Here is a 54939-nt window from a genome sequence, read left to right on the forward strand (position 1 = left end):
CCCCCCCCCCCCCCCCCCCCCCCCCCCCCCCCCCCCCCCCCCCCCCCCCCCCCCCCCCCCCCCCCCCCCCCCCCGGGCCGGCCTCCGGACCCTCCTGGGGGCGGTGCTCGTCACCGCAGCGGTCGTCGGCGGATGCTCCCTGCCGTCCGCCGACGGGTCGACCGACGGACTCCTCGGACCGACGGCCGACCCCCTCCCCACCCCGGCCCCCCACCAGGGCGGGGAGGAGACCGCGGGGACGCCCGGGCCGGCCCGGGACGCACCGGTGCCGGTGCGCCCGGCCCGGGACGTCCCGGCTCCCCCACCCCCGGCGCCCGCACGGGTCGTCGTCGGTGACCTCGGGATCGACCTGCCCGTCGAGGCGGCGGGCGTCGACCCCGAGGGACGCATGGCGCTGCCGGGCTCCGGGGACGTCGCCGCCTGGTACCGGTTCGGCCCGGCCCCGGCGAGCCCCACCGGGACGACCCTGGTCGCCGCGCACGTGGACGACCCGGACGGCGTCGGGCCGTTCGCGCGGCTCCGCGAGATCACGACGGGCGCGAGCGTCGACGTCGTCGACGCGACGGGCACCTCGTACACCTACACAGTGACCGACATCAGGAGCATCGCGAAGCCCGAGGTCCCGCTCGACGCGCTGTTCGACCGCGACGGCGAGCGCCGCCTCGTCCTCGTGACGTGCGGCGGCCGCTGGGACGCCGAGCGACGCTCGTACTCGGACAACGTCGTCGTGACCGCGGTCCCCGCGCGGTGACGGACCGCACGGGCGCTACGATCGCTGCTACCCGCTCGCCGCTGCCGCCCGGGTGGTCGGCGCCGACCCTCGAGGACCCGCCCTGAACGTGACCGAGACCGGGACCACCGACCCGGACCTGTGGCGCCTCGGTCGCGACTTCGCCGACGGCGACGAGCAGGCGCTCGCCGAGGCCTACCGACGCTGGTCCGCGCTCGTGCACACGATCGCGCTGCGCTCGCTCGGCACGCGCGCCGACGCCGAGGACGTCACCCAGCAGGTCTTCGTCGCGGCGTGGCGCGGCCGGTCCCGGTTCGACCCCGACCGGGCCCGGCTCCCGGCCTGGCTCGTCGGGATCACCCGGCACACGGTGGCCGACGCGCACGAGGCCCGCTCGCGGGTCCGCCGGTCGGAGGAGGCCGCGGCCACGACCGCCCCGGACCCGGGTCGCGCGGCGAGCGAGGACACCGACGTCGGGCGCGTCGCCGACCGCGTGCTCCTCACGGAGGAGCTGCGACGGCTCGGCGACCCGGGGCGGACGATCCTGGAGCTCGCGTTCTTCCGCGACCTGACGCACGTGCAGATCGCCGAGGAGCTCGGCCTGCCGCTGGGTACGGTCAAGAGCCACGTACGACGAAGCCTGATCCGGCTGCGCGACCGATTGGAGGTGGACGGTGCAGCACATCGATGACGAGACCCTCGCGCTCCTCGCGCTCGGCGAGGACGTGCTCGACGACGACGCGCGCGCGCACCTGTCCTCCTGCCCGGAGTGCGCCGACGCCGTCGCCCGGCTCGCGCGCGTCGTCGACGCGTTCGACGGCGCGGACCCGGCGGACGAGCTCGTCGCCCCCGACGCCGCGGTGTGGTCGCGGGTCCAGGCCGAGCTCGGCCTGACGAGCGCCGCCGCTCCGCCCGTCGTCGCCCCCGCGGCGGTCACCGACGCTCCGTCCGCGCCGACGCTCCCGCAGGGCGTGGCCGAGCCTGGGACGGAGGACGGCGGCGCGACCGGCACGGCCGTCGTCGTGCCGCTCGCGTCGCGGCGCCGACGGGTCTGGGTCCCGGTCGCGGCGGCGGCCGCCGCCGCGCTCGTCGTCGGCGGCGTGGGCGGCGTCCTCTGGGAGCGCCGCGAGGTCGAGCCGCCCGAGACGACGGTCGCGAGCGCGACGCTCGACCCGCTGCCCGACTGGCAGGGCGCGAGCGGCGACGCGCGCGTCGAGGAGCGGCCCGACGGGCGGCGCCAGGTCGTCGTGACGGTCGACGCGCCGGCGCCCGACGGCACGTACCGCGAGGTGTGGCTGCTCGCGGAGGACCTGAGCGGCCTCGTGAGCCTCGGCGTGCTCGACGGCACGGAGGGCCGCTTCGACGTGCCCGACGGCCTGGACCTCGCCGAGTTCCCCGTGGTCGACGTCTCCGAGGAGCACTTCGACGGCGACCCCTCCCACTCGGGCGACTCGGTCGTGCGGGGCCCGCTCGACGTCTAGGCGCACGGTCGTCTCCGCGGGACCGGCGCTCACGTCCGCGCGTACTCCGCGAGCGTGACGCCGGAGCGGAACGTCTGCGCGCCCGTCGATCGCCAGGAGAGGGGCGCGTAGTCCCGCTCGCCGAACAGCGGGACGCCGGCGCCGAGCATCACCGGGTTCACCTTGAGCGCGAGCCGGTCGATCTCGTCGACGAGCACGGTGGCGAGCGCTCCCCCGCCGCACAGCCAGATCCCCCGGCCGTCCTCCCGCTTGAGCGCGCGGACCGTCTCGACCGGGTCGGCGCCGGTGAACAGCACGCCCTCGCTCCCCTCGGGCGCCTCGTGCGTGCGGGTGAAGACGATCTGTCGCAGGTGCCGGTAGGGGTTCGGCAGGTGGTGGTCGGGGAGGCCGACGGCGTAGGTGTTCCAGCCCATGAGGACGGTGTCGAAGGGGCCGTCGGCGACCGGCAGCCCGGCGGCCTCGGCCAGGTCCGTCGGCGCCGTGCCGCGGTACCGGGACCAGATGGGCGCCATGTGGTCGCCCTCGGCGAGGAAGGCGTCGAACTCGCCCCCCGGCCCGGCGATGTACCCGTCGAGGCTCACGGCGACGTAGTAGGTCAGCTCGCGCATCATGTCTCCTGACAACTACAGATGAAGTGGTTGTCGGTGAGACTACAACAGGTGCAGTGGTTGCGATAGCCTCGGCGCATGGCGAAGAACACCGCACGGCGCAGCGCCCTGGCGGACGCCGGGATCGCCGTGCTCGCCCGCGAGGGGTCGCGCGGCCTGACGCACCGCGCGATCGACGACGAGGCCGGGCTCCCCACGGGCACGACGTCGAACTACTTCCGGAGCCGAGACGCCCTCGTCGCGGGGCTCTTCGAGCGCATCGGGGAGCGGCTCGCGCCGGCACCCGAGGACCTCGCCCGACGCGCGGCCCAGACGCCCGACCGCGCGCTGTTCGCGGACTACCTCCGCGACATCGTGCGCCGGTTGTCGACCGACGCCGACGTCACCCGAGCCCTGTTCGAGCTGCGGCTCGAGTCCGGCCGTCGGGGCGAGCTCGCGGCCGTGCTCGGCCCGTGGCTGCGCGCGGGATTCGAGGCCGACGTCGCGTTCAACCGGTCGGCCGGCCTGCCCGGCGGACGCCGGGAGATCGCCCTGTTCCACTACGCGATCGACGGGCTGCTCCTCGACCGTCTCACCACGCCGATCGACCCCGACATCCCGACCGACGAGGTCGTCGACGCGCTCGTGGCGGGGTTGCTCCCGGAGCGCTGAGCGGCCTCACGCCCACCCCGGACGGCTGCACCTACGACGCGCGCCGCCCGTCGAGCCGGTCGAGCCAGCCGCGGACGGGGCCGAGCGAGACCAGGCCCGACCCGGCCCCGGCCAGCTCGTCGGGGGTGCGGGCGAGCGCGCGTCGGGCCTGCCCGGCGAGGGCGCTGTCGCCGAGCCGCAGGGCGGTCTCCGCGCGCAGCGCCCACAGCAGCTCGCGCAGGTGGTCGGCGGGCGGCTCGGGCGCCGCGCGCGCGAACCGGGCCGCGGTGTCGGGGTCGCCCGCGTCGAGCACGAGCAGCGGCTCCGCCCACGGGGCGTACGGGCCGAGGTCGGCGGCCTCGATCCCGGCGAGCGGACGCCCGTGCCGCACGCGGACGGTGAGGAGCGCGAGCGGGAGCAGCCCGTCGCGCACTCCGGGCATGCGCACCCCGGCGAGCCGGTCGTCGGCGGCGCGGTACGCGCGCGCCGCGACGTCGGGAGGGGCGGTCTCGGCGTCGCGCATCGCCCGGTACCAGGCGGTGAGCATCGGGACCACGGGCGACTCGTAGCCCGCCGCGACGTCCTCGGCCGCGGCGGCGTGGGCGTCGGCGTCGGCGAACCGGCCCGCGCCCGCCGCCGCCTGCATCCGGACCAGGTGGCCGAGGATCGCGAAGGTCGGGAGGTCGTGGTCCTCGGCCAGTGCGACGAGCTCGGCGCCGGTCCGGTCCCGCTCGGGACCGGCGCCCGGCCGCTGGAAGGACTGGAGGAACCGCGCGTTGAGCGCGAGCGCGAGCGTCGCCGGGTCGCCAAGGTCGCGCGCGATCCCGACGGCGTCCTCCGCCGCGGCCCACGCCCACGCGTCGCGCGTCCCGCGGTGCTCGATGCCGGCCACCGCGAGCAGACGCGCGCGCAGCACCGGCGCCGCGCCCGGACCGAGGCGATCCAGGGTCCGCCGCGCGACGCCGACGAGCGCGTCGGCCGCCACGGGGTCGTCGCTCCGCGTCCAGACGGCCGGGACGTCGTACGCGGTGACGGTCCGCGCGGCGAGCAGCGGGTCGCCGGTGGCCTCCGCCGCGAGCGCCGCCGCGACGCGCTGCTGCTGCGCGGTCGCGAGGTGGTCGCCCCCGGCGATGGCGAGCGTGCGCGCGACGTCGACCGTGGACCGCAGGTGCGTGCGCGAGCCGGTGGGGGCCGTGACGGCGAGGCGCTGTCCCGGCGTCGGCCCGTCGAGCGCGGGTGCCTGGCCGAGGACGTCGCGTTCGAGCCGGGCGAGCTCGGGGCCCGGGTCGAGGCCGAGCTCGTCGGCGAGCCGACGGCGCGCACGCCGCAGGACGTCGAGCGCGTCCGTCTGTCGGCCGTCGCGGTACAGCGCGAGCGCGAGGAGCGCCCACGCGTGCTCGCGCCACGGGTGCGCGGCGGCGTGCGCGTCGAGCACGACGACCGTCTCCGCGGCCCGGCCCTCGCCGAGCAGCGCCTCGGCGAGCAGCTCGACGGCGCGCGCGTGCACCTCGACGAGGTGCCGGCGCTCGGCCCGCACCCAGTCCCGCTCCGGCAGGTCGGCGTACGGCTCGCCGCGCCAGGCGGCGACGGCGTCCGCCAGCGCGCGCGTCGTGCCCGACGCCGCGTCCCCGGCCCCGGGAGGCGCGGTCGCCCGGGCGACGGCGGCCTCCAGGCGCGCCGCGTCGAGCGCGTCGTCCGGGAGCCGCAGCGCGTAGCCGCCGTGCGCCGTGACGAGGACGCGCGGGGGCGTGCGCGGGGCGCGGTCGGGCTCCAGGCACCGGCGCAGGTCGCCGACGAACGTCGCGAGCGCGCCGCGCCGGTCCCGCGGGTCTCGCCTCGCGTCGTCGTCCCACAGGTCCGCCGCGAGCCGCTCGAACGACACCGGGCGACCGCGGGCGGCGGCCAGACGCGCGAGGAGCTCGCGCTGGCGCGGGCCGCCCGGGTCGACGTCCGTGCCGTCGCGCAGCATCCGGACCGGCCCGAGCACCTCGACGCGCAGCTCCACCACCCCGCCATTCTCGCCGCACCGGGGCACTGATCCGACGCTGATCCGCCGCCCGGAGGATGGCGACGAGCCGGCCGGGCGCAGCCCCGGCGCGGCCGAGAACCACCCCGAGAGAGGACACCCCATGCACATCCCCGGCTTCGAGACCCGGACCGTCGAGGTCGCGCCCGGCGTCGCGCTGCGCGCCGAGACGGCGGGCGAGGGCACGCCCGTCGTGCTCCTGCACGGCTTCCCGCAGACGCGCCACATGTGGCGCCACGTCGCGACCGACCTCGCGCACGACCACCGCGTCGTCGTGCCCGACCTGCGCGGCTACGGCGAGAGCGCGAAGCCCGCCGCCACGACGCACGACGTCTACGCCAAGCGCACCCTGGGCGCCGACGTCGTCGCGCTCGCCGACGCCCTCGACGTCGACCGGTTCGTCCTCGTGGGTCACGACCGCGGCGCGCTCGTCGCGTTCCGCGCGGCGCTCGACCACCCCGACCGCGTGAGCCACCTCGGCATCCTCGACGTGGTGCCCACGCTCGACACGTGGGCGGTGCTGCACGGCGTGGACGCGGCCGTCGCGTTCCACCTGTACCTCATGGCGCAGCCCCCGGGCCTGCCGGAGACGATGATCCGGAACAGCGCCGACGCGTTCTTCGGGTCCTTCCTCGACGCGTGGACGCAGGACCCGGCCGCGATCCCCGCCGACGTGCGCGCGCACTACCTCGCGTCGAGCCGCGACGCGGTCGACTCGATCGTGGCCGACTACCGCGCGACCGCGACGGTCGACGTCGAGCACGACCAGGCGTCGCTCGACGCGGGCGACCGGCTCGCGATGCCCGTCGCCGTGGTGCAGCAGGACTGGGGCGCACAGCTCGGGTACGACGCGGCCGGCGTCTGGCGGCGCTGGGCGCCCGACCTCGAGCACCTCACGACGACGGCCGGCCACTTCATGGCCGAGGAGGCTCCGGCCGACGTCGCCGCGGTCGTCCGGACGCTCGCGCGCCGGTGACCGGTCCCGACGTCAGCGCGTCCTCCGCTCCGGCGCCCAGCAGCGGGCCGTCACCGCGAGCGCGTTCCACGCGTTGATCGACACGACGACGGCGAGCACCGCCGCGGTGCCCTGCTCGCCGAGCGTGTCGAGCGCGGCCGCGGCCACGTCGTCGGGGACGTGGGTCTCCGAGAGCCGCGTGACGGACTCGGCGAGCGCGAGCGCCGCGCGCTCGCGCGCCGTGAAGAAGCCCGACTCGCGCCACACGGCGACCGCCTGGAGGAGCTGGTCGTCCGCGCCCGCGCGGCGCGCGGTACGCGTGTGCAGGTCGACGCAGTACGCGCAGCCGTTGAGCTGCGACGCCCGCAGCCGCACGAGGTCGGCGAGGACCGGGGAGATCCCGGCGCGCTGCGCCTCGGCGGCCGCCGCCTCGTCGACCGCCGCGACGACGGCGTAGAAGTCGGGCATGAGCGCCTCGACGTCGAACCGCGCGGGGACGGCGACGAGCGCCTCGGTGGTGGTGGTCGGGCTGTCCGTGGTCGTCATGCCGTCCACGCTACGGAGCATCGGCCCGGGTCTACAGTGCAATGTCGTGGGAGAAACTCGGGCCGATCCGTCGCTCGCGGGAGCCCTCGACCTGCACCTCACGCTCTCGCCGACGCGTCCGGCGCGGTCCCTCCAGGACGCGCTGCGCACCGCCGTCGTCGAGGGGAGGCTCGTGGCGGGCACGCGGCTGCCCGCGGCGCGGTCGCTCGCCGCGGACCTCGGCGTCGCGCGGGGCACCGTGGCCGACGCCTACGCCCAGCTCGCCGCGGAGGGATGGCTCGAGTCCCGCGTCGGCGCCGGGACCTGGGTGGCGCACCGCGCCGTCGGGCCGGCCGCCGCGCCGGTGCCGCCCGTGCCGACCCGCCGCCCGCTGGACCTGCGTGCGGGCGTGCCCGACCCGTCGGGCTTCCCCCGCGGGGCGTGGCTCGCCGCAGCCCGTCGGGCGCTCACGGACGCGCCCGACGCCGCGCTCGGCTACGGGGACCCCCGCGGCGTCGAGGCCCTGCGCGACGCGCTCGCCGCGTACCTGGGCCGCGCGCGGGGCGTCCGGACCGACGTCGAACGGGTCGTCGTCACGCACGGGTTCGCCGACCTGCTGGCCCTCGTCGCCCGGGCGCTGGTCGCTCGTGGGGCGCGCCGCGTCGCCGTCGAGCAGTACGGGCACGCGGCCCACCGCGACGTCCTCGCGGCGGCCGGGCTGGAGGTCGTCACCCTCCCCGTGGACGACGGCGGCGCCGACGTCGGCGCGCTCGACGACCCGGCGGGTCGCCCGCGCGCGGACGTCGTCCTGCTCACGCCCGCGCACCAGTTCCCCACGGGCGTGCCCCTCTCCCCCGCGCGGCGCGGCGCGCTCGTCGCGTGGGCGGCGCGGACCGGGGCGACGGTCGTCGAGGACGACTACGACGGCGAGCTCCGGTACGACCGTCGCGCCGTCGGCGCGCTCCAGGCCCTCGACCCGGACCACGTCGTCTACGCGGGGACGGCGAGCAAGGCCCTCGCGCCGGGCGTCGGGCTGGCGTGGGGCGCCGTGCCGCCCCGGCTCCTGGACGACGTCGTCGGGCAGCGCCGTCTCCTCGGCGGGTCCCCCGACGCCCTCGGTCAGCTCACCCTCGCCCGGTTCCTCGCCGACCACGAGTACGACCGTGCGGTCCGGCGGGCCCGGGCCCGGCACCGGGCGAGACGCGAGCGCCTCGCCGCCCTGGTCGCCGCGCGGCTGCCCGGCTGCCGCCTCGTCGGCCTGCCCGCCGGGCTCCAGGTCGTCCTCGAGCTCCCGCCCGGCACGGACGAGGACGACGTCGTCGCGCGGGCCGCGCGGCGCGGCCTCGACCTGCTCCCGCTGGGCGCGTACGCCGCCGGGCCCGTGCTCCCGGACGGCGGGGCCCACCGCCGTCTCGCCGTCGTGGTGGGCTACGGCGCACCGCGCGACCGTCAGGTCGGCCCCGCGCTCGACGCGCTCGTGGCCGCCGTCGCGCCCGCCCTGCCGCGGTCGTCCCGCTGACGGACGCGCCCCCGGCGGGGCGGGGCGCAGGGAGGGCGGGTCCCGCGGCTCACCGCAGGAGGGACACCACGCGCCGGGCCCGGTCCGGGCTCGGGGCGGTGCCCTCCTCGACGACCCGCCGGGCCAGCTCGCGCAGCCGGACGTTGCGGTCGTTCGAGACGCGCTTGAGCAGCCCGAAGGCCTGCTCCGCACCGACCCCGAGCGCGGCGCCGACGACGCCCTTCGCCTGCTCGATGGCTCCGCGGCTCCGGGCCGCGGCCGCGATGTGGCGCTCGGCCTGCTCCTCCGCCCGGTCCCGGACGGCGACCGTCACGTCGACGAAGCTGCCCACCAGCTCGACGAGGCGGCCGGTGTCGCGGTCCCGGCGCCCCTCACCGACGAGCACCAGGAACCGCTCGGCGCCTCGTGCGTCCATGATCCGGTGCAGGCTCGAGAACGGCAGGCCGTCGGCGCGGGCCTGCTCCAGCAGGTCGCGGACGCGGTCGCGGTCGTCGGGGTGCTTGTGGGCGAGCACGAGCGACGTCGTCGGCACGACCTCCCCGGGCTCGAAGCCGTGCAGGCGGTACGTCTCCGGCGACCACCACCAGACGTCGGTCGCGAGGTCGACCCGGAACTGCCCGGGCGTCGTGCCGTCGCCGAGCGAGATCGGGTGCAGCGGTGCGGGGTTCTCCACGGACATGGGTCGTCTCCGTCGTCGTTCAGCGGGGTCGTGAGCCAGGTCCAGACTCGACTCCGGGGACTCTAGTCCGGCGCCACGTTCCTGCAACCGGTCCGGTGCCGCCCGCGGCGGTCGCTCTCCACGGCTCCCTGGCCCCGCCGACGAGCGAGTGCGGAGCACGCTGCGAGACTGACCGTGGACGAGGTGGAGGGAGACGCGCGGTGGGCGCATCAGAGCTGTTGGAGCTCCTCTCGCGCGCGCTCTCCCGGGTCGACGGCGGCCTGTCGCTGCCCGCACGGCTGTGCGAGGCGTCGGCGACGGTCCTCGGGGCACGGAGCGCCGCGCTGACGGTCGCGCCGACGGCGGACGACCGGCTCACCGTGTCCACGTCGGACGGCCTCGCGGCCCGCATCGAAGGACTCGGCGAGGTGCTCGGCGAGGGACCGGTCCAGCTCGCCCTCTCCGAGGACCACATCGTCGTCAGCGGGGTCGACGACGGCCGCGGCGAGCTCGACTTCCCCGTCTTCTCCCACGCCGTCGGGGCGATCACGGGCTCCGGCACCTACCACGCGGTGCCGATGCACGCGGGCGGGCGGGTGATCGGCGTGCTCAGCCTGCTCACCTCCTCGCGCGTGCTCGCCCGCGGGCCGGAGGACGTCCAGTTCCTCGCGGACACCGTCGGGCTCTCCCTCCTGGGCGACCTCGACTCGCTGGTCTGGGCGCCTCGCGCGGAGGTGCACCAGGCGACCGGCATGGTCACCGCCCAGCTCCGCGTGCCGCCCGGCGACGCGCTCGCGGTGCTCCGGGCGCACGCCTACGCCCGCTCGACGACCCTGGACGACGTCGCCGACGAGGTCGTCACGCGGCGGCTCGTCTTCGCCTACGACGAGGCCCGCGTCGTGCAGTCGTTGCGGACCGACGACCCCTGACCCCGGCACGCCGCCTCCGCGCGGGCCCCGCGCCGCCGGCCGCCGTAGGCTCGACGACGTCCCGACCACCCGCTCGCCCCGCCCGTCCCGAGGAGCCCCCGTGCGCGCGACCGTCATCCACGCCCCGTACGACGTCCGCGTGGAGCAGCGCGACGACCCGCGCCTGCTCGCGCCCACGGACGCGATCGTGCGCGTCGAGGCCGCGTGCGTGTGCGGGTCGGACCTGTGGACGTACCGCGGCGTCAACCGGGTCGAGCACCCCGTCGCGATGGGGCACGAGTACGTGGGCACGGTCGAGGAGGTCGGCGCGGACGTCCGGTCCGTGCGCCCGGGACAGCTCGTCGTCGGGTCGTTCTTCGCGTCCGACAACGCGTGCCCGATCTGCCGGGCCGGGTACCAGACGTCGTGCGTCCACCGCGAGCCCGTGCGCGGCGCGCAGGCCGAGCTGCTGCGCGTCCCGCTCGCGGACGGGACGCTCGTCGCGACGCCCGAGCGCCCCGACGACGACCTCCTGCCCGGCCTGCTCACGGCGTCGGACGTGCTGGGGACCGGCTGGTTCGGCGCCCGTGCGGCCGAGGCGGGCCCGGGGAAGACGGTCGTCGTGGTGGGCGACGGCGCCGTCGGGCTGCTCGCGGTCCTCGCCGCCGCGCAGCTCGGCGCCGAGCAGGTGATCGCGATGAGCCGGCACGCGCCGCGCCAGGAGCTCGCGCGCGCGTTCGGCGCGACGGAGGTCGTCGCCGAGCGGGGCGACGAGGGCGTGGAGCGGGTCCGCGACCTGACCGACGGGCTCGGCGCGCACAGCGTCGTCGAGGCGGTGGGGACCCAGGACTCCGTGAGCCAGGCGCTCGGTGCCGTCCGCGCGGGCGGTCACGTCGGGGTCGTCGGGCTCCCCCACGGGGTCGACCTCCCGGCGGTCGACATGTTCTACCGGCACGTGCACTGGTCGGGCGGTCCCGCGCCCGTGCGCCAGTACCTGCCCGAGCTGGTCGACCTCGTGCTGGAGCGGCGCATCGACCCCGCGCGCGTGTTCGACCTCGAGCTGTCCCTCGACGACGCGGCCGAGGGCTACGCCGCGATGGACGAGCGGCGCGCGATCAAGGCGCTGCTGCGCCCCTGACGACGGGCGACCGCGGCTGCTAGGGTGCCCGCGTACCGCATCGCGTGGCGGCCTCCCCAGCACATCCCTTTGCCTGGAGGCAGCCGCATGTCTGCACGACCCCGTGTCCGGACCTTCCGTCGCGACGACCGCGACCAGCTCACGGACCTCGTCAACTCCCACCTCTCCGCCGTCGTCCCGGGCGCCCGGCTCTCGGTCAACAGCGTGCTCGGGAGCCTGGAGCGCCAGCCCGACGAGCACGTCGTCGACCCGTGGGTGGTCGAGCGCGCGACGTTCGTCGTCGAGTGCCGGCACCGGGTCGTGGGCGCCGCGCACCTGCACCGGTTCACGGCCGGGCCGGAGGCGAGCGACGACTACCGCGACGCCGGCCTCGTGCAGTGGTTCCTCGTCACGCCGCCCGACGACGAGGACCCGGAGCAGTCCGCCGAGGCCCGCGCGGCCGCGGACGCGCTGACGGCCGCGTGCCACGCGCAGCTCGCGGCGTGGCAGGTGCGCGTCGCGTACGCGGACGGTCAGCTCCCGTTCGCAGGCGTCTACGGGGTGCCGGAGCAGTGGCCGCACGTCCGGGACGCCCTGGAGCGCGCCGGCTTCCGTCCCGGCGAGCACGCCGAGACGGTGCTGCTCGCCCCGACCTCGGCGCTCCCCCACGCGGTCCCCGTGCCGGACGACGTCGCCCTGCGCCGCACGCTCGGCCCCGGCGGGGGCGTGCGGTTCACCGCGCACCGGGGCGGCGAGGCCGCCGCGCAAGTCGAGCTCGACACGACCCTCGGTCGCGCCGAGCGGCAGGCCGCGACGGGAGGCACCGCGGAGCTCGTCGACCTCGCGCCCGGCCCGGGGCACGACGACGCCCTGCTGGCCGGCGTGCTGGCCGAGGCCCGGGCGTGGCTCGAGCTCGCCGGGGTGCACCGCGTCCTGGTCGGCACGGACGCGACGGACCACGAGGAGATCGCGCAGCTGCGTGCCTGGGGGTTCCGCGAGCTGACGACCGTGAGCCGCGGCTGGCGGCTGGCGGGTCCAAATGTGGTACGTTAGTACCAGAGTTGCGTCGAGGTAGCTCTGCGGACGAGGGAGCAGTACCCGCACGGACAAGACTGACTCAGAGGGGTTTCTTGTCATGGCTTGGCTCGTCCTGGTCCTCTCGGGCCTGCTCGAGGCGGTGTGGGCCACCGCGCTCGGAGCGTCGGAGAACTTCCGCAGGTGGCGACCGACCGTCGTCTTCTTCGTCGCCATGTCGCTGAGCATGGTCGGTCTCGCCTGGGCGATGACCACCCTCCCCACCGGCACCGCGTACGCGGTGTGGGTGGGGATCGGCGCGACGCTGACCGTCGTCTGGGGCTTCGTCACGGGCAAGGAGCGCGCCACCGTGGCGCGCGTCGGCCTGCTCGTGCTGCTCGTCGGCTCCGTCATCGGGCTCAAGGCGGTGAGCTGACCGTGCCGTGGATCATCCTGCTCGTCAGCGCCGTCTTCGAGGCCGTCTGGGCGACGGCGCTCGGCAAGTCCGACGGGCTGTCCGTCCTCGGGCCGTCCGTCGTCTTCTTCGTCGCGCTCGCGCTGAGCATGCTCGGCCTCGGCTGGGCGACCAAGCACATCCCCATCGGCACCGCGTACGCGGTGTGGGTCGGGGTCGGCGCGGCGCTCACCGTCACCTACGCCATCGCCACGGGCGACGAGTCCGTGAGCGTGGGCAAGGTGGTCTTCATCGCCGGGATCATCGCCGCGGTGGTGGGCCTCAAGCTCGTGCCGTCGCGCCCGGGGCGGGCGGCCGAGCCCCCCGCCGACCCCGCGGCCGGCCCCTCCCAGGAGCCGAGGGAAGCAGCCACGGACCACGCGTAGCCCGCACGAACCGCTCCGCCGCGCCCCTGAGCACGCGATTCGTCGCCCGGGGGCGCGGTGCGGGAGCATGTGCGCCGGGGCGACGGAGTCATGCAGCGGCTCCACGCCGCTCCCAGGCCGCAAGGAGCAGAAGTGAACGGTTCGGCCGACAACGCCGTCCTCTCGACGTGGGTGGCTTCTCCGGGTGCGGTCGCCGCCGGGGAGTTCCGGTACTACCCGCTCGAGGACACGTGGTGGTGGTCGGACCCGCTCGTCGAGCTCTTCGGCTACGCCCCCGGTGAGGTCGTCCCCACGACGGAGCTGCTCCTGTGGCACCACCGGGCGACGGGCAAGGACCGGGAGCAGACGCTCACCGCCATCGCGCGCGCGGTGTCCGGGGAGGCTCCCGTCCAGGTGCAGGTCATGCAGGACGCCCGCGGCCGGGAGCGCGCGGTCATCGTGCTCGTGGACGTCGCCTGGACCGACCCCACCGGCTCCCCCGTCGCCCGGGGCGTCGTGCTCGACGTGACGAGCGTCGTCGGCGTCGGCGCACGGGCCCAGGCGAACGAGCAGATCGGCCTGTGGGCGCAGTCCCGTGCCGCGATCGAGCAGGCCAAGGGCATCGTCGCGCTCGCCTACCGCGTCACCCCCGACGCCGCGTTCGCGGCCCTGCGCCGCTCGTCGAGCCTCGCCAACGTCAAGGTGCGCGACATCGCCGAGTCGATCGTCGCCGTCGCGCAGGACCTGCCGGCCGGGGCCGACCCGCGCCCCGCGCTCGACCGCCTGCTCGCGGGCGTGGGCCAGGCCGCCTGACCCGACCGCCCGTCCGGACCGCCGGCACGACGACACGGCGGCGCCCGCGCTCGCGCTCGCGGCACCAGCACGACGACGCCCCGGCCCCGCACCGTGTCGGTGCGGGGCCGGGGCGTTCCCGGTCGGCGACGTGAGCGGTCCGAGCCGCCGGGGTCAGCGGGCGTCAGGGGTGCGCCGGCGCCGGGAGGCCAGGACCAGGCCGGTGCCCGCCAGGACGATGAACGCTCCGGCGGCGAGGACGCTCGCGTCCGTCCCCGTCGTCGCGAGGGCGTCGCGCTGGGCGGCCTGCTCGACGTCCGCGACCGGCTGCGGGTCCGTGAGACCGAGGTTCGTCGGGTCGGCCGTGCCGGCCACCTCGACGACCGTCCCCGTCGGGCCCGCGTAGACGCCGTCGGTCAGGTTGACCGGCTGCACCGGGTCGGTCGGGTCGACCGGGCCGGTCGGGTCCGTGGGGTCGACCGGCTGGACCGGGTCGGTCGGGCCGGTCGGGTCCGTCGGGTCCGTCGGGTCGGTCGGGTCGGTCGGGTCCACCGGGTCGGTCGGGTCGACCGGCGCCTCCGGCTCGTCGGCCAGGGTCACACCGATCCAGTCCCAGGCGGTCGACGGGCGGTCGAGCTCACCGAGACCGATGAACCAGTGCTGGAAGGTCGACGGCGTCCACTGCCCGGTCTCCGGATCGACGGAGCCCTCGCCGTGGTTGTTGTGGTCCCAGCCGGTGTAGAAGTGCGGGCTGCCCTGCTGCGTGCCTTGGGCCGAGCCCCACAGCTGGAACTGCGGCAGGTCGGCGACGCTCGTCCCGGCGGGGACGCGGACGAACACCTTCTGGCCCGGCGTCACGCTGTCGACGACCCGACCCTGCGCGTCCACGAGCACGACCCCGGCGGGCATCGGCGAGCCGTCCGCCGTGCGGAGCTCGACGTGCACGTTCCCCGAGCCTCCGGCCAGCGAGGCCGTGAACCCGTAGTCGGTCGACCCGTCGGTGTTGCGCACGAACCCGTTCGAGACGAAGCCGGGCTGCGGCATGACGACGTTCGTCGTGAGCGCCTGCTCGATGAGCCACGCGGCGGTCTGCAGGGTCGCGGCGCGGTCGCTGGAGTAGCCGTTGCCCGAGGAGGCGAACTGCTGCTGCGCGAAGTCGCTCACCGTCACGTGGTTCGACGCGTCGACGTCGAAGAACAGGCCCATGACGTCGTGCCCGGTCGAGAAGTACCAGACGGCGAACTGCGTCGCCTCGTACGCGGTGTAGTCGAGGCTCCGCTGCTGCTGCTCGTCGTACATCGCCCGCACGTCGTCGACCGTGGTCCAGCCCTGGTCGATGGACGACTGGTACCAGCCCAGGTACTCCTCCCAGGGGGTGCCGACGGCCGTCACGCCCGCGCTGTCGAGGAGCGCCTGCGCCTCCGCGGCCCGGGCGGCCGCGTCGTTGCCGCCCTTGTAGCCGTTCACGAGGATCGTCTGCTGCGCGGACGTGTTCTCCCAGTGGATGCCCTCGGCGTCCGGGGTGACGGACTCGTCGCCGGACCACGCGTGGTACCAGTACCCCGCGATGTCGCGGTCGTAGACCATGTGCAGGGTGCCGTCGTCGTCCTCGAGCGTGTGGTGGAGGATGTGCAGCTGCGGCTGGCCGTACCACCCCGACCAGTCCTTGCCCGACCCGCCCTCGGCCGGCTCGTTGAAGTACCAGTAGTCACACGGGAAGCCCTGGTAGTAGCCGTCGTGCCAGTGCGGCTGGTACTCCGCGTCGGGGTACGCGGCCTGCGTCGCGCCGAGGAGACCGGCCGCGACCGTCGCACGGAGCATCGGGGTCGCGTCGGCCGTCGTGGTGTCGTCGGCCGGGACGATCTCGTCGGCCGTCGCGGTCTCGTCGGACGCCGCGGCGTCCTCGGGCGCGGCGACGCCCTCTTCGACGGCAGGCTCGGCCACCGGGTCGGCGGCGGGGGCGGGCTCCTCGGCCACGGGAGCGGTCTCGGCAGCGGGCGCCTCGGGCGCCGGCGCGACGACCGGGTCGACCGGCGCGGGCGCCTCGGCCGCCGGGGCGTCGGCTGCCGGCGCGGCAGGTGCCTCGGACGCCGCAGGTGCCTCGGTCGTGGCGGGAGCCTCGGACGAGGCCGGGACCTCCGCCGCTGCCGGCGCCTCCTCGGCGGGGGCCTCGGGGGCGGGTGCCTCGGGCGCCGACGCCTCGCCGTCGTCCGCGAACGCGGCGAGCGGGGCGCCCAGCAGGAGCGCGGCGGAGACGGCGGTCGTGGTGGCGGTGCGAAGAACCTTCATGGTGGAGCTCCTCTGTCCTCGTGGCGGGTGTTTCCCGATGACTCCACGTTCCGCCCCGCGGGGGTCCCTCCGGCACGCCCGAACGGTGGGGACCGCTACCCCCGAAAGTCGACTCCGTGCGATCGTGCCGCCGGGCCGGGACGGCGCCCGGTGGCTAGCCTGAGCGGCGTGAGGGTCCAGGTCTCGCGGGCCGACGTCCTCGTCGCGGCGTCCAGCGCGGTCGCCGGGGCGCTCCTCGTCGCGCTGCGGGCCCGCTCCGGGATCGGCTGGGCGCCGGAGGGCGCGGAGCTCGCCGCGCAGACCGCCGCGGCCGCCGCGCTCCTGCTCCGGAGGCGCAGTCCGCTCGCCGTCGTCGCGGTGTGCGTCGCGCTCTCTTTCGTCTCGCCCGCGCTCGCGACCGTCGCCGCCCTCTACACGGTGGGCGCCGAGGTCCCCTCGGCGCGGGCGAGCGGCGCCGTCGTGCTCGGCGTCGCCGCGGCGACGCTGCCGGCGTGGCGCGTGACGGCGGAGGCGTCGGGGCCGACGGCCCTGTGGGTCGGGACGCTCACGCTGCTCGCCGCGTACGTCGCGGGACGCGCCGAGCGGTACCGCGCCGACACCGACCGCCGGGACGCGGAGCGCGGCGCCGAGGCCGCCCGCGCCGCCGAGCGCGCCCGGCTCGCGCGCGAGCTGCACGACGTCGTCTCGCACCGCGTGAGCTACGCCGTCGTGGAGGCGGAGGTGCTCGCGACCACCACGCACGACGACGACGTCCGCCGGGTCGCGGACGAGATCGGGGCCAGTGGCCGGGCCGCCCTCGCGGAGATGCGGCAGGTGCTGGGTGCGCTCACCGCGGCAGGCCCGACCACCGCCACCGCGCCCCCGGCGCCGGACGACGAGCAGGTCGAGGCCCTCGTCGCCGAGGCCCGCTCGGCGGGCCAGCCGGTCGAGACGCACGTCGAGGTGGGGCCGTCGTCGCCGCCCGACCTCGTCGACCGGACGGTCGCGCGCGTCGTCGGCGAAGGGCTGACGAACGCCGTCCGGCACGCACCCGGGGCGCGCACGGTCGTGTCGGTGACGCCCGTGCCGGACGGCGTCGCGGTCACCGTGGACAACGACGCGCCCGACCGTCCCCCGACCGGGCTGACGACCGGGGGTTTCGGCCTCGCGGGGCTCCGCGAGCGCGTCGACCTCCTGGGCGGCACGCTGGAGGCCGGCCCCACGCCCGCGGGCGGCTACCGCCTCCGCGCCACCCTGCCGAGGAGGACCTCATGATCCGCGTGGTCGTCGTCGACGACGAGGCGCTCCTGCGCACCGGGATCGTGCGGCTCGTCGACACCGCCCCGGACCTCGACGTGGTCGGCGAGGGCGGCGACGGCGCCCGCGCGGTCGAGCTCGTCCGGGAGCTCGACCCGGACGCCCTGCTCCTCGACATGCAGATGCCCGTCATGGACGGGCTCGACGCGCTCGTCGCGATCCACCGGGAGCGGCCGCGGACCGCCGTCGTCGTCCTGACGAGCTTCCTCGCGGACGAGTACGTCCTGCCGGCGCTGCGGGCCGGGGCGGCGGGCTACCTGCTCAAGGACTCGACGCCGGAGGAGCTGCACCACGGCATCCGCGCGGCGGTCGCGGGCGACTCGATCCTCTCCCCCGCGGTCGCCCGGCACCTGCTCGCCGCCGCGGGCGGCGACGGGACGGCGCGCCGCGCCGACGCCCGACGCCGCGTCGGGGGTCTGGCGCCGCAGGAGCGCGCGGTCGTCGCGGCGGTCGCGGGCGGGCTGTCCAACGCCGAGATCGGGCGCCGCCTCTTCCTCGCGGAGTCGACGGTCAAGGCGTACCTCGCGCACGCGATGACCAAGCTCGGCACCACGAACCGCACGCAGACCGCGATCCTCGCCCACGAGGCGGGCCTCGCCGGAGAGTGACGCCCGGGCCGTGGTCCCACCCGAGGCCGCCGGGGTGCGGGCCTCCCCGAGCGGCGGCACCATCGCTGACGTGGGACGTCGTGCGCGCATCACCCGGTCCGGGGCCGCGCTCGGGCTGCTGCTCGGGCTCGTGCTCGGCACGACGGCGGGCTGCACCGCGAGCCGCCAGGAGCCGGGCCAGGCGACCGCCGCCGTCGCCGACGCGGTCGCCCAGGCGGGGTCCGCGGTCGAGACGACGCGGCTCACCGTGCGGCTGCTCGACGCCGATCGTGTGACGACGCCCGTCGCGGATGCCGCCGTGCTCGACCAGGTCCGGGTCCTCGAGGAGTCCACGACCGCCCTGACCACGCTCGTCCCGCCCGACGATGTCTCCTCCGCGCAGCGCGACGCGGGGCTCGCGGCCGTCGCCGACGCGACGGCCGAGGTCGTCACCGCGCGCGCGTGGGTCGCGCGCGAGGCGGGCGGCGACCTGTCGGCCGCCGGGGCGGTGCCGCTCACGGCGTCCGAGCTCGAGGCCGACCTCGCGCGCGCGGCCGACGACCTCGACACGGTGCTCACCCTGGCGGGTGGCGCGTGAAGCAGCTGCTCGGTGTCGCGCTCGGCATCCTCACGGCGATCGGCGGGTTCGTCGACATCGGCGACCTCGTCACGAACGCCGTCGTGGGGTCGCGGTTCGGGCTGTCGCTCGTGTGGGTCGTGGTCGTGGGCGTCGTCGGGATCTGCCTGTTCGCGTCGATGTCGGGCCGCGTCGCGGCGGTGAGCGGTCGCGCGACGTTCGAGATCATCCGCGAGCGCCTCGGCCCCCGGGCGGCGGGCGCGAACCTCGCGGCGTCGTTCGCGATCAACCTCCTCACGCTCACCGCGGAGATCGGCGGCATCGCGCTCGCGCTGCACCTCGCGAGCAGCGTCGAGCCGCGCCTGTGGATGCCGGTCGCTGCGCTCGCCGTCTGGCTCGTGCTGTGGCGCGTGAAGTTCCAGGTCATGGAGAACGTCGCCGGCCTGCTCGGGCTGCTGCTCGTCGGGTTCGGGGTCGCGCTGTTCCTGCTGGGGCCGGACTGGGGCGAGCTGCTGCGCCAGGCGGTGCCGCCGTCGCCCCCGGAGACGGAGCACGTCGCGACGTACTGGTACTACGCCGTCGCGCTCTTCGGCGCCGCGATGACGCCGTACGAGGTGTTCTTCTTCTCCTCCGGCGCCGTCGAGGAGGGCTGGACCGCGAAGGACCTCGCGCAGAACCGGGTCAACGTGCTCGTCGGGTTCCCGCTCGGCGGGCTCCTGTCGGTGGCGATCGCCGCGTGCGCGGCCGTCGTGCTGCTGCCCGCGGGCATCGAGGTGTCGTCGCTGTCGCAGATCGTGCTGCCCGTCGCCGAGGCCGGGGGGACGCTCCTGCTCGCCGTGGTGATCGTCGGGATCGTCGCGGCGACGTTCGGCGCCGCGCTCGAGACCGCGCTGTCCAGCGGGTACACGCTCGCGCAGTACCTCGGCTGGTCGTGGGGGAAGTTCCGCCGCCCGGCGCGCGCCGCGCGCTTCCACCTGACGATGGTCGTCGCGCTGCTGCTCGCCGTCGCGATCCTCATGACCAGCGTCGACCCGGTGGCGGTCACCGAGATGTCCGTCGTGTTCTCCGCGGTCGCGCTGCCCCTCACCTACGTGCCGATCCTCCTCGTGGCCAACGACCCGGAGTACATGGGCGAGCACGTCAACGGGCGCGTGACCAACGCGCTCGGCATGGTCTACCTGGTGATCGTCGTCGTCGCGGCGGTGGCGGCGGTCCCCCTGATGATCGCGACGGGAGCAGGGTCATGAACCGCGACGACTCCGTGCCGACCGGGGTGCGCCTCGTGGACGCGCGCCTGCACCTGCTGAGCCGCCAGGTGCTCGACGTCGACGGCGAGCCGGTCACGACCGTCGACGACCTGGAGCTCGTCGCCGCGCCCGGCGCGGACGACACCGGGCAGGACGGCCCCGGGCCGGACGACGGCCCGCGGGACGCGGTGCCCGGCGAGCCGGCGGAGGTCGGCGCGGTCCTCACCGGCCCGGTGCTCGTGACGCGCCTCCTCGGCGGCCGCCCGCCCGCGTCGCGCTGGGAGCGGGTGCCGTGGTCCGACGTCGGGCACGTGGGCACGGCGCTCGAGCTCACCGTCCGCGCGGACTCGCTCGACCTGCACTGGACCGAGGACTGGCTGCGCGAGCACGTGGTCGGCCGGATCCCTGGCGGCCGGCACGACCCCGAGGAGGGGTCGTGATCCTCGGCGACCTGCTCGACGCGCGCGTCCTCGGGCCCGACGGCGAGGACCTCGGGTTCCTCGTCGACGTGCGCCTCGCGCTCGACACGCTGCCCGACGACGGCCCGCCCGCGGGCGGGGCCGACCCCGACGACGCGCACCCCGAGGACCGGGCGCTGAGCGAGCAGGTGCGACGGCGCAGCCGCGTCGGGCGCGCGCGGGTCGTCGGGATCCTCGTGAGCCCGCGGACCGGGACGTCGTTCCTCGGGTACGAGCGCACGGGCGTCACGGCCCCGTGGCCGGTGCCGCAGCTCGTGCGGCGCCGGCACCGCGGCACGTTCCTCGTGCCGTGGGACGACGTCGCCGCCGTCGGGCAGGGCGAGGTCCGGCTCGCGCAGGGCTACCGGCGCCAGGACGCCGCCCTCCCCTGACGACGCCGCGCGTTGCGAGCGACGCGCGGCCCCGTGACGCTGGACGGGACGGTGGAGCCAGCCGCCGCCGGCCGTCCCGGGCGGCACGACCGCCCGGCGCCACGGGAGGACCCCATGAAGGCGCTGTTCGTCAGCTGCACGCTCAAGAGCTCCCCGGAGCCGTCCAACACCGAGGCGCTCGGGCGCGTGGTCGCCGAGGCGCTCCAGGACCGCGGGGTGGAGGTCGAGCACGTCCGCCTCGTCGACATCGCCGTGCCGCCCGGCGTCGTCACCGACGTGGGCGAGGGCGACGAGTGGCCGCGCGTGCACGAGCGGCTGCTCGCGGCGGAGATCCTCGTGGTCCTCACGCCCACGTGGCTCGGGCGCCCGTCGTCGCTCGCGCAGCGCATGCTCGAGCGCATGGACGCGATGATCTCCGAGGAGGGGCCCGACGGGATCCCGGTCGCCTACAACCGGGTCGCGGGGGTCGTGGTCACGGGCAACGAGGACGGCGCGCACCACGTCATCTCGGAGGTGAGCGGCGCCCTCGCGGACATCGGCTACACGATCCCGGGCCAGGCGTGGACCTACTGGAACCAGGGCCCGGGCCCCGGGCCGGACTACGTCCAGACCGGACACGGCCACGAGTGGGCGCGCGAGACGGGGCGCCTCATGGCGCACAACCTGCACGCCGTCGCGGCGGCGCTCGCGGCGCACCCCGTCCCCGCTCCCGGCTCCTGACCGACGACCGCTACGACTCCGCGATCCGCTTGATCGCCGCGAGCCGGCGGTCCCACGCCGCCCCGATGGCCTCGAGAGCGCGCGCGGTCTCGCCGAGCCGGGTCCCGACGGCCCGGTGCCGGACCTCGCGCCCGACGCGCACCGACTCGACGAGCCCGACCTCCGCGAGCACGGCGAGGTGCTTCGCGATGGCCTGCCGGCTCACGGGGAGCCGCTCGGCGAGCGCGGACGCCGAGAGGTCCGCGCTGCCGAGCTCCTGGAGGATCCGCCACCGGGTGTCGTCCGCGAGCGCGGAGAACACGGGGGCGAGCTCCGTCGCCGCTGCGCTCACGCGTGCCCGCCCTCGGCCGCGAGTGCGCCCTCGAGCAGCTCGACGAGCTCGTCGAGCTCGCTCGTCCACCCCTGCCGGTGGCTCTCGAGCAGGTCCTCCGGGTCGGCGGTCCGCTCGAACCCGGTCTCGACCACGCGGAGGACGGTCGTCGGGCCCTGGGGCTCGAGCGTGAAGCGCGCGACGGTCGACGTCGTCTCGTCCAGGGGCTGCCCGACCGGGGTCCCCCACCGGAAGGCGAACGTCGTCGTGGGGTCGTACTCCTCGATCCGCACCTGGACGTCGGGGACGTCGGGCCAGCTGAACACGCCCTCGCCGCCGACGCGCAGGTCGGGCAGGGAGGTGCGCTGCCCGAACCAGCGGCTGATGAGGTCCTCCTGGGTGAGCGCCGCCCAGACGCGGGCGGCCGGGGCGTCGATCGTCACGGTCCGGGAGACGGTGTACGACGCCGTGTCGACGACGGCCGGCTCGTTGGTGGTGGTCATGGTGCGTCCTCTCCGTGGGGAAGGTCTCGCTGTGCAACTCCACAGTTGCACAGCGCCTCCTCGAGCGCAACCCCCGGGTTGCACCGAGACGGGCGCCGCGTCACTCGCCCGCGAGCGCGATCCCCGCCACGGCGGCCGCGAGGCACACGAGCAGCATCCCCAGCGCGTGCAGGAGCGCGACCGCGCCGCGACCCGCGAGGAGGAGCCGCGCCCCCTCGACGGACGCGGTCGAGAACGTGGAGTACCCGCCGAGGAACCCGACGCCGAGCACCGCCACGACGTCCCCCTGGCCCGGGTGCGTCGCCCCCCAGCCCGTGAGGAGCCCCAGCAGGAAGCACGCCGTCACGTTGACCGTGAGCGTGCCGAGCGGCGTCGACCAGCGGTTGTGCCGCGCGACGACCGTGTCGAGGAGGAACCGGGCCGCCGCGCCGAGACCGCCCGCGACGGCGACGAGCAGCAGGTCGGGGAGCCCCGTCACCGCGGACCACCGCCCCGGGCGACGCGCCGCCGTCGGGCCGCGGCCGCCAGCGCGACACCGCTCACCGCCGCCGCGACCCCGAGCGCGACGCTCCCCAGCGCGTAGGCCGCGCCGAGCGCGACGTGCCCGCCGCTCGCGAGGCGCTCGACCTCGACGACGAACGTCGAGTACGTCGTGAAGCCCCCGAGCACGCCCGTGCCGCACCCCAGCCGGACGGCCCGGCGCCGGCCCGAGTCCGGGCCCGCGCGCAGCAGCGTCTCGAGCAGCGCGCCGAGCACGAACGAGCCGACGACGTTGATCCAGAACGTCGTCCACGGCCACGCGCCCGGCCGGGGCGCGAACGCGTGCTCGAGCAGCGCGCGCGCCGTCGTGCCGACCGCTCCCCCGGCCGCGACGAGGCCCGCGAGCGCGAGCAACGGGGTCCGGCGCGTCACCTCTCCCACGGGGTGCGGATCTCCTTCCAGTCCACGACGGCGAGCGGGACCGTGAGCACGGGACGGTGCTGGTGGTGGGCCAGGTGCACCGCGACCGACCCCTCGACGAGCTCGCGCACGTGGGCGAGCGAGCCCGGCGCGCGCGACCCGACGACGATGACCGCCGCGTCGACGGCGCGCGCGAGGTGGGTCAGCGCGCGGTCGGGGCGCCCCGCGAGGTAGCGCAGCTCCCACGGCACGCGTGCTCCCGCGAGCTCCGCGTCGACCTCGGCGCGCAGGCGCTCGGCGGTGTCCTGCCAGGCGTCGTCGGCGGAGTCCGGGTCGAGGGACGCGTGCGTCACGGACCCGTCCGGGTGCTCCTCGACCACGGCGCGCGACGCGTCCGCGTACGCCGCGACGAGCCGGGACCCGGCGGCGTCCGCCCAGGCCGCCGCCGTGCGGACGACGAGCGGGTCACCGCCCGGGACGACGCCCACCACCACGGCGTGCCCCGCGAACGGGACCATCCGGTCGAGCGCGGGCTGGGGCACCGGCCCCGCGTGCGGCCGTGCTCTCATGGGGCCTCCTCCCGCGGGCAGCGTCCTGCCCGCCGACGTGCGACGAGTCAGGAACCATCAGCCCTGGTGGCGGTTCGGGCGGCTGCGCCCCGGCGGGATCCATCGCCGCTCCCAGCGTAGCCAGCGCCGGGACCGTCCGCTCAGCCGGCCTTGGGCTTCGCGAACTTCTTCTCGTCGAAGGACTTCGCCAGCTCGTGGTCGGTGATCACGAACCCGACGGCCTGCGCGACCGGGAGCACCTGGTCGCGCTCCAGGCCGTCGTCGATCCCGAGCCGGTACATGATCACGACGGTGCCCGTGCTCAGCATCACCGACGGCGCGTCCCCGTCGTCGAGGATCGCGTACGAGCCCTGGAACCCGGGCTGCGGGACCGCCGCGGCGAGGGTCGGGTGGGCCGGGCCGGTGGTGTCGGCCAGGGGGTCGCCCTCGGGCGCGTCGTTGAACGCCGCGGCGGCGCGCTCGGCCTCCTCCTTCGAGCCGACGTCCAGCACGACGACGTCGAGCGCGACGGTCGGGCCGTCGTCGGACACGACGCGCGCCTCGAACCCGGCCTGGCACGAGCCTGCGAGGGCCTGGATCGCGGGGATCGCGGGCACGTCGTCGCACGCGAAGTCGCGCCGAGCGACGAGGGCGATGCGGTCGCCGTTGACGAGGTAGTCGTTGTCGGAGAAGTACTCCCACGACAGGGGCGCGAGCCCGGGGCCCTTCTCGGGGTCCATCTCCGCGCCCGCGCGGTACTCCTGCGCGAGCCACGGCTCGTCGTCCGTGACGTCGGTGTCCGCCGGGTCCTCGGTCTCCTCCGGCTCCGGCTCCGTCGGCGCGTCCGACGTCGCGGGCGCCTGCTCGGCCGTGGTCGGCCCGGGGTCGGGCGCGGCGTCGTCGCGCAGCCCGAGCCACACGCCGAGGGCGCCCGCGACGAGCACGAACGCGCCCACGCCGGCGAGCACCGGCACGAGCCACGGGCGACGCCCGCGGCCCGGCGGCGTCGCGTACGGGGAGAAGCCGTACGGGTCCGACGGCGGCGCGGTCGCCGTCGGGACGACCGTCGCGTCGTCGGGCGCGCCGTAGCCCGGGCCCGACGGCGCCCCGTACGGCGCGGACGGCGTGCCGTAGGGGGCGTGGGGCGGGGTGCCGTGGGTCGGGGCGCCGTAGGGCGCGCCCGCGTACGCCCCGGGCGGCAGGGGCGCGGTGTGCCCGGGCGGCGGGGGTGCGGTGTGGCCCGACGACGTCGCGGCGGGCGGCCACGTCGCCCCGGTCTCCGCGGGGGGCCAGGTCGCGCCCGTGTCCGTCGGCGGGAGCGTCGCGTGCGGGTCCGGGCCGCGGTACCCCTGCGGCGCGGGCGGCGCCCCGCGCTGCCCGTACGGGTCGGTGCCGTACGGGACCTGGGCGTGAGGCTGCCCGGGAGCGGGCGGAGGCGGCGGGGGCGGTGTCCCGCCCGGGGTCGCGGCGCCGTCGTCCCCGTACCGCCGCGGCGGCCGCATGACGGTCTGGTCGTCGACCGGCTCGTACGGCTCGGTGGGGTCGGACATCGGGCGGGTCCTCTCGTCGTGGGCGGCCCGTGCAGGGTATCCCGGGAGCCGCGCCGCGCCGGTGGTCCGCCGAGCGGCGTCTCAGTCGAGGGGGTCGCGCGCGAGGGGGCACGTCATGCAGTGCCCACCGCCCCGGCCGCGCCCGAGCTCCGCACCGACGATCGTCACGACCTCCACGCCCGCGCGCCGCAGCGCCGCGTTGGTCAGGGTGTTGCGGTCGTAGGTGACGACGACGCCCGGCTCGACGGCGACGGCGTTGTTCCCCGAGTCCCACTGCTGCCGCTCGGACGCGTACGCGTCGCCCGCCGTCTCCACGACGCGCAGCGCGGGGAGGTCCAGGGCGCGCGCCACCACGTCGACGAAGGGCGTGTCGCCCTCGTCGGTGATCTCGACGCCCGGCGAACGGTCCGACGGCCGCAGCGTGAACGTGTGGATGCCGTCGACGATCGCCGGGTGCACCGTCACGAGGTCGCGGTCCGCGAACGTGAACACGGTGTCGAGGTGCATGGCCGCGCGCAGCCGCGGCATGCCCGCGACGACCACCTGCTCCGCCGCGCCCGCGTCGAACAGCGCCTTCGCGAGCTGCGAGATCGCCTGCCGCGACGTGCGCTCGCTCATCCCGACGAGCACGGCGCCGTTGCCCACCGGCATGACGTCGCCGCCCTCCAGCGTGGCCTGCCCCCAGTCCTGCTCCGGGTCGCCCCACCACACCGTCGACTCCCGGTACTCGGGGTGGAACGTGTAGACCGCCTTCATGAGGAGCGTCTCCTCCTGGCGCGCCGGCCAGTACAGCGGGTTGAGCGTCAGGCCGCCGTAGACCCAGCACGTCGTGTCCCGCGTGTACAGCGTGTTGGGCAGCGGCGGGAGCAGGTACTCGAACCCGCCCGTCGACTCGCGCGCGAGGTTCACGTAGCCGGTGCGGTAGTCGTCGGGCAGGTCGGTCGTCGCCAGGCCGCCCACGAGGAACCGCGCGAGCTCGCGCTCGCTGAGGGAGTCGAGGTAGGCGCGCGTGCCCTCGACGAGTCCCAGGCCCACCTGGTTCGGCACGACCCTGCGGTCGAGCACCCACGCCCGCGCCTCGGGGATCGCGAGCGTCTGCGCGAGGAGGTCGTGCAGCTCGACGACCTCGACGCCCCGGTTCGTCAGCTTGTTGACGAAGTCGAGGTGGTCGCGCTGGGCGGCCTCCACCCACATGACGTCGTCGAAGAGGAGGTCGTCGGAGTTCGTCGGGGTCAGCCGCTCGTGCGCGAGGCCCGGCGCGCACACGAGGACCTTGCGCAGGCGCCCCACCTCCGAGTGGACGCCGTGCTGCGCGGGCGGGACGGTGGACGGGACGGCGGACGCGACGCTCATGGGTGCTCCCTCTCGGTGGTGCGGTCGGTACGGTCCGGTGCTCTCACAGCGACACCCACCCCGCCGCGAGGCCGACGACGGCGAGCACCGCCAGCGCCACGACGACGCCGAGCAGCGCGAGCTCCGCGGGCCCGAACGCCCGCCGCCCCTGCTCGCGGCGCGTCATGACGAAGAGGACGGTGACGGGCGCGTAGAAGACGAACGCGAGCAGCGCGAGGTCGAGCCCGGCCGCGAAGAGCAGGAAGGCGGTGTACGCCGACGCGAGGACCGCCACCACGAGATCGCCCGTGAGGGTGCGGGCGGGGGCGCCGTCGTACGTCTCGCGCGTGAGCCGCAGCCGCAGCGCGTACAGCGCGGCCAGCAGGAACGGGATGAGGGTCATCGAGGCGGTGAGGTCGAGCGCGAAGTCGAACGCGTCGTCCGAGAAGTAGGTGACGACGAGCACCACCTGCGAGAGCGCCGTGCTGAGCAGCAGCGCGTTCACCGGCACGTCCTCGCGGCGCGTGCGGGTGAGGAACCGCGGCATGTCGCGGTCCTTCGCCGCGACGAACAGGACCTCCGCGGCCATGAGGGTCCACGCGAGGTAGGCGCCCAGGACGGAGACGATCAGCCCGACGCCCACGAAGACGCTCCCCCACGGCCCGACCGCGGCCTCCAGCACGCCCGCCATCGACGGCTGGCGCAGCTCCGCGATCTCGGCCATCGGCAGGATCCCGTAGGACACGATCGTCACCGACGCGAAGATCGCGAGCACGCTCGTGAACCCGAGGATCGTCGCCCGGCCCACGTCCTCGCGGCGGCGCGCGTGCCGCGAGTAGACGCTCGCGCCCTCGACCCCGAGGAAGACGAACACGGTGACGAGCATCGTGTCGCGCACCTGGTCGAACAGCGACCCGGTGTACGAGGCGCCGTGGAGGTTGTCCGCGAAGACCGCGGGGTCGAACGCGAGGGCGGCGAGCAGGACGAACACGAGGATGGGCACGAGCTTGGCGATCGTGACGATCCGGTTGATCGCCGTCGCCTCCCGGATCCCCTGCCGCACGAGCGCGAAGAAGAGCCACAGCCCGACCGACGAGAGCACGAGCGCGAGCACCGTATCGCCCGCGCCCAGGGCGGGCACCCACGCCCCGAGCGTCGACATGATGAGCACCCAGTACGTCACGTTGCCCACGCACGCGCTCGCCCAGTACCCGGCGGCGGCGTAGAAGCCGGTGAACTCCCCGAAGCCCGCCTTCGCGTACGCGTAGACCCCGGCGTCGAGCCCCGGCTTGCGCACCGCGAGCCGCTGGAAGACGAGCGCGAGCGTGAACATGCCCGCGCCCGCGACGACCCACGCCACGAGCGCGCCCGCGACCCCGGTCTCCTGCGCGAAGCGACGCGGGAGCGAGAAGACGCCCGCCCCGACCATGGACCCCACGACCATCGCCGTGAGCGTGAGCACGGTGACCTTCGTGGTGCCGGACGCCGTCCCCTGCGCCGTGCCCTCAGCGGTCATGCCCCACGCCCCTCGCGCTCGCGTGCCGGCCCGCGCCGAGCGGCTCGGCGGCGCCGTGCTGACCCGGTCGATGATGGCAGCGTCCCGGTCCGGTCGCGCGACGGGGGTCCCTCGCGCGGCCTACCCCGGGCGCCGTACCCGCCGCCCGATCTCCTCCTCAGGGTGGACACGCGCGCGCGATCGGTACGCGTACGCTGCCGGTGGGTCGCCGGACGCGGCAGGGGGGAACTGCTCGACCGACGAGAGACCGACCGTCGTCCGACCCACCTCACCGCACATGAACCTGCTCACCTGGACCGCCGTCGACCACCGGACCTGGCGTGCCCGCAGCGCCTCGCGCGAGTACGTCGTCCGGCGCGACGACACCGGCACCTGGACCCTCGACGGCCCCGGCCGCACGTGGGGCGCGCTGCCGAGCCTCGAGATCGCCCAGGAGGTCGCCGCGCTCGCCGACGAGGTGCACCACGACGACGACCGGATGACGAGCTATCACGTCGTGACCGCCACGGGCGCGCGGCGGGGCGAGCCGTTCGGCGCCGAGACGGACGAGGACGCGCTCGACGTGCTCCGGGCCCGGCGCCGGGCCGGCAACCTCCCGCTCGCGCCGTTCCGCCTGGAGACCACCGACGGCCGCCTGGTCGGCTCGTGGGACAAGGCGGTCCAGATCCCGGGTCGACCGGTCGGCGACGGGACGTCCGGGCCGGCCTGACGCGCGACGCCCCGGGGCCACGGACCGTACCGACGAGAGACCAGCGAGAGGCCCGCGAGAGGCCGCCCGAGGGTCAGACCCGGGACGCCGCGCGCCGCGCCGCGAGGGCGGCCCGCCGTCGTCGGCTGCTCTCGACGTGCGCCGTGGCGAGCTCCGCGGCCCGGTCTCCGTCCCGGGCGCGGACCGCGTCGAACAGCGCCACGTGCTCGTCGGTGACGTCGGCGAGGTCGTCGTGCTGCGACAGCGCCCAGCGCATCCGGCTGCGGATGCCCTGCATCATGTCGTCGAGCAGCCGGTTGCCCGCGAGCGCCGTGACGATCTCGTGGAAGTCGGCGGCCGAGCGGCGCGACCCCACCGGGTCGGCCGCGCGCGCACCTTCCTGCTCGCGGTCGAGCGCCGCGCGCAGGCGCTCCAGGCCCGCGGGCTCGTGGCGCTCGGCGGCGAGGCGGAACGCGAGCGGCTCGAGCACGGTGCGGACCTCGTCCAGGTCGGCGAGGTCGGCGTCGGTGAACGCCCGCACGACGGCCCACGTGTGCGGCCGCAGCGCGACGAGCCCCTCCCCCTCCAGGACCTTGAGCGCGTCGCGCACGGGGATGCGGCTCACGCCGAACCCGGCGGCGAGGTCGCGCTCGACGAGGCGCGAGCCGGGCTCGCGCACGCCGTCGAGGATCTCGTCCCGCAGCCGGGACGCGACCCGCGCGGACTCCAGCACTCGCTCCTCGGCTCCGGCCACGCGTCGATTCTCGCACCGGCCCGGGTGCCGTTGAGAGCCCGCGCGGACCGTGCGAGGGTGGACGGGACCGCGTCGAACGAGGGAGTTCCGATGACGAGCACCACCCGTACCTCCGCCCGCCCGGCCCGCAGCCGGGGGCGCCGCGCCCGGGTCGCGGGGGCGACCGCCCTCGCCGCGGCGATCGCGCTCGCGGCGCCCGCCGCAGCGGTCGTGCCCGCCGCGGCACCCGCCGACGACGGCTACGAGGTGATCCTCGACGGCACGCAGGAGTCGTTCGACGCGTGGGAGTACGCGGGCGACGGCGGGTTCGACCGGCTCGACGACGGCACGGTGCGCAGCCGCGCCGGTGCGGGCGGCGGGTTCGGGACCCTCTGGTACCCGGTGCGGCAGTACGGCGACTTCTCGATGGTGGTCGAGTTCCGCGACGACGCCCCCGGCGACGCGCGCGCGAACAGCGGGATCCAGGTGCGGTTCCCCGACCTGTCCGGGCCCGTCGAGGGCTGCCCCACGACGTTCAACGGCAACGAGACGGGCAACCTGTCGTGGATCGCGGTGAACTGCGGCCACGAGATCCAGGTCAACGACTCCCCCGAGGGCGGCTCGAACGACCCCCGCAAGACGGGCTCGGTCTACGGCTTCGCCGACCTCGGCCTCGACGAGGCCCGCCCCACCGCGAAGGGCACGTGGAACGAGCTGGAGGTGCGTGTCGTCGGGCAGCACTACACCGTGATCCGCGACGGCGTCGTGATCAACGAGTACGAGAACCTGCCGGGCGTGCCGTTCCCCGACCGCCCGCTCGACCCGGACTCGAGCTCGCGCGGGCTCGTCGGGTACGTCGGCCTGCAGGCGCACGGCTCCGCGCCGGACGTCGTGTCGTTCCGCGAGGTACGGGTCCGCGAGCTGCCGCCCGTCCACGTCGAGGCGGACGCGCGGTGCCTCGGCGGGACGGCGCACGTCGCCGTCCGCGCCGAGAACGTCGGGAGCGACCCGGTCGACCTCACGCTCGGCACGCCGGCCGGCGAGCGCACGTTCGACGCCGTGCCGCCGGGACGCAACGCGTACCGGTCGTTCAGCGCCCGCACGGCGGCCGTCGACGCGGGCACCGTGACGCTCACGGTCCCCGGCGCCGACGGACCCGTGGTCGTCGAGACGCCCTACGCGGGCGTCGACTGCACCTGACCGGCGGGACCGGCCGCCGGGGTCAGGACCCCGCGGGCACCGTGACCTCGACGTGCGGGGCGTCCCCGAGGTCGCGCGTCGCGACGACGACGCCGCGCTGCCGGTAGTCCCCGGCGCGCGGGGTCGCCGGGACGGGCGCGAGCGCGTCCGGGCCGCTCCCGGCGCGCACCTGCACGCCGTCCGCGGTCGCCGCGACGCGGTAGACCACCCGGCGCGTGCGACCGCCGAGGTCCAGGTCGACGGCGAGCCCGTCCGCCGCCGCGGGCAGCACCGGGTCGACGACGATCTCGCCGCCGCGCTCGGTCAGCCCGAGGACGCCCTGGACGAGCTGGCGCAGGTAGATGCCCGGGCCGCTGGAGTACACGCGCCACCCGCCGCGCACCCCGACGCTGCCGTCGCGGAGCCCGTCGAAGTCGCGCGCGAAGCTCTCGCGGTCGGGGAAGTCCGCGTCGCTCGACGAGAAGTAGGCGTTGCGCTGGCGCGGGGCGGCGTGCGCGAGGCGCCGGCCGAGGTCGACCGGGCTGATGCGCAGCAGCTCGTCGAGCGCGCGACCGCGGCCCAGGGCCGCGAGCGCCTCGACGTAGCGGATGTGCGCGTGGACGTACATGAGCCCGATCTCGCGGCCGACGTTCGCGGCCTGCTCGGCGCGCAGGAACGTGTGCGGCACGCCCTCGTCGAACGCGGCCGGGTGGTCCATGAGCCGCACGCCGTCGGGGAAGTGCAGGTGCTCCAGCACGAGCCGCTCGTGGTCCGCGGCCTCCTCGGGCGTGAGGATGCCCGCGATGATCGACTGCGTCATGGGGATGAGGCGGTACCGCATCCCGGAGACGGTGTCCGACGGGTGGATGACGAGCTCGTCGCCGTCGGCGCCGTGGCGCACGTACCCGGCGAGGACGCCGTCCACGAGGGCGCGCTCGCGCAGGTCCGCGCGGACCTCCGCCGCGAGCGTGCCCGCGCGCCCGGAGAGCGCGGCGAGGTCGTCGCGGCCGGCGGTCGTGCGGGCGAGCAGCTCCGCGGCCTGCACGAGCAGCGCGGAGGTCCAGGTCGACGCCAGGTCGGTGCGCATCCGCGGGTCGGCGGGCTGCAGCGTGTCGTCCCAGTCGCCCTCGCCGTAGGCCGGCAGCGCGGTGCCGGGCAGGCGGTCGCGGTCGAGGTGGTCGAGCAGGCGCGTCACGTGGTCGCGGACGGTCGCCGCGGCGTCGGGCCCCGAGGCGGCCGGGCGGCGCTGCTCGTGGTCCCAGAACGGGACGACCTCGTCGAGCACGGCGAGGTCGCCGCTCGCCTCGAGGTACTGGGCGAGCGCGAACAGCGGCCACACGACGACGTCGCCGTGCGAGGAGTCGTTGTACCGCTCCGCGTAGGCGTCGAACATGAACCACTGCGGGAACTCGCCCCACGTGTGCTGGTGGGCCAGGACGCGCAGCACGATCTCGCGCGCGACGTCGTGGCGCCCGCCCGCGAGCGCGAGCTCGAACGGGCCCTGGCACACGTCGCGCGTGCCCCAGGCCGCGCCCGAGTACTGCTCCAGGCCGTGCGGCACGAGGAGATGGATCAGCGCGTCGTGCACGTACCAGGGCACGAGGAGGTCGAGCTCCTGCGTCTCGACCGTCGCGTGCGGCGCGAACCGCAGCCCGCGCATCACGCCGCGGACGGTCTCGACGTGGCGCGCGAGGGTCGCGTCGACGTCGGCCAGGGGGTCGTGCGCGCCCGCGAGGAGCCCGAGCGCGGCGTCGGTCCCGCGCAGCGAGCCGGTGAGCGCGAGCGTGAGCGACCCGGTGCCGGTCGTGCTCGTGAGGCGGCGAGTCGCGGCGCCCTCGGCGCCGGTCCCCGAGCGGGTCTGCGAGCCGGTCTCCTCCACGGCGAGCCGCGCGGACGACGCCAGGGCGTACCGCAGGTCCGGGTAGTGCGCGTCGACGTCGCCGCCCGGCACGGGCCGCACCACGACGGCGTCGCCCGGGGCCGCGGGGACGTGCTCGGCGAGCCAGCCGCCCGCCTCGTCCTCGAGCTCGAGGGTCGCGGTCACGTGCAGCGGTCGCTCGCAGCGCACGGAGACGTCGATGCGGTTCTCGCGGTCGTGCGCGACCGTCCGCACGTCGACCCGCCCGAGCGGCGTCTCGTAGAGCCAGCGGACGCCGCCAACGTCGAGCACGAGCGCGGACGGCAGGCCGAGGAGCCGGGGCCCGCGCCCGTCGTCGACGAGCACGCGCAGGCCGCTGCTGCGCAGCAGGTTGAGGTGGTGGCGGTGCACGGTCGCGAGGCGGTTCGCCGTGGTGTTGCCGAGCACGACGTGCGACGCGAAGACGCCGGGCGCGAACGCGGTCGTGGACAGGACGTCGTCGGTGGGCAGCACGTCGTCGCCCGCCTTGAGCACGTGCCCGTGCGAGCGCTCGGTCACGGTGTCCTTGCGCGCGTCGACGACGTGCGTCCCCGTCGCGGTGAAGAACGACAGGAGCGTGCCGTCGGCGTCGCGCTCGGGCAGGAGCACGTCGTCGGCTCCCAGGCCCACGGCGGCGAGCAGCCCGGCCTCGTCGAGCTCGTCGCCCGCGAGGAGCGGGGCGTCGCGCAGCGCGGAGGCGGTCGGCGTGAAGGGCGCGGTCGGGCGGTCGGCGGCCGCGGCGGCGACCGCGGCGGCGGCCCAGCCGGACACCTCGTCGAGGTGGGCCGCGAGCGGCCCGGGCGCGTCGGCGTCGACCACGGTCACGGCGTGCACGACCGCGGTCCCGGCCGCGAGGTCGAGCGGGCGCGAGACGAGCGTCGGCATCGCGTACTCGTACTGGAGGACGCCCGGCCGCACCGGACCGAGGAGGCCGTGCGGCAGCCCGTCGCGGCGCGAGCGCGCGGTGAAGACCTGGAGCGAGTCCGTGAGGTGCGCGACGGCGCCCTCGACGAGGAACGCGACCGCGAGCGGGAGGCGCGGCTGCGCGGACATGGTCTGCCGGCTGACGAGCACGGTCCCGGCGTCGGGGTGCTCGAGCGCGCGGTGCAGCAGGTACTGGCACACGTACGGCTCGCTCGACAGCGCCGCGGCGGGCGGCGCGAGCGCCAGGTCCTGCGCGTGCACGACGTCGTAGCGCGTGCCGTCGTCCGTCGCGGGGCCGGCCGTGAGGTCGACGCGCCAGACGAGCGCGCGCCCGTCGAGCGTGAGCGCGACGCGCGTGGCGAGCCCGAGCGCCGCGCCCGACCACACGACGCGGTCGGCGCCGACCTCGACCGCCGTCACGGCGGGGGCCGAGCCGGTGAGGCGCGCGACCTCGACCGTGCCGTCCGGGCGCGTGGCGCGCAGCAGGATCCCGCCGGGCATGCGGTCGTGCTCGCCCGGCAGGTACTGGTTCACGAGCAGGCCGTCCGTGCTGACGGCGCGCACGTCGCCGCCGCCGGTGAGCTCGACGGTCAGGCCGCCCGAGGTGAGCGTGGCGCGGGCGGGGGTCTCGGTCGCGGTGAGGGTCACGCGGTCTCCTGCTCGGTGGTGCGGGGCTCGGGTGCTGCGGGCGACGTGCCGTCGGGGCGCAGCAGCGCGAGGAACTGGTCGAAGAGGGCGACCATGTCGACGTTGTCGGGGTCGAGCAGCCACTGGAGCTGCAGGCCGTCCATGACGGCGGAGAAGAGCTGGCCGATCGCGGCCGGGTCGACCTCGGGGCGCAGCTCGCCCCGGGCGACGGCGTCCTGGAAGCGGGTGTCGTCCTGGTGACGCAGCGCGCGGTAGCGGTCGCGGACGACGTCGTGCGCGGGGTGGGTCGCGTCCGTCGCCTCGGCCGCGACCACCACGTGGAGCGACACGAGGCCGGGCGTCTCGGCGTTGCGCCGCACCTGGTCGCGGATGGTCGTCAGCAGGTCGGCGCCGGCGGCCTCGTCCTCGCCGCGGCGCACCCGGTCGCGCCGGTCGCGCTCCTCCAGGGTCGCCGTGAGGAGGCCGGCCTTGCTGCCGAAGTGGTGCAGCAGCCCGGCCTCGGAGATCCCGACGCGGGCCGCGATCTCGCGCAGCGAGCTGCCGCGGAAGCCCTGCTCGCCGAACACCTCTACCGCCGTGCGGAGGATCTCGCGGCGGCGCTGCTCGCCGCGGACGATGCGGCGGTCGGGGAGGCCGGCCGCCGTCGTGCCGCGAGCGCCCGTCGCGGTCGTCGTCCCCAAGCCCCCGGCCGTCCCCGTCGTGGCGCCGCCACCTGCGGGGTCGCTCTCGTTCATCACCGTCTCCTTCGGCAGGTCTGTCGGCGCCAACGGTACGGCCTGGACGCCCCGGTTGAAAATACTAACCGAGCGCACGCTAAGGTAGTTTCCACAGCGGCTCACACGGACGAGCCGACTGCTCGATGAGGAGGATTGCTCATGAAGCTCGGACGCAAGGCGGTCGCCATCGGCGTCGTCGGACTCCTGGCCCTGACCGCGTGCGGTCGCGCGGACGACGACTCCACGGGTGGTGAGACCAGCGCCGGCTCCACCACGACGGTGGACGACGCGCCCGCGGAGGGTGACATCACGATCTGGGCGATGGGTGAGGAGGGCGAGAAGCTGCCCGACTTCGTCCAGGGCTTCACGGAGGAGAACCCCGACGCGAACGTCGAGGTCACCACGATCCCGTGGGCCGACGTCATGACGAAGTTCCAGACCGCCGTGGCCGCGGGCACCGTGCCCGACGCGATCATGATCGGCTCGTCCTTCATGCCGACGATGGTCGCGACCGGCGGCCTCGCCCCCGTCCCCGAGGGCCTCGTCGACAACGCCGACTTCGTCGAGGGCGCCGCCGCCTCGACCGTCGCCGACGGCGTCGCGTACGGCGTGCCGTGGTACGTCGAGACGCGCGTCCTGTACTACCGCTCCGACCTCGCCCAGGCCGCGGGCGTCGAGGCTCCCACCAGCTGGGAGGAGCTCACCGCGTTCGCGGAGGCCATGAAGGCCAACGGCTCGACCTACGGCCTCCAGCTCCCGATGGGCGACGCCGAGGACTCGACGCAGGTCATCCTGCCGTTCTACTCGCAGGCCGGCGGCTCCGTCCTCAACGAGGCCGGCGACGGGTTCGACCTCGACAACCAGGCCATGGTCGACGCGCTCGACTACTACGCGTCCTTCTTCACCGAGGGCCTGTCGCCGCTGTCCGGCTACGGCGACTCGCAGAACAGCGCGTTCGTCGACGGCTCCGACCCGGCGTTCATCTCCGGGCCGTGGATGGTCAACGTGCTCGCCGACCTCCAGGGCGACGACTGGGTCGAGCAGAACGTGGCCACCGTGCCCGTGCCCGCCGGCTCCGCCAACAACGACTCCTACATCGGCGGCGCGCACCTCGGCGTCTTCGCCGAGGCCAAGAACGCCGACGGCGCCTGGAAGCTCATCCGCTGGCTCTCCGAGCCCGAGACGCAGCAGGCGTGGTTCGACGCGACGAGCGACCTGCCGGCGCTGAACAGCGCGTGGGACTACGAGGCGCTCACCTCGAACCCCCGCACGCAGGTGCTCCAGGAGCAGCTCGAGAACACGATCGCCCCGCCGACCGTCCCGAGCTGGGACGAGCTCTCGGCCACCATCGAGACCGAGGCCGAGAAGGTCGCCAACGGTCAGGTGACCTCCGAGGACGCGGCCAAGGCCATCCAGGCCAAGGCCGACACGCTCGGGCTCGGCTGGTAACAGGGCCCGTCAGTCATGACCACCACCACCGAGGGACGGCGCCGGCGTACGGCCGGCGCCGTCCACCGGCGACGGCAAGCGCTCGTCGCCTGGCTGTTCGCGCTCCCGTTCGTCGCGGTCTTCACGGTCTTCATGCTGGGGCCGCTGCTCGCGTCGTTCGGGATGTCGTTCTCGGACCTCACGATCCGTGACATCAAGACCCCGTTCGCGGTGAACTTCGTCGGGATCGAGAACTTCACCGGCGTCTTCCAGGACGAGCTGTTCCGCAAGGCGCTGGTCAACACCTTCTACTTCGTCCTCGTCGGCATCCCGCTGACGATGGTGCTCGGCCTCGCCCTGGCCGTCGCGCTCAACTCGGGCATCGAGAAGTTCCGGAGCGTCTTCCGCGTCGGCTTCTACACGCCCGTCGTGACGTCGATCGTCGCCGTGGCGGTCGTCTGGCGGTTCATCCTCCAGGACTCGGGCCTCGTCAACACCGTGCTCGGCTGGGTCGGGATCGACGGTCCCGACTGGCTCAACGACAGCACGTGGGCGATGCCGTCGATCATCCTCATGGCCGCGTGGCGCAACATGGGCACGCTCATGATCATCTTCCTGGCCGGGCTCCAGGCGATCCCGCGCGACGTCTACGAGGCGGCCGAGGTCGACGGCGCCGGCTCGTGGCGGCGCTTCCGCTCCATCACGGTCCCGCTCATGCGCCCGACGCTGCTGCTCGGCGCGGTGCTGCTGTCGGTCGGCTTCCTCCAGGTGTTCGAGGAGCCCTTCGTCATGACCAAGGGCGGCCCGGTCAACTCGACGCTGACCATCAGCTACTACGTCTACAACCAGTTCGGGTACGGCAACTACGCGTTCGCCTCCGCAGCCGCGTACGTGCTCTTCGCGCTGATCGCCGCCCTCGCCGCCGTCCAGTTCCGCCTGCTGCGGTCGAAGGAGGATTGACATGACCGTCACGTCCTCGCGGACCCCCTCCGCGACGTCGGCCCCCCAGGGCGCGCCGCGCCGTCGGCCGCGACGCCCGGTCCGCTGGTCGCGCGGCGCCACGTACACCGCGCTCGTCGTCGGGCTGCTCCTGACGCTCATGCCGTTCATCTGGATGGCGCTCGGCAGCTTCAAGACGCAGGGCGAGCTCCTGCAGCGGCCCATCACCTGGTGGCCCGAGAACCCGACGCTCGACAACTACGAGCGGTGGCTGTCCCAGCTCAACTACGGGCAGTACTTCACCAACTCGATCGTCGTCGCCGTCGCCGTGGTGCTCGGCAACATCATCTTCTGCTCGATGGTCGGCTACGCCCTCGCGAAGATGCAGTTCCCCGGCAAGAAGGTGCTGTTCGCGCTCGTCATGCTCACGCTCATGGTCCCGGGCGTCGTCACGCTCGTGCCGATGTTCGTGCTCGTGTCCAACATGGGGCTCGTCAACACCTACCCGGCGCTCATCCTGCCGTTCCTCGCGGGCCCGCTCGGCGTGTTCCTCATGCGGCAGTTCATGCTCGGCATCCCGGACGCGCTCATCGAGGCCGCACGGATCGACGGCGCGGGCGAGTTCCGGGTCTTCTTCCGGATCGTGCTCCCCCAGTGCGGGCCGCCGCTCGCGACGCTGAGCATCCTCACGTTCCTCGGGTCGTGGAACAACTTCCTGTGGCCCCTGGTCGTGGCGCAGACGGAGAACATGTACACCCTCCCCGTCGCGCTCTCGCTGTACTCGGTCGGCTCGAACGGCACCTACTACGGCCTGCTCATGGCCGGGTCCGTGCTCGTCGTGACGCCGATCCTCATCCTGTTCCTGTTCCTGCAGCGCTACTTCGTGCAGGGCATCGCCATGACCGGCATCAAGTGACCGGCGACCGACGAGGAGACCCTGTGTCGATCACCTTCCCCGAGTCCTTCGTCTGGGGCGCCTCCACGGCGGCCCACCAGATCGAGGGCAACAACGTCAACAGCGACTGGTGGGCGCGCGAGGTCGACCCGGCCTCGACCCTCGCCGAGCCGTCGGGCGACGCCGCCGACTCCTACCACCGGTACGCCGAGGACGTCCGGCTCCTGGCCGAGTCCGGGCTCACCTCGTACCGGTTCTCGATCGAGTGGGCGCGCATCGAGCCGGCCGAGGGCCGCTTCTCGCGGGCCGAGGTCGACCACTACCGCCGCATGATCGACTGCTGCCTCGAGCACGGGGTCACGCCGCTCGTCACGCTGCACCACTTCACGTCGCCGCGCTGGTTCGCGGAGGACGGCGGCTGGACCGACCCGCGGTCCGTCGACCGGTTCGCGCGGTACGTCGAGCACGTGCTGCCGCTGCTCGACCGCGCGTCGCACGTGTTCACCATCAACGAGCCGAACATCCTCGCGATGATGATCACGGCCGGCAAGGGCGCCGAGCAGCTCCAGGCCGGCACCATGCACGCGCCCGACCCGGTCGCGACGGAGCACCTCATCGCCGCGCACCGGCGGGCCGTGGAGCTCGTGCGGACCGTCGGGGTGCCCGTCGGGTGGCCCGTCGCGCCGCAGCAGTTCTTCGCCGACCCGGGCGCCGAGGAGGTCCTGCGCGAGTACGCCTACCCGCGCGAGACCGTCTTCCTCGAGGCCTCGCGCGGCGACGACTTCGTCGCCGTCCAGGCCTACACGCGCACGCGCATCACCGTGGACGGGCCGCTGCCCGCCCCGGAGGACTCGGAGAAGACGCTCACCGGGTGGGAGTACTACCCGGCCGCCATCGCGGAGGCCGCGCGCCTCGGGCACGAGATCACCGGCCTGCCGGTCCTCGTCTCCGAGAACGGCATCGCGACGGCGGACGACGCGCGGCGCATCGACTACACGCGTGACGCCCTGCGCGCGCTGCACGCCGAGATGGAGGCGGGCCTCCCGCTGCTCGGCTACCTGCACTGGTCGCTGCTCGACAACTACGAGTGGGGCTCGTTCGCCCCGACGTTCGGGCTCGTCGCGTGGGACCCGGAGACCTTCGAGCGCACGCCCAAGCCCAGCCTCGGCTGGCTCGGCGGCGTCGCCCGCGGGACCGTCTCGCTCGACGACTGACGCGCCGCGGTCACGACCGCGCCGCACCCCTCGCACGTCACGACGCGGGGCAGGGACGACGTCCCTGCCCCGCGTCGTGCGTCCGCCCGGGTCGGGGTCATCCCGCCGCGCGGGCGTCCGTCTCGAACTGCGCCGCGGCGGCGACCGTGTCCGCGTTCTCCAGGAGCGCCGCGCAGAGCGCGGTGGACAGCGTGAAGTCCTCGATCCCGCGGGCCGCGAGCGCCGCGACCTGGGTCGTGTCGCGCAGGCTCGCGGCGAGCACCCGGCAGCCCTGCCCCGATGCGCGCAGCGCGGCGTGGAGGTCGGCCGTCTGGTCGACCCCGTCGAGCCCCAGGTCGCCCATCCTCCCGACGTAGGGCGCGATCCAGCCCGCGCCCGCCGCGTCCGCGACGAGAGCCTGCGAGGCGTGGTAGACCGCCGTGACGAGCACGGGCACCCCTTCGCGCGTGAGCCGGCGGGAGACGGCGAGCCCGTCGCGCGTCGCGGGCAGCTTCACGACGACGTCCGGGCCGAGGTCGGCGAGCTGCCGCCCGTGGGCCTCGAGCGCCGCCTCGTCCGGCCCGACGGCCTGGAGGAACACCGTCCCGGCTCCCGCCGCACGCGCCCACCGGTGCACGGCGGGGACGTCGTCGACCGTGAGGCCCGAGCGGCGCAGGATCGTCGGGTTCGTGGTGACGCCGGCGAAGAGGCCGGTCGCGAGCAGCCGCTCGACCTGGTCACGGTCGGCGGAGTCGATGTACAGCATGCGTTCTCCCTGGGGGTGCGGTCAGGTCGCGGACGGCCGAGGACGGTCCGCGACCGTGGCGAGCAGGTCGTAGTGGGCGGCGTCGATCGTGGCGGGGTCCGTGCGCGGCGGGACGGCGTCGAGCGCGAACGGACGCCACCGCTCGGCCGTGGCCGCCACGGTCGCGCCCTCGAGCACGGCCACCGCCTGGACGCAGGCCCCGCGCGCCGTCGCCTCGGGGGCGGCGCGGCGGACGACGGGACGGCCCAGCGCGTCGGCGAGGACCTGCCGGTACGCGAGCGAGCGCGCGCCGCCACCGTTGACGACGACCTCGCCGCTCGTGTCGACGCCCGCGCGCTCCAGCGCCCGGGCGGCTCCGACGAGCCCCGCCACGACGCCCTCGTACGCGGCGAGCGCCACGTCCTCCCGGGTCGTCTCGCCGGTGATGCCGCCGAGCACGCCGGTCGCGCCCGGTCGCCGCGGGGTGCGCTCGCCGTCGAGGTAGGCGACGAGCGTCGGGCGCTGCGCCCGGACGGGTGCCGCGAGGGCGAGACGCTCGAGGGTCGCGTGGTCGACGTCGAGGAGCCGCGCGAACGTGTCGGTGACCTTGGCGGCGTTGAGGGTGCAGGCCAGGGGCAGGTACCCGCCGGTCGCGTCGCACACCGAGTCGACCGTGCCGAGCGGGTCGACGACGGACGTGCGGCGCGGGCTCAGGACGACGCCCGAGGTCCCGAGCGAGACGCCGAGGTCGCCCTCGACGAGCCCGAGCCCGACGGCGGCGAGGTGCTGGTCTCCCCCGCCAGGGCCCACCACGACGCCCGGCCCGAGCCCGAGCTCCGCCGCGACGTGCGGGCGCACCGTCCCGGCCGGGGTGTCGGGCCCGAGCACGGTCGGCAGCACGTCGTCCCAGCCGACCTCGGGCGAGACGAAGCGGTCGAGGAGCTCGGGTCGCCACTCGCCCCGGTGGACGTCGAGGTAGCCCGTCCCGGCGGCGTCGGACCGGTCGGTGACCGCCTCCCCGGTGAGCCGGTACGTGAGGTAGTCGTGGGGCACGAGGACGTGCGCGACGCGCTCGAGGAGCGCCGGGTCGGTCGTCGCCACGTGGGCGAGCTTCATGATCGTCAGCGCCGAAGACGGCGCCATGCCGACGTCTCGCATCCACCGCTCGAGGCCGTACTCGTGGGCGATCCGCGCCGCCTCCGGGCCCGCCGTCGTGTCGTTCCACAGGGGGGCGGTCGCCAGGGGCTCGCCGTCCCGGCCCAGGAGCACGAGACCGTGGCACTGGGCGCCGACGGCGAGCGCGACCACCTGCCGCGCGTCGGCGTCGGCGTCGCGCAGGGCACCGGAGAACGCCGCGCGGAACGCCGCCCACCACGCGCGCGGGTCCTGTCTGCTGACCGGGGGCGCGGTCCGCGGGTGGGGGGCCGAGGCGGTCCCCACGAGCGCGCCGTCGTCCCGGCGACGCAGCTCGACGGTGCAGGACTGGGTCGACGAGTCGACCCCTGCGACAAGGTCCATGTCTACTTCCAGTAGGGCTCGAGGGGAGGCAGCTCCTGGGGCGCCTCGTCGATCTTGCCGACCGCCCCGGAGGGGTGCGAGTGCAGGACGTTCGCCCACGAGTACCCGCGCATCCGCATGAGGACCACGGCGAGCGCGTCGCCCCACGCCGCCGTCACGAGGGTCGAGCCCATCGCGATGACCTCGCCGGGGTCGATCCCGGGGATCATCGTCAGCTCGACCACGACGTCCGCGTTGCGCGCGAGGCGCGACGAGGCGTCCGCCGTGACCGCCACGACGGTGTCGACGCCGCGCTCCTTGGCGCGCACGACGAGGTCGTTGATCTCGTCGCTCCCTCCGCCCCGCGAGATCGCGACGAGGATGTCGCCCGGCGCCATCGCGCCCATCGTGCCGTGGAGCGCGTCCGCCCCCGAGATGAACACCGACGGGGTGCCGGACACCGAGAGCAGGTGCGCCATGCGGCGCGCGACCGCGCCGGAGGTGCCCGCCCCGGTGACGAAGACCTTGCCCGTGCACTCGTACACCCGCTGGACCACGTCCAGGAACACGTCGTCCAGGTCCGTCGCGCTCGCGGCGACTCCCTGCGCCTCGTGCGCGACGACGGCCCGGGCGGTCTCCAGCACGGCGGCCCGGCGTCGCGTCGTGATCTCGGGGATGGTCATGGGTGCTCCTCGTCCAGGGGTGTTCGGTGCGGTCACGCGGCGCTCCACGCCGCGTGCCGCAGGTCCACGGAGGACAGGGCGCCGGCCGCGACGACGTCGCCGTCGCACCGGCCCTCCGTGAGGGTGACGACGTCGTCGGCGAGCTCGAGGATCTCCTCCTCCTCGCTGGACACCACGACGACCGTGAGGTCGTCGTCGTGCGCGAGCGAGCGCAGGAGCCGGTGGATCTCGGTCTTGACGCCGATGTCGACGCCCTTCGTGGGCTCGTCGAGCAGCAGCACGCGGGGAGCCTGCGCGAGGACGCGTGCGAGCAGAACCTTCTGCTGGTTGCCGCCGGACAGGCGCTCGACGGGGCCCTCGCGGTCGCCGCGGACCTGCATGCGGTCCATGAGGGCCGTCGCCTCGCGGCGCATGCGCCGCTTGTCCAGCAGGCCGAGCCGGCGGTAGCGGTCGAGCACGGGGAGCACGACGTTGGTCGTCGCGTCCAGCCCCCCGACGATGCCGTCGACCTTGCGCTCCTCCGTGAGGTAGACGAGGCCGCGACGCTGGGCGTCGGCGGGGGCCGCGGGACGGTACGGCGCGCCGTCGAGCTCGATGCTCCCGGCGAGGACCTTGTCCAGCCCGACGAGCGTGCGCAGCAGCTCGGTGCGCCCGGCGCCGATGAGCCCGTAGACCCCCAGCACGCGGCCCGGGTAGGCCTCCAGGCTGACGTCGGCGAGCGCGGGCGTGCGCAGGTTCCGCACGACGAGCGACGGCCGGGCGCCCGCGTCCAGCGGGACGACGTCGGTGCGCTGCGCCGCCTCCGTGACGCCACCCGACGAGGCGACGGCCTCGTCCCCCGCGATCGCGTGCACGACCGCCTGCCGGTCGACGGTGGAAGCCGGGCCGGAGATGCGGACCTCCCCGTCGACGAGCGCGACGACGTGGTCGGCGACGGCGTACAGCTCGTCGAGCTTGTGGTCGACGAGCAGGATCCCCAGGCCCTCGGTGCGGGCCAGGTCGCGCACGGTCTCGAGGAACCGCTCGACCTGCCCGCCCTCGAGGCTCGTCGTCGGCTCGTCGAGCAGCAGGTAGCGCGCGTCGCGCGCCACGGCCACCGCGACCTCGAGGAGCTGGCGGGTCGCGACGGGGTAGGCGCCGAGCTTGCGGTCGACGTCCACCGCGAGGCCGAACCGGTCCGCGAGCGCACGGGACTGCTCGCGCATGGCGCGCCGGTCGAGCGCTCCCCCGCGCGTCAGCTCGCGGCCGAGGAACACGTTCTGCGTGACGGTGAGGTTCGGCAGGAGCGAGAGCTCCTGGTAGACGGTCGAGATGCCCGCGTCGAGCGCGGCGGTCGGGGAGCCCTGGGGCAGCGCCTGGCCGTCGACGGTCACCGTGCCCTCGTCGGCGGGGTGCGCCCCCGCGAGGACGCGGAGCAGGGTGGACTTCCCGGCGCCGTTGTGACCCACGAGCCCGGTCACGGTGCCCGCCGCGAGCGTCAGGTCGATGCCCTGGAGCACCCGCACGTGCGAGAAGCTCTTGACGATCCCGCTGGCCCGCAGGGCGCCGCCCCCGGCGGCGCCCCGCGGGACCGACGTCGTGACGTCGGTCATGTCAGCCGACCTCCCCCGGCGCAGGGGTCTCGCCGACGGTGAACGCCTTGAGCGGCAGGAGGATCTCCGGCTCGACGTCCTCGCCGTCGACGTACGCGCGGATCTGCTCGGTCACCTGCGTGCCGTAGCTCTCCGGCTCCTGCGCGACGCAGCCGCGGTACACCTCGGTGAGCGGCTCCTCGGACGCGCAGAACCCGTAGAGCGCGACGTCGGTGCGGTTGCCCAGGGCCTGCAGCGCCCCGTACACGGCCGGTCCGGTCGAGGCCCAGATGACGTTGACGTCCTGGTTGCCCTGGAGCATCTCGCCCGTGACGCGCAGCGAGTCGTCAGGCTTGACGTTGCCGTCGACCTTGGCGACGACCTCCGCGTTCGGGTCGGCCGACACCGCGTCGGTGAAGCCCTCGTCGCGGATGACGACCGGGCGCTCGTCGGGCTCGGTGATGAAGCCGATGCTGAGCGCGGCGTCCGCGCCGAGGTCCGCGAGGACCTGCTCACCCATGGCCCGGCCGCCCGCCTCGTTGTCCGCGCCGAGGTACTGGACGATCGTCGCCCCCTGGGCGGCCAGCGCGTCCTCGTCGACGATGACGTTCACCGTGAAGACCGGGACGCCCGCGTCGTTCGCCGCCTTGACGATCCCGGCGGCGGGCTCCGACTTCACGGGGTTGAGCGCGAGGGCGCAGGGGTCCTTCTGCAGCATGGCCTCGACCTGGGCGAGCTGCTGGGCGTCGTCGTCGTTCGCGACCTGGACCTCGACGTCGAACCCGTTGGCGGCACCGCCGTCCTCGAAGCCCTTCTTCATCGCCACGTAGTACGGGTTGGTGAGGTTCGGCAGGCTGACCGCGACGTACGGGTCGTCCCCGTCGCAGGACGCGGGCAGCGTGGTCTCGGCCTGGTCGGTCGAGCCGCTCCCGCCCGTGCTCCCCGTCCCCGTGCCGGTGTCGACGGCGGAGCAGGCGCCCGTGAGGGCGAGGGCGGTCACGGCGAGGGCCGAGAGGATGGTCGTGCGTCGCATGGAACTCTCCTTCGAGCGGTGGGGTCAGGACGTGGCGCGCGAGGCGCGGCGTGGTGAGAGGAGCTGGAGCAGGAGCCTGCCCCTGCCTCCGGTGGTCGAGAGCGAGCGGCGGTAGGTGTCGAGGCTGACGCCGGCGAGGATGATCACGCCGATGACGAGGGGCTGCCAGAAGCTGTCGACGCCGACGACGTTCATGCCGTTCGAGACGGTCGCGATGAGGACCGCGCCGAGCAGGGCGCCCCCGATCGAGCCGACCCCGCCGAACAGGCTCACCCCGCCGACCACGGCGGCGGCGATCGAGTAGAACAGCTCGTTGCCCGATCCCGCGGACGGGTAGCCGACCATGAGGCGCGAGGTCGTCACGACGCCCGCGAGGGCGGCGCACAGGCCGGAGACCGCGTAGACGAAGAGCGTCGTGCGCCCGGTGTGGATGCCCGCCAGGCGCGCCGTCTCCTTGTTGCCGCCGAGCGCGTAGATGTGGACGCCCGTGCTCGTGCGCGCCAGGAGGACGCTGAAGACGACGGCGACGAGCGCCACCACGAGGATCGGCGTCGGGATCCCGAAGACGCTGCCGCGGCCGAGGAACGCGAACATCGGGTCCCGCACCGTGACCGACGCCGCCCCCGTGAGGATCATCGGGATGCTGCCGGCGATGCCGAACATCGAGAACGTCGCGATGAACGGGGGGAGCCGGAGGTAGTGCACGAAGACGCCGTTGACCAGGCCCACGACGACGCCGACGGCGAGCGCGAGGAGGGTGGCGGCCCACCACGGGAGGCCGGCCTGCATCCCCAGGGCGGCCGCCATGCCCGTGAGGGCCAGGTTGGACCCCGTCGAGAGGTCGATGCCCCCGGTGAGGAGCACGAAGGTCTGGCCCAGGGCGAGCAGCGCGACCACCGCACCGTTCAGGAGCAGCACCTCGAAGTTCCCGGCGGTGCGGAAGTTCGGGGACAGCAGGCTCATCACCACCACCACGAGGATCAAGATCCCCGCGATCCCGACCTCGTCGGGGACGCGTCGTCGCGACATGTACTTCTCGCCTCCTTGCGGGTGCTCATATGAGCACGCGATTGCTCGTATGGCGATACTATGGAGCGGCGGGCCGGGCGGGCAACACGCCCCGATCACGGATCGATAACATGTGTGCAACTGAACGCTCAGATGAGCAAGAATGAGGGACATGACGGACTTCTCACGCCACGAGCTCGCGCACGTGGCACGCCGCTACTACGTGGACTCGGCCTCCAAGGTCGAGATCGCGGAGGAGCTCGCGATCTCCCGCTTCAAGGTCGCCCGCATGCTGGAGCAGGCCCTCGCCACCGGGATCGTGACGATCACCGTCGACGACGCCGGCGTCGTCGACCCCACGCTCTCGGCACGCCTGCGCACGCACCTCGGCCTGGACGAGTGCCTCGTCGTCCAGGGGCGGGAGACGATCGCCGAGCTCCGCGAGGACGTCGGCGCCGCCGCCGCGGAGCTCCTCACCCGGTCCCTGCGCCCCGGGAACACCCTCGGCTTCGCGTGGGGGCGCACGCTCACGGCGATGACGGAGCGTCTCACCGCGCTGCCCCCGGTCACCGTCGTGCAGCTCACCGGTGCGGTCGGCTCCGACCTGTCCGACTCCCCCGTCGAGGTGATCCGTCGCGTCTCGCTGCGCTCCGGCGGGGACGCCCACGCGATCTTCGCGCCCCTGGTCGTCGAGGACGCCGCCACCGCCGCCACGCTGCGCCGCCAGCCCGACATCGCCCGCGCGCTCTCGTTGTTCGACCGGGTCGACGTCGCCGTCGTGGCGATCGGCTCGTGGGACCCGCCGATCTCCCAGCTCCGCGAGGTCCTCGGGCGCGACGAGCGGGACGACCTCACGGCACGCGGGGTCCGCGCCGAGATCGCGGGCATCCTCCTCACCGCCGAGGGCGACCTCGTGCCCGACTTCGCCGAGCGGTGCCTGTCGATCTCCGCACGCCAGCTCGCGCGGGTGCCCCAGGTGATCGCCGTCGCCGCCGAGCACGAGAAGGCGGCCGCCGTGCACGCGGTGACCCGGTCCGGCCTCGTCTCCGCGCTCGTCACCGAGCAGCGGTGCGCCGAGGCCCTGCTCGAGCTCCCGCCCGTCACGCGCGGTGCCGGGCGATGAGCGCGGTCCGCACCCGCGTCGCGGCGTCGTTCTGGTCGACGCCGCGCGACCGCGTCGCCGCCGAGGCCGACCGGCTGGCCCGCGCCGGGCTCCGCACCGTCCACTGGGACCACACGGACGGGCGCTTCGCCGCGGCGGGAGGTTTCACCGCGGCGGAGGCGGCGGACGTGACGGCCGGCAGCGGGCTCGCCGCCGAGGCGCACCTCATGGTCGAGGAGCCGCTCCGCGAGGTCGACCGCTGGACCGACTTCTGCGAGCTCGTCGTCGTGCACGCCGGGACGCGCGGCTGGCGCGCCGCCCTCGACCGGGTCCGCGCCCGGGGCGCTCGCGCCGGGGTCGCACTCTCGCCCGGTACCGGGGTGCCGTCCGTCGAGCCCGGGACGGACGTCCTCGTCATGTCGATCACGCCCGGCGAGGCCGGCTCGGCGTTCCAGGTCGACGCGCTCACCACCGTCCAGCAAGTCGTCGGCGCGGGTCACGACGTCGGTCTGGACGGCGGCGTCACGCGCGAGATCGCTCCCCGCGCGCTCGACGCCGGGGCCACCTGGCTCGTGTCCGGCACCGACCTCGTCGCGAGCGAGGACCCGCGGGGCTGGCTGTCGGCGGCACGCGCGACGGGGACCGCCCCTCAGGACTGCCGCGACGGGTCCCGATGACCGCCGCGCGCCCCGGTCGCCGGCGCGTCCCGCTGGCGCAGGTCGCGGCCGAGGCCCGGGTCTCCGTCCCCACGGTGTCGAAGGTGCTCAACGCGCGCCCGGACGTCTCGGCGGCGACGCGCGAACGCGTCGCGGGCGTGCTGCGCCGGCACGGCTACGAGATCCGGCCCCCCACGTCCCGGCGGACCGGGCTGGTCGACGTCCGCATCGTCGACTTCGAGGGGCCGTGGTCCGAGGCGGTCGTGCGCGGGGCGGTCGCCGAGGCGCGGCGCCTCGGGCTCGACGTCGTGCTGTCCGTCGAGCTGGACCCCGACGACTGCGGCGCGTGGGTCCGGCACGCGCTCGCGCGCGGCACGGACGGTCTCGTGAGCGTCGTCGCCGTGCCCGACGCCGAGGCGCGCGCCGCGCTCGCCGCGGCCGGGGTGCCGCTCGTCGTCGTCGACCCGCGCCGCCGTCCGCCCGAGGACGTGCTCAGCGTCGGCGCGGCCAACTTCCAGGGCGCGCTGGAGGCGACGGCGCACCTGCTCGCCCTGGGGCACCGGCGGATCGCGACGATCACGGGCGTCCCCGAGCAGGACAACGCGCTCGCCCGGCTCGCGGGCTACCGCGCCGCGCTGATCCAGGCGGACGTGCCCGTCGACGACGACCTCGTGCGCCTCAGCACCTACGGGGTCGCCGCCGGCTACGAGGAGACGCAGCGGCTGCTCGCCCTCGACGACCCCCCGACGGCGGTCTTCGCGTGCAGCGACGACACCGCGCTCGGCGCGCTGCGGGCGCTCCGCGAGGCGGGACGGTCCGTGCCGGACGACGTCTCGCTCGTCGGGTTCGACGACCTGCCCGTCGCGCCCTGGACCGACCCCCCGCTCACCACGGTGCGCCAGCCGCTCGTCGAGATGGGCGCCTCGGCCGTCGCGCTCGTGCACCGGGCACGCAGCGCGAGCGGCCGCACCCTGCGCACGGAGCTCGCGACGAGCCTCGTCGTGCGCGCGTCGACCGCCGCACCGCGCGCCTGACGCGCGCGGCACGGCGGTCGGCCGCGGTGCGGGGCGGTCAGCCGCAGGAGACGCCCGCGTAGCGGTAGGGCAGCTCCTGGACGGTCGCGCCGTCGTCGGACGTGACCGTCACGGTCGCGGTGCCCGACGGGATCTCCGCCGTGCGCGCCGAGAACGCCCGGTAGGTGCTGCGGTGCGGGGCGACGTCGTCGTACGACCGCGTCCCGTACGGGGTGGCGAGCTCGACGGTCGTGCGGCCGTCGGACGTGCTGGTGGCGCGCACCGCGACGGCCGCCCGGTTCCCCAGGCAGCGCGCCTCGACCTCGACGTCGGCACCCACGCCGGGCGTGAGGTCGGCCGCCGCCGAGAACGTCTCCGCCTCCATGAGCGGGCGCAGGGCGTCCTCGAGCTGGTCGTCGACGAAGTAGTCCTTGAGGCGCGAGTCGTCGAGGACGTTGCCGATCGCGGCGACGATCATCGCCTGGTCGAGCGACAGGTAGCGCTCGGCGACCGTGCCGGAGCGGACCGCGACGGAGTCGTAGAACCCGCCCGGCCCGTACGCGCCGAGGTCGTCGGCGAGGTGGGCCAGGTTGTCGAGCACGCCCTCGGTGTCGTACGCGAGCCCGAGGAACGACGCGTGCGGCGTCACGACGCCGTCACCGAACTCCGGCGCGGGGTTCGTCGCCTCGCGGCAGCCCTCGAAGCCGAGGTCGACGTCGGTCTCGCCGTCGGACAGGTAGCCGTCGGAGCGCAGGCCGATCGCGTCGACGCCGTACTCCGCGTAGCCGCCGAAGGGGTTGCTCGCGGGCGAGAAGCCCCAGGCCCCGTAGCCGGCCTCGTCGAGACCGTGCTCCTTGTGCGCCCGGACGACGAGCGGGTGGTTGACGCCCCACGACGTCGGGCCCCACTCGGCCTCGGGGACGAGCATGTCCGGCATGAGCGCCTCGAACATCGAGCCGCCCCAGCCCGGCACGACCGCGAGGTCGCGGTAGCGGTACGCCCCCTCGAAGACCGGGACGCCGAGGTGCTCGCGCGTCTCGCCGATCGGCTTCTGCTCCTGCCACGACCAGTCGCACGTGTCCGGGAACGTCCGGTGGCTCGCGTAGTAGGCCTCCGGCGGCACCTCGCCCTCGGCGATGCCGAGGTAGGTCGCGATGCGCGTCTCCGAGACCGTCGTGTCGTAGTTGTGGCACGTGTAGTACACGTCCGTGCCCGTGCCGAGGTAGTCCCCCGCGACCGAGCACCCGGGCGGCTCCTCGTCCCAGAACCCGCCGCGCAGCAGCCCGACGCCGAGGTCCGGCCGCGCCTCCGCGTTGTAGAACGCGCCGAAGTGCATGTCGTCGTAGACGGCCAGCGCCTCGTCCGCGAGGCTCGGCTCCGCCTCCGCGACGACGCGCAGGCCCGCGGCCAGCCAGCCGTTGTCCACCGAGCTGAGGAACTGGTGCACCGGGTTGCCGTCGTCCGGCCACGTCTCCACCCGGTCGCCCGTCGCCGGGTCGTACCAGTTGTAGAACATCCCGCTCGCGTCGTGCCGGTCGAGCGACGCGACCGTGTCGATCGTCGTCGCGAGGCGGTCGCGCGCCTCGGCCTCGTCGACCAGGCCCAGGTCGCGCGCCACGACGGTGGACCACAGCCAGCCGCCGATGTTCGTCGGCGACGTGTACGCGCTGCTCGACGCCGGGTCGAGGTCGCCCTCGATGTTGTCCGCGGGCAGGCCGGTCTCCTCGTCGGTCATGGCCTCCAACGAGGTGTACGTGTCCTCCAGGTACGCCTCGAGCGTCGCGCGCTGCGCGCCCGTCAGGGCGGGCTGCCCGACGGCGGGCGTCGCCTTCGCCGGGAGGCTCGCCGTGCGCGGGGCGCTCTCCGCCGCGGCCGGGACGGCGAGGCCCGCCGCGAGCGCCAGCCCGCCGACGAGCCCGCCCGCGACGAGTCCCGTCGCCCTGCGTCGGCGTCGCGTTCCCTCGCACGCGCGGTCGGTCGATCCATCCATCAGGCACTCCTTCGTGTCGCGGCCCCGAAATTTCGGCCGAACTTTCCGAATGGGGGCGGAGAGAGTAGCCCTCGGTGGAGCAGGGGTCAACGGCTCGCCCGGAGCTGGCGCACGACGGCGGAGGCGTGGCGGGCGACGGCCCGCGCGCAGCGGGTACACGAACGGATAACGCGGGGTATACACGCCGGAAACGCGGGCGCGACAGGATCGCGGCCATGCACCTGACGCCCGCCGACACCGAGAAGCTGCTGCTCGCCGTCGCGGGCATGGTCGCCCGCGACCGGCGCGAGCGCGGCGTCCTGCTCAACTACCCGGAGACGGTCGCCCTCCTCACGACGTGGGTGATCGAGCGGGCCCGCGAGGGCGCCGCCGTGGAAGAGCTCATGGTCTCCGGGCGCGCCGTGCTGGGCCGCGACGAGGTGATGGAGGGCGTCGCGGAGATGCTGCCCGACGTCCAGGTCGAGGCGACGTTCCCCGACGGGCGCAAGCTCGTCACCATCCACCAGCCCATCGCCTGAGCCGGCCCCGGCGACGCGACGCACGACGAGAGGACGGCGAGGCATGGCAGGCATCAGCACCTCGGGACCGGGCGCGGTCCGGCTCCGGGAGGGCGCGGCGGACGTACCGCTCGTCCTCAACGCCGACCGCTCGGACGACGAGCGCGTGACCCTCGTCGTGACGAACACGGGCGACCGGCCCGTGCAGATCGGCTCGCACCTCCACCTGCCCGACGCCAACGCGGCGCTCGACCTCGACCGCGCGGCGGCGCACGGCTTCCGGCTGGACGTGCCGTCCGGCACGTCGCGACGGTTCGAGCCGGGCGCGTCCGCCGAGGTCCAGGCCGTCGCGCTGCGCGGCCGACGACGCGTCCCCGGTCTCCAGCGCGGCAAGCCCGACGGCGGCGCCCTGGACCCCACCGCACCCGAGGAGGACTGACGCATGGTCGCGATCTCCCGCGAGCGCTACGTCGCGCTCTACGGCCCGACGACGGGCGACCAGGTGCGCCTCGGCGACACCGACCTGTGGATCGAGGTCGAGGAGGACCGCACGTTCGGGGGCGAGGAGGTCGTGTTCGGCGGCGGGAAGTCGCTCCGCGAGTCGATGGCCCAGGGCACGACGACCCGCGCCGAGGGCGCGCTCGACACGGTGATCACCAACGCCGTCGTGCTCGACTGGTGGGGCGTCGTGAAGACGGACGTCGGCATCCGCGACGGGCGGATCGTCGCGCTCGGCCGCGCGGGCAACCCCGACGTCGCGGACGGCGTGCACCCCGACCTGCACATCGGCCCGAGCACGGACGTCGTGAGCGGCGAGGGCAGGATACTCACCGCGGGCGGCATCGACTCGCACGTGCACCTCATCTCGCCGTCGCAGGTCGTCGAGGCGCTCGCCACGGGCATCACGACGGTCGCGGGCGGCGGCACCGGTCCGAGCGAGGGCACGAAGGCCACGACGGTCACGCCCGGCGCCTGGCACCTGGAGGCGATCCACCGCTCGCTCGACCGGCTCCCCGTGAACGTCCTGCTGCTCGGCAAGGGGAACACCGTGAGCGCCGAGGGTCTGCGCGAGCAGGCGATGGCCGGCGCGGGCGGCTACAAGGTGCACGAGGACTGGGGGTCGACGCCCGCGGCGATCGACGCCGCGCTCCGGGCCGCCGAGGACTGGGGCCTGCAGGTCGCGCTCCACTCCGACTCGCTCAACGAGGCGGGGTTCGTCGAGTCGACCCTCCGGGCGATCGGCGGCCGCTCGATCCACGCGTTCCACGCGGAGGGCGCGGGCGGCGGGCACGCGCCCGACATCCTCACCGTCGCGAGCCACCCGAACGTCGTCCCCGGCTCGACGAACCCGACCCTCCCGCACACGGTGAACACCGTCGCCGAGCACCTGGACATGCTGATGGTGTGCCACCACCTCAACCCGCAGGTGGCGGAGGACCTCGCGTTCGCCGAGTCGCGCATCCGCGGGACGACGATCGCCGCGGAGGACGTGCTGCACGACCTCGGCGCCATCTCCATCACGTCGTCCGACGCGCAGGCCATGGGGCGCATCGGCGAGGTCGTGACGCGGACGTGGCAGGTGGCGCACGTCATGAAGGCGCGGCGCGGCCCGCACCCGGGCGGGGCGCCCGGGCCCGTCCTGCCGGCCGACAACCTGCGCGCCCGGCGCTACGTCGCGAAGTACACGATCAACCCGGCCGTCGCGCACGGGATCGACGCGCACGTCGGGTCCGTCGAGCCCGGCAAGCTCGCCGACCTGGTGCTGTGGGAGCCGAAGCTGTTCGGCGTGCGGCCGAGCGTCGTCATGAAGGGCGGCGCGCTCGTGTGGGGCGCGCTCGGCGACCCCAACGCGTCCATCCCGTCGCCGCAGCCCGTGCTCATGCGGCCCGCGCTCGCCGACGCGATCGGGGCCGACGTGTCCGTGTCGTTCGTGTCGCCCGCCGCGCTCGACGACGGCCTCGCGGAGCGGCTCGGCCTCGCCCGGACGCTCCTTCCCGTGGCCGGGACGCGCGACGTCGGGAAGGCGCAGATGCGGAACAACGACTACCTGCCCCGGATCGACATCGACCCCGAGTCCTTCGCGATCGAGGTCGACGGCGAGCTCGTCGTCCCCGCCCCCGCCGACCGGCTGCCCCTCGCGCAGCTCTACTCGCTGTTCTGACATGGCCGGCCTCCCCCGCCACGACGCCGACGGGCGTGCCGAGCTCATGCTCGCGCTGCTCGCCGACGCGCGGCTGCCGACCGGCGGCCACACGCAGTCCGCGGGCCTCGAGCCCGCGCTGCGCGCCGGGATGCCCGCCGCGCGCGTCCCCGACTACGTGCGCGCCCGCCTGGCCACCGTCACGCGCACCGAGGCCGCGACCGCCGTCGTCGCGCGGCACGCGGCGCTCACGCCCGACGACGGCCCCCCGCCCGTCGCGGTCGCCCTCGCCGACACCTGGGTCGCGTGGGCGGCGCGGACGCCGTCGCCCGCGCTCCGCGAGACGTCGCAGCGGCTCGGCCGAGGCTACCTCCGGCTCCTGCGCCGCCTGTGGGCGGGGCACCCCGCGGTCGCCGCGCTCGACGCGGCGGCGCCTCTCGTCGCCGCCGCGCGCCCCGCGGACGAGGGACGCGGCGGTCCCGGCGACCGACCGCCGTCGGGCCGCCGGGCGCCGCAGCCCCCGCGCCCCCTGGTGCTGGGGGTGACGGCCGCCTGCGCGGGACTGTCCGCGCTGCAGGTCGCGCGCCTCGTCGGGTACGAGGACGTGCAGACCGTCGCCGCGGCCACGCTCAAGCTCGAGCCCGTCGACCCGGTCGTCGCGACGGGCTGGGTCGTCGCGTCCCAGGCCGCGATCGACGCGCTCGCCCACGACGTCGCCCCCCTGACCGACCCCCGCGCGATCCCCGCGCACGGCGCACCGCTCGTCGAGCAGTGGGCCGAGACCCACGCCCGCACCACCGAGAGGCTGTTCAGTGCCTGAGAACCTGCCCACCGCCCCGACCCCCACGAACCGCTCGCTGCGCCTCGGCGTCGCCGGCCCCGTCGGCACGGGCAAGAGCTCGCTCATCGCGCTCCTGTGCCGCGAGCTGTCCGAGGTGCTGCGGCTCGGGGTCATCACCAACGACATCTACACGGACGAGGACGCGCGGTTCCTGCGCTCCGCGGGCGTGCTCGACCCCGAGCGCATCCGCGCGGTCGAGACCGGCGCGTGCCCGCACACCGCGATCCGCGACGACGTCACCGCCAACCTCCTCGCCGTCGAGGACCTCGAGGAGGACTTCGCGCCGCTCGACGTCGTGCTCGTCGAGTCCGGCGGCGACAACCTCACCGCCACCTTCTCGCCCGCGCTCGTCGACGCGCAGATCTTCGTGCTCGACGTCGCCGGGGGCGGCGACGTCGCGCGCAAGGGCGGACCGGGGATCGCCCGGGCGGACCTGCTCGTCGTCAACAAGACCGACCTCGCGCCGTACGTGGGGGTGGACGTCCCGCGCATGGTCCTGGACGCGACGGCCGCGCGCGACGGCGCCCCCGTGCTCGCGCTCTCGCGCCTCGACCGCGAGTCGATCGACACGCTGACGACGTGGGTGCAGACGCTCCTCGCGGCGCACCGGGCCGGCGCGCACGTGCCGCAGGACCCGGGCCCGATGGCGCCCCACTTCCACGCCGACGAGGACGGCGGCGGCTTCCTCCACACCCACGGGGAGGGCGACACCGCGCACGACCACGCGCCCGCCCACGACCACGACGCCGCACCCGCCGAGCCGGCGACCGCGCCCGGGCGCGGCTGACCCCGGGCGACGGGCTGCACGTGGACGACGTGACGCGCGTCGGGGCGTACCGGGAGGGCGGCCGCGTGCGCTGCGACCTGCGCCCCGGCGCGCTGAGCCCGCGCGTGCTGTCCACGAGCCCCACGACGG

57 protein-coding genes and 2 riboswitches (1 of these 59 only partly in view) are annotated in these 54939 nt (G+C 75.3%); of the genes, 34 read left to right on the forward strand and 23 right to left on the reverse strand.

Annotated elements, in window-relative coordinates:
- Positions 1–103 precede the first annotated feature (103 nt).
- From AC3WT4_RS18710 to AC3WT4_RS18720, 3 genes are all read left to right on the forward strand, one after another.
- The gene (locus tag AC3WT4_RS18710) at positions 104–751 is read left to right on the forward strand and encodes a class F sortase (protein WP_400113236.1); all 648 of its coding nucleotides are present in this window, start codon (positions 104–106) and stop codon (positions 749–751) included.
- Positions 752–839: 88 nt separating this feature from the next.
- Positions 840–1421: an RNA polymerase sigma factor gene (locus AC3WT4_RS18715; protein WP_074803869.1), complete on the forward strand. Its 582-nt coding sequence runs from the start codon at positions 840–842 to the stop codon at positions 1419–1421.
- Complete coding sequence (locus AC3WT4_RS18720) at positions 1405–2211, forward strand: anti-sigma factor (RefSeq protein WP_363469873.1); 807 nt, start codon at positions 1405–1407, stop codon at positions 2209–2211. Before AC3WT4_RS18715 ends, AC3WT4_RS18720 begins: the two co-directional genes overlap by 17 nt.
- Before the next feature lie 29 nt (positions 2212–2240).
- On the opposite strand, the gene AC3WT4_RS18725 is transcribed toward AC3WT4_RS18720, so the two are convergent.
- Positions 2241–2819, reverse strand: coding sequence for a dihydrofolate reductase family protein (locus AC3WT4_RS18725; protein ID WP_492316196.1), 579 nt, complete (start codon positions 2817–2819; stop codon positions 2241–2243).
- A 78-nt stretch (positions 2820–2897) separates the two neighbouring features.
- On the opposite strand from AC3WT4_RS18725, the gene AC3WT4_RS18730 reads away from it, so the two are divergent.
- Positions 2898–3470, forward strand: coding sequence for a TetR/AcrR family transcriptional regulator (locus AC3WT4_RS18730; protein ID WP_074803875.1), 573 nt, complete (start codon positions 2898–2900; stop codon positions 3468–3470).
- A 31-nt stretch (positions 3471–3501) separates the two neighbouring features.
- On the opposite strand, the gene AC3WT4_RS18735 is transcribed toward AC3WT4_RS18730, so the two are convergent.
- Entirely contained in the window at positions 3502–5457 is a 1956-nt protein-coding gene (locus AC3WT4_RS18735) for an AfsR/SARP family transcriptional regulator (protein WP_492316197.1), read from the reverse strand.
- Between the two features lie 121 nt (positions 5458–5578).
- Between AC3WT4_RS18735 and AC3WT4_RS18740 the strand changes: the two genes are divergently transcribed.
- On the forward strand, positions 5579–6451 hold the full coding sequence (locus AC3WT4_RS18740) for an alpha/beta fold hydrolase (RefSeq protein ID WP_492316198.1): 873 nt from the start codon (positions 5579–5581) through the stop codon (positions 6449–6451).
- A gap of 12 nt (positions 6452–6463) precedes the next feature.
- Here the strand turns inward: AC3WT4_RS18740 and AC3WT4_RS18745 are convergent, their stop codons facing one another.
- On the reverse strand, positions 6464–6976 hold the full coding sequence (locus tag AC3WT4_RS18745) for a carboxymuconolactone decarboxylase family protein (protein ID WP_400113230.1): 513 nt from the start codon (positions 6974–6976) through the stop codon (positions 6464–6466).
- Between the two features lie 46 nt (positions 6977–7022).
- Here AC3WT4_RS18745 and pdxR point away from each other — a divergent pair, with 46 nt between their 5' ends.
- On the forward strand, positions 7023–8474 hold the full coding sequence (pdxR, locus tag AC3WT4_RS18750) for a MocR-like pyridoxine biosynthesis transcription factor PdxR (RefSeq protein ID WP_492316199.1): 1452 nt from the start codon (positions 7023–7025) through the stop codon (positions 8472–8474).
- 49 nt (positions 8475–8523) lie between these two features.
- Here the strand turns inward: pdxR and AC3WT4_RS18755 are convergent, their stop codons facing one another.
- Positions 8524–9153, reverse strand: a complete 630-nt coding sequence (locus AC3WT4_RS18755) for a PAS and ANTAR domain-containing protein (RefSeq protein ID WP_083384717.1) — start codon at positions 9151–9153, stop codon at positions 8524–8526.
- 200 nt (positions 9154–9353) lie between these two features.
- Here AC3WT4_RS18755 and AC3WT4_RS18760 point away from each other — a divergent pair, with 200 nt between their 5' ends.
- The 6 genes from AC3WT4_RS18760 (at position 9354) to AC3WT4_RS18785 (ending at position 13803) form a co-directional block, all read left to right on the forward strand.
- On the forward strand, positions 9354–10061 hold the full coding sequence (locus AC3WT4_RS18760; RefSeq protein ID WP_400113227.1) for an ANTAR domain-containing protein: 708 nt from the start codon (positions 9354–9356) through the stop codon (positions 10059–10061).
- A 100-nt stretch (positions 10062–10161) separates the two neighbouring features.
- Positions 10162–11178, forward strand: a complete 1017-nt coding sequence (locus AC3WT4_RS18765) for a zinc-binding dehydrogenase (RefSeq protein ID WP_492316200.1) — start codon at positions 10162–10164, stop codon at positions 11176–11178.
- Between the two features lie 87 nt (positions 11179–11265).
- Positions 11266–12210, forward strand: a complete 945-nt coding sequence (locus tag AC3WT4_RS18770; protein WP_492316201.1) for a hypothetical protein — start codon at positions 11266–11268, stop codon at positions 12208–12210.
- A 2-nt stretch (positions 12211–12212) separates the two neighbouring features.
- A riboswitch (guanidine-III (ykkC-III) riboswitch) is annotated at positions 12213–12279 on the forward strand.
- Between the two features lie 13 nt (positions 12280–12292).
- Positions 12293–12607 (forward strand): DMT family transporter, encoded by a 315-nt coding sequence (locus AC3WT4_RS18775; RefSeq protein ID WP_021482216.1) that lies wholly within the window; start codon positions 12293–12295, stop codon positions 12605–12607.
- Between the two features lie 2 nt (positions 12608–12609).
- Positions 12610–13011: a DMT family transporter gene (locus AC3WT4_RS18780; RefSeq protein ID WP_492316202.1), complete on the forward strand. Its 402-nt coding sequence runs from the start codon at positions 12610–12612 to the stop codon at positions 13009–13011.
- Positions 13012–13143: 132 nt separating this feature from the next.
- On the forward strand, positions 13144–13803 hold the full coding sequence (locus AC3WT4_RS18785) for an ANTAR domain-containing protein (RefSeq protein WP_492316203.1): 660 nt from the start codon (positions 13144–13146) through the stop codon (positions 13801–13803).
- Positions 13804–13956: 153 nt separating this feature from the next.
- Here the strand turns inward: AC3WT4_RS18785 and AC3WT4_RS18790 are convergent, their stop codons facing one another.
- Entirely contained in the window at positions 13957–16071 is a 2115-nt protein-coding gene (locus AC3WT4_RS18790; RefSeq protein ID WP_492316204.1) for a hypothetical protein, read from the reverse strand.
- Positions 16072–16239: 168 nt separating this feature from the next.
- On the opposite strand from AC3WT4_RS18790, the gene AC3WT4_RS18795 reads away from it, so the two are divergent.
- The 7 genes from AC3WT4_RS18795 (at position 16240) to AC3WT4_RS18825 (ending at position 21348) form a co-directional block, all read left to right on the forward strand.
- Positions 16240–17325, forward strand: a complete 1086-nt coding sequence (locus AC3WT4_RS18795; protein WP_167405691.1) for a sensor histidine kinase — start codon at positions 16240–16242, stop codon at positions 17323–17325.
- Complete coding sequence (locus tag AC3WT4_RS18800; protein ID WP_257416997.1) at positions 17322–17975, forward strand: response regulator; 654 nt, start codon at positions 17322–17324, stop codon at positions 17973–17975. The genes AC3WT4_RS18795 and AC3WT4_RS18800 overlap by 4 nt, the downstream gene beginning before the upstream one ends.
- Before the next feature lie 70 nt (positions 17976–18045).
- Positions 18046–18552, forward strand: coding sequence for a hypothetical protein (locus AC3WT4_RS18805; RefSeq protein ID WP_492316205.1), 507 nt, complete (start codon positions 18046–18048; stop codon positions 18550–18552).
- Positions 18549–19778 carry an NRAMP family divalent metal transporter gene (locus AC3WT4_RS18810; RefSeq protein ID WP_074803897.1) on the forward strand — a complete coding sequence of 410 codons (1230 nt, stop codon included), beginning with the start codon at positions 18549–18551 and terminating at the stop codon, positions 19776–19778. Before AC3WT4_RS18805 ends, AC3WT4_RS18810 begins: the two co-directional genes overlap by 4 nt.
- Positions 19775–20218, forward strand: a complete 444-nt coding sequence (locus AC3WT4_RS18815; protein WP_492316206.1) for a hypothetical protein — start codon at positions 19775–19777, stop codon at positions 20216–20218. Before AC3WT4_RS18810 ends, AC3WT4_RS18815 begins: the two co-directional genes overlap by 4 nt.
- Positions 20215–20628: a hypothetical protein gene (locus tag AC3WT4_RS18820; RefSeq protein ID WP_074803901.1), complete on the forward strand. Its 414-nt coding sequence runs from the start codon at positions 20215–20217 to the stop codon at positions 20626–20628. Before AC3WT4_RS18815 ends, AC3WT4_RS18820 begins: the two co-directional genes overlap by 4 nt.
- 114 nt (positions 20629–20742) lie before the next feature.
- Positions 20743–21348: a flavodoxin family protein gene (locus tag AC3WT4_RS18825; RefSeq protein WP_257416999.1), complete on the forward strand. Its 606-nt coding sequence runs from the start codon at positions 20743–20745 to the stop codon at positions 21346–21348.
- Between the two features lie 10 nt (positions 21349–21358).
- On the opposite strand, the gene AC3WT4_RS18830 is transcribed toward AC3WT4_RS18825, so the two are convergent.
- The 8 genes from AC3WT4_RS18830 to AC3WT4_RS18865 all read right to left on the reverse strand — a co-directional run bounded on the left by AC3WT4_RS18830 (position 21359) and on the right by AC3WT4_RS18865 (position 28007).
- Complete coding sequence (locus AC3WT4_RS18830) at positions 21359–21679, reverse strand: ArsR/SmtB family transcription factor (protein ID WP_074803905.1); 321 nt, start codon at positions 21677–21679, stop codon at positions 21359–21361.
- The gene (locus tag AC3WT4_RS18835; protein ID WP_074803907.1) at positions 21676–22161 is read right to left on the reverse strand and encodes an SRPBCC domain-containing protein; all 486 of its coding nucleotides are present in this window, start codon (positions 22159–22161) and stop codon (positions 21676–21678) included. Before AC3WT4_RS18835 ends, AC3WT4_RS18830 begins: the two co-directional genes overlap by 4 nt.
- Before the next feature lie 100 nt (positions 22162–22261).
- Positions 22262–22639 carry a fluoride efflux transporter FluC gene (locus AC3WT4_RS18840; RefSeq protein ID WP_492316207.1) on the reverse strand — a complete coding sequence of 126 codons (378 nt, stop codon included), beginning with the start codon at positions 22637–22639 and terminating at the stop codon, positions 22262–22264.
- On the reverse strand, positions 22636–23082 hold the full coding sequence (locus AC3WT4_RS18845; protein ID WP_492316208.1) for a FluC/FEX family fluoride channel: 447 nt from the start codon (positions 23080–23082) through the stop codon (positions 22636–22638). The genes AC3WT4_RS18840 and AC3WT4_RS18845 overlap by 4 nt, the downstream gene beginning before the upstream one ends.
- Entirely contained in the window at positions 23070–23630 is a 561-nt protein-coding gene (locus tag AC3WT4_RS18850; protein WP_074803913.1) for a universal stress protein, read from the reverse strand. Before AC3WT4_RS18850 ends, AC3WT4_RS18845 begins: the two co-directional genes overlap by 13 nt.
- A gap of 41 nt (positions 23631–23671) precedes the next feature.
- Positions 23672–23746: riboswitch (Fluoride riboswitch) on the reverse strand.
- 24 nt (positions 23747–23770) lie between these two features.
- On the reverse strand, positions 23771–25159 hold the full coding sequence (locus AC3WT4_RS18855) for a hypothetical protein (RefSeq protein ID WP_492316209.1): 1389 nt from the start codon (positions 25157–25159) through the stop codon (positions 23771–23773).
- A gap of 81 nt (positions 25160–25240) precedes the next feature.
- Complete coding sequence (locus AC3WT4_RS18860; RefSeq protein WP_108048014.1) at positions 25241–26512, reverse strand: arginine deiminase; 1272 nt, start codon at positions 26510–26512, stop codon at positions 25241–25243.
- A 43-nt stretch (positions 26513–26555) separates the two neighbouring features.
- The gene (locus AC3WT4_RS18865; protein WP_257417001.1) at positions 26556–28007 is read right to left on the reverse strand and encodes a basic amino acid/polyamine antiporter; all 1452 of its coding nucleotides are present in this window, start codon (positions 28005–28007) and stop codon (positions 26556–26558) included.
- 277 nt (positions 28008–28284) lie between these two features.
- Between AC3WT4_RS18865 and AC3WT4_RS18870 the strand changes: the two genes are divergently transcribed.
- A complete protein-coding gene (locus tag AC3WT4_RS18870) occupies positions 28285–28716 on the forward strand; it encodes a hypothetical protein (protein ID WP_074803920.1) in 432 nt (143 codons plus the stop codon).
- Between the two features lie 73 nt (positions 28717–28789).
- Here AC3WT4_RS18870 and AC3WT4_RS18875 read toward each other — a convergent pair whose 3' ends face one another.
- Entirely contained in the window at positions 28790–29449 is a 660-nt protein-coding gene (locus tag AC3WT4_RS18875; RefSeq protein ID WP_257417002.1) for a GntR family transcriptional regulator, read from the reverse strand.
- Between the two features lie 90 nt (positions 29450–29539).
- On the opposite strand from AC3WT4_RS18875, the gene AC3WT4_RS18880 reads away from it, so the two are divergent.
- Positions 29540–30628 carry a 3-keto-disaccharide hydrolase gene (locus AC3WT4_RS18880; RefSeq protein WP_492316210.1) on the forward strand — a complete coding sequence of 363 codons (1089 nt, stop codon included), beginning with the start codon at positions 29540–29542 and terminating at the stop codon, positions 30626–30628.
- 22 nt (positions 30629–30650) lie between these two features.
- Here the strand turns inward: AC3WT4_RS18880 and AC3WT4_RS18885 are convergent, their stop codons facing one another.
- Both AC3WT4_RS18885 and AC3WT4_RS18890 read right to left on the reverse strand, forming a co-directional pair.
- The gene (locus tag AC3WT4_RS18885) at positions 30651–34076 is read right to left on the reverse strand and encodes a GH36-type glycosyl hydrolase domain-containing protein (protein WP_492316211.1); all 3426 of its coding nucleotides are present in this window, start codon (positions 34074–34076) and stop codon (positions 30651–30653) included.
- Positions 34073–34810: a TetR/AcrR family transcriptional regulator gene (locus AC3WT4_RS18890; RefSeq protein WP_492316212.1), complete on the reverse strand. Its 738-nt coding sequence runs from the start codon at positions 34808–34810 to the stop codon at positions 34073–34075. The genes AC3WT4_RS18885 and AC3WT4_RS18890 overlap by 4 nt, the downstream gene beginning before the upstream one ends.
- Positions 34811–34951: 141 nt before the next feature.
- Between AC3WT4_RS18890 and AC3WT4_RS18895 the strand changes: the two genes are divergently transcribed.
- Genes AC3WT4_RS18895 through AC3WT4_RS18910 form a run of 4 tightly spaced genes read left to right on the forward strand, consistent with a single transcriptional unit; the run spans position 34952 to position 39268 of the window.
- On the forward strand, positions 34952–36241 hold the full coding sequence (locus AC3WT4_RS18895) for an extracellular solute-binding protein (protein WP_074803927.1): 1290 nt from the start codon (positions 34952–34954) through the stop codon (positions 36239–36241).
- 15 nt (positions 36242–36256) lie between these two features.
- A complete protein-coding gene (locus tag AC3WT4_RS18900) occupies positions 36257–37180 on the forward strand; it encodes a carbohydrate ABC transporter permease (protein WP_021481814.1) in 924 nt (307 codons plus the stop codon).
- A 1-nt stretch (position 37181) separates the two neighbouring features.
- Positions 37182–38075 (forward strand): carbohydrate ABC transporter permease, encoded by an 894-nt coding sequence (locus tag AC3WT4_RS18905; protein WP_074803929.1) that lies wholly within the window; start codon positions 37182–37184, stop codon positions 38073–38075.
- A 23-nt stretch (positions 38076–38098) separates the two neighbouring features.
- Positions 38099–39268, forward strand: a complete 1170-nt coding sequence (locus tag AC3WT4_RS18910) for a glycoside hydrolase family 1 protein (protein WP_286185762.1) — start codon at positions 38099–38101, stop codon at positions 39266–39268.
- Positions 39269–39365: 97 nt separating this feature from the next.
- On the opposite strand, the gene AC3WT4_RS18915 is transcribed toward AC3WT4_RS18910, so the two are convergent.
- Genes AC3WT4_RS18915 through AC3WT4_RS18940 form a run of 6 tightly spaced genes read right to left on the reverse strand, consistent with a single transcriptional unit; the run spans position 39366 to position 45805 of the window.
- Positions 39366–40013 (reverse strand): transaldolase family protein, encoded by a 648-nt coding sequence (locus tag AC3WT4_RS18915; RefSeq protein WP_074803933.1) that lies wholly within the window; start codon positions 40011–40013, stop codon positions 39366–39368.
- 21 nt (positions 40014–40034) lie between these two features.
- Positions 40035–41510 (reverse strand): FGGY family carbohydrate kinase, encoded by a 1476-nt coding sequence (locus AC3WT4_RS18920; protein ID WP_074803935.1) that lies wholly within the window; start codon positions 41508–41510, stop codon positions 40035–40037.
- Positions 41511–41512: 2 nt separating this feature from the next.
- Positions 41513–42172, reverse strand: a complete 660-nt coding sequence (locus AC3WT4_RS18925; RefSeq protein WP_074803937.1) for a KpsF/GutQ family sugar-phosphate isomerase — start codon at positions 42170–42172, stop codon at positions 41513–41515.
- Positions 42173–42204: 32 nt separating this feature from the next.
- Positions 42205–43764, reverse strand: coding sequence for a sugar ABC transporter ATP-binding protein (locus AC3WT4_RS18930; protein ID WP_492316213.1), 1560 nt, complete (start codon positions 43762–43764; stop codon positions 42205–42207).
- A gap of 1 nt (position 43765) precedes the next feature.
- Positions 43766–44776 (reverse strand): substrate-binding domain-containing protein, encoded by a 1011-nt coding sequence (locus AC3WT4_RS18935; protein ID WP_108048003.1) that lies wholly within the window; start codon positions 44774–44776, stop codon positions 43766–43768.
- Positions 44777–44800: 24 nt separating this feature from the next.
- On the reverse strand, positions 44801–45805 hold the full coding sequence (locus tag AC3WT4_RS18940) for an ABC transporter permease (RefSeq protein ID WP_074803942.1): 1005 nt from the start codon (positions 45803–45805) through the stop codon (positions 44801–44803).
- A gap of 151 nt (positions 45806–45956) precedes the next feature.
- On the opposite strand from AC3WT4_RS18940, the gene AC3WT4_RS18945 reads away from it, so the two are divergent.
- From AC3WT4_RS18945 to AC3WT4_RS18955, 3 genes are read left to right on the forward strand one after another with little or no spacing between them, the layout of a single operon-like run.
- On the forward strand, positions 45957–46907 hold the full coding sequence (locus AC3WT4_RS18945) for a sugar-binding transcriptional regulator (protein WP_167405690.1): 951 nt from the start codon (positions 45957–45959) through the stop codon (positions 46905–46907).
- Positions 46904–47563 carry a beta/alpha barrel domain-containing protein gene (locus AC3WT4_RS18950; RefSeq protein ID WP_108047999.1) on the forward strand — a complete coding sequence of 220 codons (660 nt, stop codon included), beginning with the start codon at positions 46904–46906 and terminating at the stop codon, positions 47561–47563. Before AC3WT4_RS18945 ends, AC3WT4_RS18950 begins: the two co-directional genes overlap by 4 nt.
- On the forward strand, positions 47560–48576 hold the full coding sequence (locus tag AC3WT4_RS18955; protein WP_108047997.1) for a LacI family DNA-binding transcriptional regulator: 1017 nt from the start codon (positions 47560–47562) through the stop codon (positions 48574–48576). Before AC3WT4_RS18950 ends, AC3WT4_RS18955 begins: the two co-directional genes overlap by 4 nt.
- Before the next feature lie 37 nt (positions 48577–48613).
- Here AC3WT4_RS18955 and AC3WT4_RS18960 read toward each other — a convergent pair whose 3' ends face one another.
- Positions 48614–50545, reverse strand: a complete 1932-nt coding sequence (locus AC3WT4_RS18960) for a glucoamylase family protein (RefSeq protein WP_492316214.1) — start codon at positions 50543–50545, stop codon at positions 48614–48616.
- Between the two features lie 215 nt (positions 50546–50760).
- Here AC3WT4_RS18960 and AC3WT4_RS18965 point away from each other — a divergent pair, with 215 nt between their 5' ends.
- The 6 genes in view from AC3WT4_RS18965 to AC3WT4_RS18990 are tightly spaced (at most 43 nt apart) and all read left to right on the forward strand, a layout consistent with a single transcriptional unit that may run on beyond the window.
- Positions 50761–51063 carry an urease subunit gamma gene (locus AC3WT4_RS18965; RefSeq protein WP_043654671.1) on the forward strand — a complete coding sequence of 101 codons (303 nt, stop codon included), beginning with the start codon at positions 50761–50763 and terminating at the stop codon, positions 51061–51063.
- A gap of 43 nt (positions 51064–51106) precedes the next feature.
- Complete coding sequence (gene ureB, locus AC3WT4_RS18970) at positions 51107–51481, forward strand: urease subunit beta (RefSeq protein ID WP_074803952.1); 375 nt, start codon at positions 51107–51109, stop codon at positions 51479–51481.
- Between the two features lie 3 nt (positions 51482–51484).
- A complete protein-coding gene (locus tag AC3WT4_RS18975) occupies positions 51485–53203 on the forward strand; it encodes an urease subunit alpha (RefSeq protein ID WP_492316215.1) in 1719 nt (572 codons plus the stop codon).
- 1 nt (position 53204) lies between these two features.
- Positions 53205–54002 (forward strand): urease accessory protein UreF, encoded by a 798-nt coding sequence (locus tag AC3WT4_RS18980; RefSeq protein ID WP_492316216.1) that lies wholly within the window; start codon positions 53205–53207, stop codon positions 54000–54002.
- Positions 53995–54810: an urease accessory protein UreG gene (gene ureG / locus AC3WT4_RS18985; RefSeq protein ID WP_492316217.1), complete on the forward strand. Its 816-nt coding sequence runs from the start codon at positions 53995–53997 to the stop codon at positions 54808–54810. The genes AC3WT4_RS18980 and ureG overlap by 8 nt, the downstream gene beginning before the upstream one ends.
- A 20-nt stretch (positions 54811–54830) precedes the next feature.
- On the forward strand, positions 54831–54939 hold the beginning of the coding sequence (locus tag AC3WT4_RS18990) for an urease accessory protein UreD (RefSeq protein ID WP_492316218.1). 722 nt of this gene lie beyond the right edge of the window; only the first 109 of its 831 coding nucleotides appear in the window; it begins with the start codon at positions 54831–54833; its stop codon lies beyond the right edge, outside the window.

It is taken from the genome of Cellulosimicrobium sp. EB106-03-01-XG111, assembly GCF_058792115.1.

Coding starts and splice junctions, on each gene's coding strand:
- AC3WT4_RS18730 (WP_074803875.1), top strand. CDS start 2,898: ATGGCGAAGAACACCGCACGGCGCAGCGCCCTGGCGGACGCCGGGATC.
- AC3WT4_RS18855 (WP_492316209.1), bottom strand. CDS start 25,159: ATGTCCGACCCCACCGAGCCGTACGAGCCGGTCGACGACCAGACCGTC.
- AC3WT4_RS18940 (WP_074803942.1), bottom strand. CDS start 45,805: ATGTCGCGACGACGCGTCCCCGACGAGGTCGGGATCGCGGGGATCTTG.
- AC3WT4_RS18920 (WP_074803935.1), bottom strand. CDS start 41,510: ATGGACCTTGTCGCAGGGGTCGACTCGTCGACCCAGTCCTGCACCGTC.
- AC3WT4_RS18900 (WP_021481814.1), top strand. CDS start 36,257: ATGACCACCACCACCGAGGGACGGCGCCGGCGTACGGCCGGCGCCGTC.
- AC3WT4_RS18895 (WP_074803927.1), top strand. CDS start 34,952: ATGAAGCTCGGACGCAAGGCGGTCGCCATCGGCGTCGTCGGACTCCTG.
- AC3WT4_RS18755 (WP_083384717.1), bottom strand. CDS start 9,153: ATGTCCGTGGAGAACCCCGCACCGCTGCACCCGATCTCGCTCGGCGAC.
- AC3WT4_RS18770 (WP_492316201.1), top strand. CDS start 11,266: ATGTCTGCACGACCCCGTGTCCGGACCTTCCGTCGCGACGACCGCGAC.
- AC3WT4_RS18880 (WP_492316210.1), top strand. CDS start 29,540: ATGACGAGCACCACCCGTACCTCCGCCCGCCCGGCCCGCAGCCGGGGG.
- AC3WT4_RS18800 (WP_257416997.1), top strand. CDS start 17,322: ATGATCCGCGTGGTCGTCGTCGACGACGAGGCGCTCCTGCGCACCGGG.
- AC3WT4_RS18960 (WP_492316214.1), bottom strand. CDS start 50,545: ATGGATGGATCGACCGACCGCGCGTGCGAGGGAACGCGACGCCGACGC.
- AC3WT4_RS18860 (WP_108048014.1), bottom strand. CDS start 26,512: ATGAGCGTCGCGTCCGCCGTCCCGTCCACCGTCCCGCCCGCGCAGCAC.
- AC3WT4_RS18890 (WP_492316212.1), bottom strand. CDS start 34,810: ATGAACGAGAGCGACCCCGCAGGTGGCGGCGCCACGACGGGGACGGCC.
- AC3WT4_RS18870 (WP_074803920.1), top strand. CDS start 28,285: ATGAACCTGCTCACCTGGACCGCCGTCGACCACCGGACCTGGCGTGCC.
- AC3WT4_RS18905 (WP_074803929.1), top strand. CDS start 37,182: ATGACCGTCACGTCCTCGCGGACCCCCTCCGCGACGTCGGCCCCCCAG.
- AC3WT4_RS18775 (WP_021482216.1), top strand. CDS start 12,293: ATGGCTTGGCTCGTCCTGGTCCTCTCGGGCCTGCTCGAGGCGGTGTGG.
- AC3WT4_RS18945 (WP_167405690.1), top strand. CDS start 45,957: ATGACGGACTTCTCACGCCACGAGCTCGCGCACGTGGCACGCCGCTAC.
- AC3WT4_RS18935 (WP_108048003.1), bottom strand. CDS start 44,776: ATGCGACGCACGACCATCCTCTCGGCCCTCGCCGTGACCGCCCTCGCC.
- AC3WT4_RS18965 (WP_043654671.1), top strand. CDS start 50,761: ATGCACCTGACGCCCGCCGACACCGAGAAGCTGCTGCTCGCCGTCGCG.
- AC3WT4_RS18980 (WP_492316216.1), top strand. CDS start 53,205: ATGGCCGGCCTCCCCCGCCACGACGCCGACGGGCGTGCCGAGCTCATG.
- AC3WT4_RS18865 (WP_257417001.1), bottom strand. CDS start 28,007: ATGACCGCTGAGGGCACGGCGCAGGGGACGGCGTCCGGCACCACGAAG.
- AC3WT4_RS18725 (WP_492316196.1), bottom strand. CDS start 2,819: ATGCGCGAGCTGACCTACTACGTCGCCGTGAGCCTCGACGGGTACATC.
- AC3WT4_RS18835 (WP_074803907.1), bottom strand. CDS start 22,161: ATGACCACCACCAACGAGCCGGCCGTCGTCGACACGGCGTCGTACACC.
- AC3WT4_RS18955 (WP_108047997.1), top strand. CDS start 47,560: ATGACCGCCGCGCGCCCCGGTCGCCGGCGCGTCCCGCTGGCGCAGGTC.
- AC3WT4_RS18930 (WP_492316213.1), bottom strand. CDS start 43,764: ATGACCGACGTCACGACGTCGGTCCCGCGGGGCGCCGCCGGGGGCGGC.
- AC3WT4_RS18915 (WP_074803933.1), bottom strand. CDS start 40,013: ATGCTGTACATCGACTCCGCCGACCGTGACCAGGTCGAGCGGCTGCTC.
- ureB (WP_074803952.1), top strand. CDS start 51,107: ATGGCAGGCATCAGCACCTCGGGACCGGGCGCGGTCCGGCTCCGGGAG.
- AC3WT4_RS18925 (WP_074803937.1), bottom strand. CDS start 42,172: ATGACCATCCCCGAGATCACGACGCGACGCCGGGCCGCCGTGCTGGAG.
- AC3WT4_RS18815 (WP_492316206.1), top strand. CDS start 19,775: ATGAACCGCGACGACTCCGTGCCGACCGGGGTGCGCCTCGTGGACGCG.
- AC3WT4_RS18850 (WP_074803913.1), bottom strand. CDS start 23,630: ATGAGAGCACGGCCGCACGCGGGGCCGGTGCCCCAGCCCGCGCTCGAC.
- AC3WT4_RS18975 (WP_492316215.1), top strand. CDS start 51,485: ATGGTCGCGATCTCCCGCGAGCGCTACGTCGCGCTCTACGGCCCGACG.
- AC3WT4_RS18740 (WP_492316198.1), top strand. CDS start 5,579: ATGCACATCCCCGGCTTCGAGACCCGGACCGTCGAGGTCGCGCCCGGC.
- AC3WT4_RS18745 (WP_400113230.1), bottom strand. CDS start 6,976: ATGACGACCACGGACAGCCCGACCACCACCACCGAGGCGCTCGTCGCC.
- AC3WT4_RS18950 (WP_108047999.1), top strand. CDS start 46,904: ATGAGCGCGGTCCGCACCCGCGTCGCGGCGTCGTTCTGGTCGACGCCG.
- AC3WT4_RS18825 (WP_257416999.1), top strand. CDS start 20,743: ATGAAGGCGCTGTTCGTCAGCTGCACGCTCAAGAGCTCCCCGGAGCCG.
- AC3WT4_RS18790 (WP_492316204.1), bottom strand. CDS start 16,071: ATGAAGGTTCTTCGCACCGCCACCACGACCGCCGTCTCCGCCGCGCTC.